The following is a 47,917-nucleotide window of genomic DNA, read 5'->3' as shown; positions in this document are numbered from 1 at the left end:
GTCCGCGCCCCGAAGATTCAGCATCGCGTAGCGATTCGATGAGGGGTGGTGGTCGGGCGACGGGTGGGCCTCGCGTCCGAGCCGTCGAGACTCGTGCCTGCGGCGCATGCGCTTCGACGACTCGGCTGAGTTCGATGGCCGAGCCTTCGGCTCGGGCGCGAGACGGGCCGCGAACGGTCGCTCGTAAGACTCGCTCCGTGGTGGTCACCTCTAGCGGGCAGTGTGGCGCCGAGGTGCACCCACCATTGGCCGAGATTCGTGCCTGCGGCGCATGCGCTTCGACTCAGCTGAGTTCGATCGCCGCAGCTCCGTGCGGACGCGAGATGGGCCGCGCACAGGCCCGCCGGATGTTTGCTACCCGCGAGTAGGTGTGCTGTTGTACACCGTTACGCTGCACGCATGCCGTATCTGGAACGTGAAGGGGATGTGTTCGTCGTCTACCTCGGGGGCGAGGGGCAGACCGACAGCGAGAACCGTTTCCATCCGGATTGGATCGATGAATTCCACCGGCTGCTCGACCAGGTGGAGGCGTCCGAGGGGCCGGCCGCGCTGGTCACCACGGCGACCGGGAAGTTCTACAGCAATGGCCTCGATACCGACTGGCTGTTCGGCAATGTGGACAAGATGCACGGCTACCTCGACCGGGTGCACAGCATCTACATCCGGCTGCTCACCTTCCAGATGCCGACGGTGGCCGCCGTCAACGGCCACGCCTTCGGCGCTGGCGCCATGCTGGCCACCTCGCACGACTTCCGGGTGATGCGCGCGGACCGCGGCTTCTGGTGCCTGCCCGAGGTGCACCTCGGCATGCCGTTCACCGTCGGTATGAACGCGCTGCTCACCGAACGACTGACCAACCAGGTCTGCGTGCAGGCCATGACCGCGGGGCACCGCTTCGCCGCCGACGAGGCCATTACCGCGGGCATTGTCGATGCGAAGGCCGATGCTGATGAGTTGCTGAAGTCCGCGATCGAGCGCGCTGCCGCACTCGCGGCAAATCGCAAGCCGAATCTGCCGGTAATCAAGCGCGCGCTGCACGCCAAGGCGCTCGCCGGTCTCGCGACGCCCACTACTCCGGAGAATCTGGCGTTCGCCGGGGAATAACGTCAGGCTGATCGCAATCTCGGAAGCGCGCTAGCCCATCGCGCCCGGGGCGCGGGGTGCGCTCGATCGGCGGCGCAGTGCAACACTGTGTGCCATGCCACCACCGCGCAGCGGGCAGCCCGAATCACGCACGGATAACCAGGTCGCGCACGCCGCTGGCGACTGCGCGCCGGTCGGTCCGGGCGGCGCGGATTCGGCGGCCTCGGATGCCGCGATCCTGGCCGCGGCGGCCGAACTGATCGCACTCTCGCATTCCATCCACGCCGAACCCGAGCTGGCCTTCGCGGAGACTCGCAGCGTCGCCAAGACCATCGCGCCGCTGGCCGCGCGCGGCTTCCAGATCGAGACCGGCATCGCCGAACTGCCGACCGCATTCCGCGCCAGCTACGGATCCGGCGAGCTCACCGTGGGCATCTGCGCCGAGTACGACGCGCTGCCCGAGATCGGACATGCCTGCGGGCACAACATCATCGCCGCCGCCGCGGTCGGCGCCGGACTGGGCCTGGCCGAGGTGGCCGATGCGCTCGGCATCACCGTCGTCGTGTTCGGCACGCCCGCCGAGGAGAGCGGCGGCGGCAAGGTGCTGATGTTGGAGCGCGGCGCTTTCGACGATGTCGCGATGGCGCTGATGGTGCATCCCGGCCCCTACGAGATCGTCGACGCGCGTTCGCTGGCGCTGGCGGATCTGTCGGTGGTGTTCCACGGTCTGGAGGCGCATGCGAGTGCCGCGCCGGAATTGGGCCGCAATGCGGGCGACGCGGTGACCGTCGCGCAGGTTGCTCTGGGATTGCTGCGCCAACATCTCCGCCCTGGACAGCAACTGCACGGTATAGTCAGCGACGGTGGCGTAGCCCCCAACATCGTTCCCGGACGTGCGGAACTGCTGTATTACCTACGTGCAGTCGACTCCGCATCCCTCGACGATCTGATGCGACGGGCATCGGCTTGTTTCGAGGCGGGTGCGCTGGCGACCGGCTGCACGCACGAAATCCGGACGGTTGCGCCGACATATACCGAGCTAACCCCCGATTCGGCATTACTGTGTGCCTATCGCGAGCAGATCATCGGCTTGGGCCGGGTGCCGATCGCACCGGAACTCGAGGCGCAGCGACCGCTCGGAAGTACGGATATGGGCAACGTCACCAACGTCATTCCGGGCATCCATCCGGTCATCGGCATCGATGCCGGTGGGGCGGTGACTCATCAGCCCGGCTTCGCCGCGGCGAGTATCAACGCCTCGGCGGATCGCGCGGTTGCCGACGGTGCGATCGCCCTCGCACGTACCGCTATCGCGGTGGCCTGCGATGCAGTACATAGAGACAGGTTGTTGCAACGGCTCGTTCAACGACAGGAGGACATTCGGTGAGCACTACCGGCCGCCCCACGGCGCGCGCGGCGGGTCCCGAGGCGGCAGCACGCGTGATCACGGTTGATCCGCGCAGCGCCGCTGCGGACATCGCACAGACCGGGCAGGAAGCGGTCGAGGCATGGCTTGCCGAGCACACCGTCGACCTTGTCCAGTGGCGCAGACATATCCACGCCAATCCGGAGCTGTCCCGCACCGAGTTCGCGACCACCGAATTCGTCTCGTCGTGGCTGACCAAGGCCGGGTTGACGCCCCAGAAGATGCCCAACGGCACCGGAGTGCTCTGTGACATCGGTCCGGCCGACGCGCCGCGGATCGGATTGCGCGCCGATATGGACGCGCTCCCCCTGCAGGAGTTCACCGGACTCAGCTTCGCCTCGACCGTCCCCGGCGTCTCACATGCCTGCGGACACGACGCACACACCGCGATCCTGCTCGGCACCGCGCTCGCGCTGGCCGATCAGAAACTGCCGGTCGGCGTGCGGTTCGTCTTCCAGCCCGCCGAAGAGGTGATGCCGGGCGGTGCTATCGATATGGTCGCCGCCGGTGCGATGGAGGGCGTCGACCGTATCTTCGCGCTGCACTGCGATCCGCGCCTCGAGGTCGGTCGGCTGGGCATCCGGGTCGGTGCGATCACCTCGGCTGCCGACACCATCGAATTGGTGCTCGATTCGCCGGGTGGGCACACCTCGCGCCCGCATCTGACCAGCGACCTGGTCTATGCCATCGGCACCGTGATCACGGGGCTGCCCGGACTGCTCAGCCGCCGCATCGACCCGCGCACCAGCACCGTCATGGTGTGGGGTGCGGTCAGTGCTGGCAAGGCACCCAATGCGATTCCGCAGACCGGCATGCTCACCGGCACCATCCGCACCGGCGATCATGCGACCTGGTCGTTGCTGGAACCGATGGTGCGCGAGATCGTGGACGGCCTGCTCGCCCCGACCGGGGTGCGCTACCAGCTGAACTACAAGCGCGGCGTGCCGCCGGTGGTCAATGACGAGCAGTCGACCCGGATGTTCGAGGACGCGATCCGCGCACTCGGCCCGGACGCTCTCGCCGACACCCCGCAGTCCGGCGGCGGTGAGGATTTCTCCTGGTACCTGGAGGAGGTGCCCGGTGCGATGGCCCGCCTCGGGGTCTGGTCCGGACACGGCGAACAGCTGGATCTGCACCAGCCGACATTCGATATCGATGAGCGCGCGCTCGCGGTGGGTGTCCGGGTGCTCAGCAAGATCGTGCTGAACGCGGGCTGACAGCAAACACCTGGAGGCGGCCGATCCGAACGGATCGGCCGCTTTCGTTTCCGCTCAGCTACCGAAGAAGCCCGGGCCGACGTTCTTGCTGTTGCGGGTGCGCAGCGCGTGCACGTATTCCGCTGGTGCGCCAGCCTTTTCGGCCGCGTCCGCGATCACACCGATATACCGCGCGGAGGGCAGCCCGCCCTCGTACGCGTCGAGTACGTACAGCCAGGCGAGGATCGGGTCGGAACCACTACCCGGGCTCGGCGTGACGCGCAGCCGGACCTTGCGGTGGATGCCGAAGTCGGAGCCCTCCCAGCGGTCGAGGCGCTGTTCGTCCTCGGGGGATACGTCGTACAGCACGACGAACACCTGGGAGTCCGGCTCCTCGACGACGGTCGCCAGCGGCCCCTCCCAGCCGATGTCGTCTCCGCTGAAGGTGAGGCGCCAGCCTTCTAACCATCCTGTCCCGGACATCGGGGAGTGCGGACAGCGCTCGAGCATCTGGGACGAGTCCATGTTCGACCCGTAGGCGGCGTAGATCGGCACGACGCAAGGGTATCCAATAACCTGCGCACATCGTCTCTATCCCGGCGAGATGACCGTGTGTTCGCCAGCTAACGTTGTTTACCGGCACCGGAGATCCCGGTCGAACAGCTCGAGCGGAGGTATCCATGACCCGCATAGCGATCATCGGTGGCGGACCGGCCGGTTATGAAGCGGCCTTGGTTGCGGCGCAACACGGAGCAACGGTCACCCTGATCGACTGCGACGGCATCGGCGGGGCATGCGTCCTGTGGGACTGCGTGCCGTCCAAGACCTTCATCGCCTCGACCGGCGTGCGCACCGATCTGCGTCGCGCCCGTGACCTGGGCATAACCCTCGATCCGAGTCAGGCGCAGATCGAACTGGGCGAGGTGAACGCGCGGGTGAAGGCGCTCGCGCTGGCCCAGTCCTCCGATATCCGATCCAAGGTGCAGGCCGCCGGAGTGACGGTGCTGGCCGGACGCGGTCAGCTCAGCGATCCGGCCACCGGGTTGGCCGCGCACCGCGTTCGCGCGCTGCTGGCCGATGGCACCGAGGAGACCATCGAGGCCGAAGTTGTGTTGATCGCCACTGGTGCGAGCCCGCGCGTGTTGCCCGGCGCCGAGCCCGACGGCGAGCGCATCCTGAACTGGCGCCAGCTCTACGACCTGGAAGAACTGCCGGAGACCCTGGTGGTGGTCGGTTCCGGTGTGACCGGTGCCGAATTCGTCTCCGCCTATACCGAGATGGGCGTCCAGGTGAAGTTGGTCTCCAGCCGCGACCGCGTGCTGCCCGGTGAGGACGCCGATGCCGCGCTGGTACTCGAGGACGCACTCGCCGAACGCGGTGTCGAACTGGTCAAGCATGCCCGCGCCGATGCGGTGGAGCGCACCGCCGAGGGCATTGTGGTCAAACTTTCCGACGGCCGGACCGTCACCGGTACGCATGCGCTGATGACCGTCGGCTCGATCCCGAATACCGACGACCTCGGACTGGAGCGGGTCGGCATCGAACTCGACCGGGGCGGGTACCTGCGGGTGGACCGGGTGTCGCGGACCTCGGTGCCCGGTATCTACGCGGCGGGCGACTGCACCGGCCTGCTGCCGCTGGCCTCGGTGGCCGCGATGCAGGGCCGTATCGCGATGTACCACGCGCTGGGCGAGGGCGTCAGCCCGATCCGGCTGAAGACGGTGGCCTCGGCGGTCTTCACCCGTCCCGAGATCGCGACCGTCGGCGTGAGCCAGACCGCCATCGATAATGGCGAGGTGCCCGCGCGCACGGTGATGCTGCCGCTGAACACCAATCCGCGGGCCAAGATGTCGGGTCTGCGTAGGGGTTTCGTCAAGATCTTCTGCCGACCCGCGACCGGTGTGGTCATCGGCGGCGTGGTCGTCGCCCCGATCGCCTCGGAGCTCATCCTGCCGATCGCCCTGGCGGTACAGAACAATCTGACCGTCACCGATCTCGCCCAGACCTTCTCGGTGTACCCATCGCTCACCGGCTCGGTGACCGAGGCCGCGCGCCTGCTCATGCGTCACGACGACCTGGACTAACACAGCTGTATTCGATTTGTCGCGCCTGCGGCGCGGCGTGTTCGCAGCCCCCAATATTCAGCATCGCGTAGCGATTCGACGAGGGGTGGTGGTCGGGCGACGGGTGGAGACGGGCCGCGAACGTCGCTCGTAAAACTCGCTCCGCGGTGAGCGGACTATTGGTCGATCTCGCGTGCCCCGAGTCTTACTGTCTTGTCTGGACTTTCACCGCGTTGCCAGTCCGCCGCGCATGTGGTTCACTTCCCGCAGAGATGCGATCGGCGGGCGATCGCGAGGTTCTGTGTGGGGGGATCGATCCTTTCCAACGGGAACGGCGAACGGCCGCTTGGTCGTTCGCCGGTCCTCGTTTGTGGGCTAAGCGTCTCACCAGGGATAACTGCGTGTGACCCACCGGTCGCACACGGGAAGGGATTGCGAAAAGTGAAACATCGTAAGCCGAGTCGGGCGCAGCGAGCGATGGCGAGCACATCGCTGCCACTGGCCACTGCGGCGGCCGTGGCCACTCTCTTCGCGGCACCGGCGGGGGCGGTTCCGGATCAGCCGAGTACACCGACCACCCCGGCACCTGCTCCGGCCGATCCGGGCACCACGGCGCCAACGGATCAGGGCCAGCCGGAAACCACAAAGCCGGATCCGGGCAAGCCGGAGACCACCAAGCCGGATCCGGGCAAGCCGTCGCAGAGTCAGCCGACACCGAGTCAGCCGGGTGTCACGACGCCGGATCCGAACCAGGTTATGCCGAATCCGCCGAAGGATCCGAAGCTGTCGGTGCCGACCCAGCCGGGTGTCACTACCCCGCGCGTCGCGCCGCTGCCGGTTCCGGGGCAGACCGGACCCGCGGTTCCCGCGGTCGTACCGGACACGGCTCCCGGCACCGAGCCGAAGCCCGCGCAGCCCGGTACCACCGCGCCGGGTGCGTCCACTCCGAGCGATCCGAATGCCAGGACCGCGCAGCAGCCGGAGACCGACACCCTGGTGCAGCAGCCACGCTGGGCGGCTCCGCGCTTGCAGCAGGCCCCGGCCGCACCGGTTGTCGAGATGGACGGTCCGCACCAGGAGGTCGGCGCCAATATCGACGGTGGCAGCCTGGCGCCCGGTTATGTGGCCAACACCCATCACTTCAACAATGCCGCTGGCTACGTCGGCACCATCGGGTACCGCACCCCGACCGGGCAGGGTGAGGCCGGTGTCTCGGTCGAATACGTCGGCGCCAACACCGTCAAGGTCACCACCTACACCGGTGGTGAGGGCCTGGCCGACAACAAGACCGAGGTGATCCTCGACACCACGCAGGCAAATATGGCCAAGGCCGCTGTCGAGCACTGGATTCGGGAACAGCCGGGTGGCGCTGCTGCGCTCGAGGCCGCCGCGCAAGTTAAACTTCCGTTGCCGCCAGGCGAACTGGCTCCGCAGACGGTCAACGTTGCCGGGGTCACCACTCAGTGGGGTGGGTCACTCCAGTACTGACACGAGCTGATTCGACGGGTGGGGCGGTCGTTCGCGACCGCCCCACACGTGTGTCCTGGGGAAAGGATTTGGTGTGGGCTCCGAGGGTGATGGCAGGAACAACCAATCCGACCAGTCCGGGTCGGAGTTCGGTCCTCCGTTGGACGATTTCGGCCCGCCGGTCTCCGAATTCGGCCCACCGGTGGGTGAATTCGGTCCGCCGACGGGTGGGCAGGTCCGACCACAGTGGTCGGTGCCCGAGCCCGCCACCGATCATCCCGAGCTGATCTGGCGTCCCGCCGACGAACCGCAGACGGTGCCGCCGCCACCCCCGCAGTACCGCGCACCTGATACGACGGTATTCGGTGACGCGCCACCGCCACCCGCGCGACGGCCGGAGCCGCCGGCCGAACCCGATCCCACCGAGGCCACCGTCCGGCATGCGACGCCGCAGCAGCGCGAGATCTGGTGGAGCAACCCGACCGAGTCCGGCGGTGTGCCGAAACCACCGTCCGAACCGTCCGGCCTGTCCTGGGCCGATGATCCGATCGCCAAACGCCTTGCGCCGAAGCTGCTCTCCGATGAGATCAGCGCGACCCCGTCGCGTTCCGGTTCGCGGGGGCGGTGGATCGTGCTCGGTGTGCTCGCCGCCACCATGGTGGTCCTCGCGCTGGTGGTGACCTTTGTCGCGGTCAGCCGCGACGACAACAGCAGCCCGAAGGCGGCATCACCGCCACCGCCGAGCACCTCCGCCGCGCTGAGCTGTCCGGCGAGTAGGGACGGCAAGGTGACCCGTGGCAATGGCCAGGGCGACACCTCGAGCGGCGCTGGCGCGATCCTCGGCTTCCAGTACGAGTTCTACGTCGGCCGCAGTGGCGAGCGGGCCAGGAAGTACGTCGCGCCGGATGCGGAGAACGTGTCGACGGCCGAGATCATCCAGCAGGCCATCAACGAGCAGATTCCGGTCGGCACCACGCATTGCCTGCGGATTGCCGAGGTCGCCAGCGACACCTTCGAGGTGGACCTGACCGAGCATCGTCCAGATGGCACGACCAATGTGTACCGGCAGACCGTCACCACGGTGGTCCGGGACGGCAAGACCGTCATCTTCGCGATCAAGGAACGCATCTGAGCTCGACCGCCTCCCCGGATCTTTGCCGGTCGCCGGGTGCCGCGACGGGTCTCGTCACGGGCTGATGGTCGGGCGGGTATCGAGTTCTGGGCGTACCCGGCGAGTTACCCACGTGGGTGCGAGAGCAGTGGCTCGGTTTTTTAGATCATGGGATGAATATTTCGTATCTTGGCGGCGATGTGGGACAGTGGGGTTTCGCGTACCGTGGCGTTCCCGGAGGTTTCCCATGTCGCCGACCAATCCACCGCTCGCGGCCAAGCTGGCCGGACTGAAGAGCTCGGCGATCCGTGATCTGCTGACGCTGACCACCCGCGCCGAGGTGATCGGCCTGGCGGGCGGGCTGCCGGATGCGCAGCTGATGCCGCGTGAGCGGCTCGCCGCGGCGGCCGAGGGCGCGCTGCGCACTTCCGCAGTGCTGCAGTACACCGAGTCGCCCGGGTGGGCGCCGCTGCGCGATGTGCTGCGGCAGCGCGAGTCGGCCAAGCTGGACCGTGCGGTCGAGCTCAGTGAGGTGTTCGTGACCCATGGCTCGCAGCAGGCGCTTTCGCTGCTCGCCGAGGTGCTGCTCGATCCGGGTGCACTGGTCGTCGTCGAGGATCCGGCGTATGTCGGCGCGCTACAGGTTTTCCGGGCGGCGGGAGCGCGAATTGTGGCGGTGCCCTTGGATTCCGATGGCATGCGGGTGGACGTGCTGAAGGAGTTGCTGGCCCGTGGTGAACGTCCGACGGTCGTGCACACCGTGAGCAACTTCCACAATCCGGGTGGTGTCACGATGAGTTCACCGCGCCGTCGCGAGTTGGCCGAACTGGCCGACGCGTACGGCTTCTGGGTGATCGAGGACGACCCGTACGGTGAGCTCTGGTTCGACCGGCCCTCGCCCGATCCGGTGGCGACCTATTCCCGCAATGTGATCCGGCTCTCCAGCGCCTCGAAGATCCTCTCGCCCGCGCTGCGCGTTGGCTGGATGGTGGCCCAGGACCGGGTCTGTCGCGCGGTCGAATTGCTGAAGCAGGGTGCGGACCTGTGCGGTTCGGCGCTGACCCACCAGATCGTCGCCGAACTGCTCACCGACGAACCGTGGCTCACCGGCCATATCGATACCGTCCGCACCGCCTACGGCGACCGTGCCAAGGCGCTCGTGCACGCCGTGCGCACTCGCTTCGGCGATCGCGTCACCTGCACCGACGCCACCGGCGGCATGTTCGTATGGGCCGATTTCACCGATGGCACCGATACCGATCGCCTGCTGCCCCGCGCCATCGACCACGGCGTCGCCTTTGTGCCCGGCTCCGCCTTCGCCGTCGATACCGACTACAGCCACTCGATGCGCATGTGCTTCACCACTTTCGAAGCGGCGACGCTGGAGGAAGCGGTCGACCGGCTGGCTCGCGCGGCCGCGTAGGTACGGCCGGCGGGTCATTCCACCCAGTTGTACGTGCGCTCCACGGCCTTGTTCCAAGCGGCGAGCTGGGTTTCGCGGTCGGCCGCCGACATCGACGGTTGCCAGGTCTTATCCGCGGCCCAGTTGGCCCGGATGTCATCGGTGCTCTCCCATAGCCCGACGGCCAGCCCGGCCGCGTAGGCCGCACCGAGTGCGGTGGTCTCGTTGACGACCGGGCGCACCACCGGGACGTCGAGAATGTCGGATTGGAACTGCATGAGCAGATCGTTGCCGACCATGCCGCCGTCGACCTTGAGGGTGGTCAGTTCGAGCCGCAGCTGCTGGGATTCGGCGTCGGCGCGCATGGCGTCCATCACCTCACGCGTCTGAAATGCGGTGGACTCCAATACCGCCCGCGCCAGATGCCCCTTGTTGACGAAGCGGGTCAGGCCCGCGATGACGCCGCGGGCGTCCGGGCGCCAGCGTGGCGCGAAGAGGCCGGAGAACGCGGGGACGATATAGGCGCCGCCATTGTCCTCGACGCTGCGGGCCAGCGGCTCGATGTCATCGGCGGTGGAGATGATGCCGAGATTGTCCCGGAACCATTGCACCAGGGAGCCGGTCACCGCGATGGATCCCTCCAGCGCGTATACCGCCGCCTCGCTGCCGAGCCGGTAGCAGACCGTGGTGAGCAGCCCGTGCTTGCTGAATACCGGTGTGGTTCCGGTGTTGAGGAGCATGAAATTGCCGGTGCCATAGGTGTTCTTGGCCTCGCCGGGGGATAGGCAGGCCTGGCCGAAGGTCGCCGCCTGCTGATCGCCGAGGATGCCCGCGACGGGTATCCCGGCCAGCGGGCCGGAGCCGATCTCCGCGTAGATCTCCGATGAGCTGCGGATCTCGGGCAGCATCGACTCCGGCACGCCGAATTCCGCGCAGAGCTGCGGATCCCATTGCAGCGTACGAAGATCCATCAGCATGGTGCGCGACGCGTTGGTCACATCGGTGATGTGTCGACCGGTGAGATTCCACAGCACCCAGCTGTCCATGGTGCCGAAACACAGCTCGCCCGCCTCGGCACGGGCCCGCGCGCCCTCGACATTGTCGAGGATCCAGCGCAGTTTCGGCCCGGCGAAGTAGGTGGACAGTGGTAGACCGGTGCGCTCCTGGTAGCGCGTCGCGCCGAATTCGCCGCCGAGTTCGGTCACCAGACGATCGGTGCGGGTGTCCTGCCAGACGATCGCGTGGTGAATCGGCTTGCCGCTGGCCCGATCCCACACCACCGTCGTCTCGCGCTGATTGGTGAGCCCAACCGCGTTGATCTCATCGGCGGCGATACCCGTGCTCCGCAGCACCTCGCCGACTACGAATTCGGTATTGCGCCAGATGGTTTCCGGATCGTGTTCGACCCAGCCCGGCCGCGGGAAGATCTGCTCGTGCTCGCGTTGCGCGACGCCCACGACGCGGCCCTGCCGGTCGAAGATGATGCACCGACTCGAGGTCGTGCCCTGATCGATGGCGGCCACATAGCGACGCATTCGTGCAGGCTACTAAAAGCGGCGCGGCCCGCGTAGGAAACCGCGCATCACATCGCGGCCAGCGGGTTGCCGGACTAGTGTTGATATCGGTTACCGGCGGGTAGCGTAGGTTGGCGACACGGCTTCGGCCCCGACCGGAGATCCCGGCCGACTCCCTTAGCCTGTACAACAGAACACCGCCTTTACCGTGCAGCTCGAGCGCATGCCCGAAGACCACAAACGCCGTCTACACCCCGACGCCGCGTCGGCGGGAGGAGTCGAGCATGAACAGGAAACCGGAATCGCAGTTCCTCGGCCCCGAGCAGCGCGCGACGGCATGGGAGCGCTTCGGCAAGGATCACTTCGATGTGGTCGTCGTCGGTGGCGGTGTGGTCGGCTCCGGCATCGCGCTCGACGCCGCGACCCGTGGTCTGAAGGTCGCGCTGGTCGAGGCGCGTGATCTCGCCTCCGGCACCTCCAGCCGGTCCTCGAAGATGTTCCACGGCGGTCTGCGGTACCTGGAGCAGCTGGAGTTCGGACTGGTGCGTGAGGCCCTGCGAGAGCGCGAACTCGCACTGTCCACCCTCGCGCCGCATCTGGTGAAACCGCTGCGCTTCCTCTACCCGCTGACCCATCGCGGCTGGGAGCGCCCGTACGTGGCGGCCGGACTGGTGCTCTACGACACCATGGGCGGCGCGAAATCCGTTCCCGGCCAACATCATCTATCCCGGCACGCCGCATTGCGGCTGGCCCCCGGCCTGCGCAGCGATTCGCTGATCGGCGGCGTCAGCTATTACGACACCGTCGTCGACGACGCCCGCCACACCATGATGGTCGCCCGCACCGCCGCGCACTACAGCGCGGTGATCCGCACCTCCACCCAGGTCGTCGGTTTCCTGCGCGAGGCCGACCGGTTCGTCGGGGTGAAGGTGCGCGACAGCGAGGACGGGCGCACCGGCGAGATCCGCGCGCATGTGGTGATCAATGCGACCGGAATCTGGACCGATGAGGTGCAGGCGCTCTCGCACAATCGCGGTCGCTTCCACGTGCGCGCCTCCAAGGGGGTGCACATCGTGGTGCCGCGCGACCGCATAGTCAGCGATGCCGCGATCATTCTGCGCACCGCCACTTCGGTGCTGTTCGTGATTCCGTGGGGTGCGCACTGGATCATCGGCACCACCGATACCGACTGGAATCTGGATCTGGCCCATCCGGCGGCGACCAGGGCCGATATCGACTATCTGCTGAACCGGGTCAACCAGGTGCTGGTCACGCCGCTCACCCCCGGTGATATCGACGGCGTCTACGCGGGTCTGCGGCCTTTGCTCGCAGGCGAAAGCGATTCGACATCCAAGCTGTCGCGTGAGCACGCCGTCGCGCGGGTGGCACCGGGGCTGGTCGGCATCGCGGGCGGCAAGTACACCACCTACCGGGTAATGGCCTATGACGCGGTGGACGAAGCGGCCCAGGATATTCCGGCGCGCGTCTCGCCATCCATAACCGCGAAGGTCCCGCTGCTCGGCGCCGACGGCTATTTCGCGCTCATCAATCAGACGGTGCAGCTTGCCGACGCATACGGCGTGCATCCGTACCGGATCAAGCATCTGCTCGATCGCTACGGCTCGCTCATCGACGAGGTGATGGCCATGGCCGATGGCAAACCCGAACTGCTGCAACCGATTATGGACGCACCGTCGTATCTGCAGGTGGAGGCCGTGTACGCGGTGGCGGCGGAGGGCGCGCTGCACCTCGAGGATATTCTGGCCCGCCGGACCAGGATTTCCATCGAATATTCGCACCGCGGCGCCAACTGCGCCGAGCAGGTGGCCCGGCTGGTTGCGCCGGTGCTCGGCTGGGATAATGACGAAATCGATTGGGAGGTCAGGACTTACCAGGCCCGGGTCGCGGCCGAGATCCGTTCCCAGACCCAGCCGGACGACGAATCCGCCGACGCCCTGCGCATCGTGGCCCCCGAACCGCGCCCGGAGATTCTGGAACCGGTCCCGTTGGACACCTGAGGATTACCCGATCGGCGGTGGTGGAAGCACGATCGATGCGATGGTGCCGCCACCGGCGGCCGGTTCCATTGTCGCGGTGCCGCCGTGCAATTCGGCGATCCACGCCACCAGAGCCAATCCGATGCCGCTGCCGCGACCGGCGGTCACCCCGCGCTGGAACGGATTGCTCGACAGCTGTGGCGTCAGGCCCGCGCCGTGGTCGCGCACGCTGACGCGGCCGTCGGCCACATGCACCTCAACGGGCGCACCATGATTGACCGCGCCGTGGGTGATCGCGTTCTCGATGAGATTGCGCACCGCCAGGCTCAACAGATTCGGATCGCCGACCACCACAGTGGGATCGGCCCGCAGCACGATACCGGCCTTCGGGAACTCCTCGACCACCGATTCGGTGAGCTGATCCAGCAGCAGCTGCACCTGCTCCATGGTGGTGACGCCCGCCTGCATCCGGGCGCGCGCCAACAGTCCGGCGACGATCCGCTCCATCCGTGCGCCCAGCGCCCTGGCATCGACCAGCGCCCGCTCGACCTCATGCGGATTGCGACGGCGCGGCGCGGTGACCAATCCGAGAGTCGTGAGCGGTGTCCGCAATTCGTGCGCGGCGTCGCCGAGGAAGCGCTCCTGCTCTTCGAGCATGACGATGGCCTGGCGCATGCTCCGACTCGCGAGCAGATGTCCGGCCACCGCGGACAGTGCGACCAGCGTGAGCCCGCCGACAACGAGCCCCCAGATCAGCAGGGCCCGATCACGGTCGAACATACCGGGATTCGTGCCCGCGATGACGACCGCCTTGGTCTTGGAGTCCTCCCACGTGATCGGTGTCGCCGCGATCCGGACCGGGCGACCGGCACCGTCGTATCCATCGCGGAAGATGGTTTCATCGGCCAGGTCGGCATCATCGGCGAGTCCCGCGGCACCGTCGTCCTTGGGCAGCCAGGAGCGCAGATGTGCGAAGTCCTCCTGCCACTTGCCATCGCCCGGCGAACTGAGCACCAGCACCGCCATCTCACCATTGGCGAGTGCGTCGTTCTCGAGCTGGCTCACATCGATGGTTTCCTCGCCCTCGGGCAGGTTGACGGCGCGGACGAGCCCGCTCACCACCCGGTCGAGGGAATCATCGAGGGCGCTCGCGCGTGAGCGGGCGTCGATAGTCGCCGCGACAATGCCGAGAATGATCAGACAGGTCGCGGTGATCGCGGTGATCAGCGCGGTGAGCTGCCAGCGGGTGCGGCGCAGCCGGGCCACGGCGGGGCGGGCGTCCGCCGTGGAGATCAAGGTGCGAATGGGTCACTTCCGATCATGAAGCCGGTGCCGCGCACGGTTTCGATGACCGGCGGCGCGCCGAGCTTGCGGCGCAGTTGCGCGACCACGGCGTCGACGACATTCGATGCGGGTTCGGCCATTTCGTCCCAGCAGCATTCGATCAGCTCCGAGCGCGAGACGACGTTGCCGGCCCGGGTGGCGAGCAGTTCGAGGACGGCGAATTCCTTCGGCGTCAGCGAGCGCAGGATGCCCGCGCGCTGCACCCGACGGCGCGGCAGGTCGATATCTATATCGCCGAGCAGGATCCGGGCCGGTGCCGGATGCTCGCGCCGCCGCGACAGCGCCCGGACCCGCGCCGCTAGTTCGGGCAGTGCGAAGGGTTTGACGAGATAGTCGTCGGCGCCGCTGTCGAATCCGGCGATGCGATCGGCCAGTGCGTCGCGGGCGGTGAGCATCAGCACCGGAACCCGCTGGCCCCTGGCGCGATGCGCCGAAACCAATTGCAGGCCATCGCCGTCGGGCAGGCCACGATCGACGACGAGGACGTCATAGACATTGACGGAGATCTTGAAATCCGCATCCGCGAGGTTGGGTGCGAGGTCGACCGCGAAACCGGCCGATCGCAGTCCCGCGGCGACTTCGTTGCCAAGACCCGCATCATCCTCGATCACCAGCACCCGCACGAGGTCCGAGAATAAGGTACTGCGCACTCCGTGCGCAGGCCGGAGTCCAAGTGGCCGACCCCCTGCCGGCCACTCGATCCGCAAGTGGTGCTCAGTAGGTGTAGAGATCCCAGCCGTCGGCGACCTCGCGGCACTCCCACTGGGTGCCACCGGTCTTCGGCGAATTCCCGTCGGCGGCGCAGGCATCGTAGGTCGCGTAGTTGCCGATGAAGGGGGTGTGCATCGGGGTCGGCGCGGCCGAGGCAACACCGGCGCCCGCGGCGACGGCACCGAGGGCGAACATTCCGGCGGCGATTGCGGAGCGGATCTTCATGGTCGTTTCCTCTCGTTCTCGCGGGTCGTTCCCGCGCTGGAACAAGAAAACCAATGCGTCCATGAGAATTTCGTGATGTAGGTGAAACCGCAGTTCAGTGCGTATCTTTCGGTGCCTCGACGTGAATCGCCCACCAGACGAGGGACCGAATATAGTGCAGCACAAGCTCATCCGGATATTGCTGCGCATCGGCCAGGTGCAGTCGGGCCAGCTCCTCCAATGCCGCGAGCAGGATGCGCTCGGTCGCGCCGTTCGGATCGACCGTGACCCCGGCATAGCGCGACAGCTGGCGCGCGCCGATGGCCCGCGCATAGGCCCGGCCGAGTTCGAGCCGGTCGCGCAGATCGGGTGGTCCGCCGTCGGGTGGGCTGAGAATGATCCGCCAACTGGTCGGCGCGGTGTGCAGATAGGCGAGGATGCCGCGGCCGAGCTCATCGACGTCGTCGGCGGTACCGGTCCGATCGACACTGCCGATGCCGGCGAGTGCAATCGCCGATTCCCGATCCACCAGGGCGGTCATCAGCCCGGACAGATCGGTGAACTGCTGATACACAAGGGCTCTCGCGACCTGTGCCTCGCGCGCGACCCGTTCGATGCTCACCGCGCCGAAGCCTTCGGCGGCGACGATATCGCGCGCCACGTCCAGTAGCTGTGCGCGCCGGTCGGCCGCGGACATGCGGCGCTTGGGCGTGGTGCATGGCTTCGCGCTGGGGTGCTCGGACGTCGAGCGCTCCGTGGTCACGGCACTGACGGTAGCGCAAGCAGCAGATCCACCGCCTTGGCGGCGCTCTGCACCGCGCTCTCCATGGTGGCCGACCAGTCGGTCGCGGTCCAGTCACCGGCCAGTACCAGCGTCGGTATCGAGGTGCGCTGGTCCGGGCGCAGGCCGTGGGTGCCGACTACCTGCGAGAAGGTTGCTTTCGGCAGCCGAACCACGTGTCCCTGAACGACCTTCGCGTTTTCCGCGGCGGGGTAGTAGTGGCGCAGCAGCCGCATCTGCTCGTCGAGGATCTCCTCGGTGGTCTTGTGGATCTGTTCGTAGGCACCGCTGGTGGTCAGGCAGTACAGCCAGGCCCGCTCGGTGCTGCGGCCGGTCATCAACTGCCGGTCGAAGACCTCGTCGATAATGCCGGTGCCGCCGATCAGCGCCTCGAATTCGGCCTTGGTGCCGAGCGGACGGTCCAGGTAGAGGTTGGTGCTGACAATCGGCGTGTAGCCCAATTTGTCCGCGGCGGCGTAGATTTCGGCATGTTCGGGCAGTTCGTCGAGAAGTCCGCCGATATTCGAATTCGGCACCGCGCAGACGACGGCATCGGCCGGGACGACCGATCCGTCGGCGAGTACCACCCCGGTCACTGCGCCATTGTCGATATTGATGCGGCGAGCCACCGCGCGGTGGCGGACCTCGACACCGAATTTCTCGAAAACCCTTTGGGCGCCGCTGATGAAGAGCGTATCGAGGTCGGTGGTCGGGTAGCCGATGGTGACCGCCCTGCGGTGTTCGATCCCGAGCCGGATGCCGGTTGCCAGCAAATCGGCGAGGATCTTGGCCGATTCCTGCTGCACCGGCTCGGCCGCGAGACCGAGAGCGAGCCAGTCCCACAACGCTTCTCGCGCCGCGGCGGGCATACCCACCCGGTTGAACCACTGTTCGGTGGTGAGGTCGGCCAGGTCGGCGGGCTGGTGCAGGCTCTGCCAGCCCAGTCGCACGGTGGCGCGGGCCGCGCGCAGCCGATCGAGCAGGCTCGCGTCGGGATGTGCGCCGAACAGGGTGCGCCATGCGCCCCAGCCCTTGGTCGACATGAACACGCTGCGCCCGCCGGGCCAGCGCAGCGTCCCACCGTGCGGGAAGGCGACGTGCTCGCGGGTGCCGACACTGGTCAGATAGCGGAACAGATGCTCATAACCGCTGGCGATCACGTGTTGGCCGTTATCGGGGAGGTCGTCGACCGCGTCGACCTTCATCGCATGCGTCCGGCCGCCCAGCCTGCCACGACGTTCCAACAGGATGACCTGCTTGCCCGCCTCGGCCAGCCAGACCGCGGATGCGAGTCCGGCCAGGCCGCCACCGATGACCACGTACTGCCGCGGATCCTGCACGATGCCCTCCCAATTAACTTACACTTTGCAAGTTAACCGGGAGTGCTTGGGCCGTCAAGGGTTTCGGGGTCTTCTAAACGACAACCTGCTCCAGGGCGTGGAATTCGATCGAGCTGTGCGCGGAGAACACCGTGACCTCATCGCCGTGGTCGCGCACGAGGTGGTGCACTCGCATCAGGAAAGCTCCTGTTCGAAGGTGGTGCGCAGATGAGCGGCGACCGCCCGCAGCGGGGCGGAATCGCGCTGGGTCTTGGCGAGCAGCAGGGCGCCCTCGATCATGGCGAGGGCGACGGTGGACAATTCCGTGGCGCGCGGCCGGTCGATCCCCTTGTCCCGCAGGAACTTTTCGATCGACACCCGCCAGGATTCGAAACCGGTGACGCAGGCCTGCCTGATCGGTTCGCTCGCGCGTCCGGCGTCGAGTGCGATGGTCGCGATCGGGCAGCCGCGTTCGAAGTCGGAATCGACCAGCGGTGCGGTCAGGGCGTCGAAGACGGCATTGATATCACCGCCATTGGCGAGGATCGCGTCGAGTTGGTCGTGCAGTTGTTTGCCCGACTGGGCGAGGGCCTCCGCGGCGAGCTGTTCCTTGCCGCCCGGAAAGTGGAAATACAGCGAGCCCTTGGGTGCGCCGCCCGCGCTGACGAGTTGATTCAAGCCGGTGGCGTGATAGCCCTGGGTATGGAAGAGGTCGGCCGCGGCATCGATGAAGCGTTGGCGCGAGTCGGTGCGAGGTGCCACCTGCCTTACGGTACGTTAACTATGACGACCGGTCTAGTGAGCTCTGGAAACTGACGCACCGTCGATGTGGTGGGTGGTGTTGGTTGCGGGGTGCTCGCGTCGCCGACGGGTGAAAATGCGTGCAGGAGTAGATAACTGAAAACCGCGGTCGCGGCGATGGTGAGCAGCGCGGTGAACAGCCGACTGGCAATCGCGATCGCGCGACGCGCGTCCGTGCCCATTGCTATCACTCTTGCCAGCTCCTCGTTGCTTGTCCGTGTTCCAAGGTGCTAGTCGTTGAAAATTGGACAAGTGTTAGCAACTGAATGGCAAATGAATCTGCTGACTCTTGTGTGCGACGGCGCTCAGGTGGGTTCGGGCTGGCACCGCGGGCAGAAGTAGATGCCGCGCTCGCGCTGGATGATGCGGTCGGACTGGGTGATCCGTGCGGTTCGACCGGGCTTGGGCTCGGCTTCGGGTTCGCCGAGCAGATGGACGACCATGCGGGTGCCGCAACGCTGGCACGGGCGGCGGGCCCGGCCGTATGCCAGTGGCCGCCATGGCGGTTCGGTGGCGGCCTTGGTGAGTACGCGATGCGCCTCGTGCACCAGTGCGAGCAGGTCAGGGACCGCGCCGACCGGGGTGGTCGGGTGCACGCGGCGCAGGAAACAGATCTCGCTGCGGTAGATATTGCCGATGCCGGCCAGATTGCGCTGGTCGAGCAGGGCAAGGCCGATCGGCTGGGCCGGATACCGGGACAGCCGCCGCACCGCCTCGGTCACATCCCAGTTGTCGCCGAGCAGGTCCGGACCGAGATGGTCGGTGGCGGTGTGTTCGTCCGCGCGCCGCAGTACCTCGACGGTACCGAGCGAAAAGCCCACCGCCTCGGTGTCGTCGGTGCCGAGCACCAGCCGGGCGGTGACCGGCGGTCGCGTCCACCGCTCACCGGCGCAGTAGGTCCGCCACTCGCCCTCCATCTTCAGGTGGGTGTGCACGCTGACCTCGTCGGTTCTGACGAAAAGATGTTTGCCATAGCTGGCGACACCATCGACCCGCTGTCCGACCAGATCCACCGTGGCATAGCGCGGCACCCGGAAGTCGCTGCGGATCAGCGTCTTTCCCGCCAATGCGAGCCGCAGTCGGGCCGCGGTCAGGAAAACGGTGTCGCCTTCAGGCATGGTTCGACCATAGGCCGGTCGGGATCGAACGGATCATCGTCGGCTCCGTACAGGTCCGCTCGCGGCCGCGTCGGGTCCTGCATCGCCGCGGAGTCCGGGGCCGTGCGGTGGTCCCCCGTCGGGTCACGGCTTGCTCCGTAGTCGCAGGCCGCGCGGAGTCGTCGAGAATCCGGCCTCGGTCAGGAAACCGGCGAAGGTATTGCCGTGCACCGTTTCTCCGTCGACTCGGTCGATCACCAAGGAGTCGACGCGGCGGTCGCGCACCAGATCGGCCAGCGCGGTCGCCGCGGCTTGGCGAGTGTTCGGGTCCTCGGTGAAGGTGAGCAGGGTTTTGCCGCCGCGCTCCAGGTACAGCGCCAGTTCGCCGTCGATGAGTACGACTATCGCGCCCGCCTTGCGTCCGGGGCGGTGGCCAGCGCCCTCGGACGGACCCTTCGGCCAGGGGAGTGCAGCGCCGTAGGGGTTCGCGGGGTCGCTGGCGGCCAAGGCGAATGCGGTGCTTCGGCGTGGTCTGCTGGTGACCTGGCGGGCGCGATCGGTATCGAAGGAGCGCAGCCGGTCCACCACATCGGTGGTGGAGAACTGGGCGCCGCCGAGCGAATCGACGAAATAGCCACGGCGGCACCGGCCGCGATCCTCGAATTCGGTGAGCACGCGGTACATCAGCGCGAAGCCGCCGGGCACGCCCTCGTTCTGCACCGAGCCGCGGGTCAGCACGCCGTATCGCTCCAGCAGGGTGTCGGCGGTCGCGTGAGCGCGCAGGGTGTTGTCGGCCACCCGTTCCGGTAGTAGCGACCAGCGGCCCGCCACCGCGGGTGGTCCCGACCTGGTCGGCAGGTTCGGCCGCGGCAGATACGCCCGTCCGCGCGGTGCCCGCCGCGGCGTGCGATGGGCGGTTGTGGTCCGTGCCGTACCCGAGAGCAGCGCACGCACGGGTGCGAATGTGTCACCGGAGACGACGCCCGCCCAGACGAGCTCCCACAGCGCGGCCGCGACCTGTGGGTCGTCGAGTAGTCCGGTGGCGTCGGCGAGCTGCCGGAAGAAGTACGCGCCGCCGCCGTGCAGGACCGGTGGAAGTCGCGGTGGCGCACCGCCTCGGCCCGCCGGGCGGTCCGGCTCCGCGGAAACTCCCGGTGCCGCCTCATCATCCAGCGATACGACCTGGTCGGTGCCCGATCCTGGTGCATCGAGCGGTCTCTGCCCATCGGAATCGATGGGAGTCCATGGCGTGATCGATGCCCCCAATGCGCTGAGCAGGCGCAGGTGTACCTCGGACAGCTCGATCTCGTCGGCGGGGGTCAGGGTGAACGGTGCCTGATCGGCCATATGCAGTGCGATCCAGCCGTCCTTCGCGGTAATGGCACCGTGTCCGGACCAGATGACCTCGCCGGTGGCCATCAGTTCGTCCAGCATGGCGGGGGAGTAGTCGCGGACCCGGGCGGGCAGTACGAGCGACTCCCACGCGGAGGCGGGAATCGGCACTCCCGCAAGCTGTTCCACCACGGCCGCGACCCCGTCGACGCCGCGCAGTTCACCGGTGCCGATGTGCTGCCAGGCGGGCAGGAAGCGGCCGAAGGCGGCGGTGGCGACCGGCTCCACCTCGTGCCGGGCGGCCGCGAGCGAGCGGCGGCGCAACCGGCGCAGCACCTGTGCGTCACACCACTCCGAACCGCTGGCAGCAGGGGTGAATTCGCCTTCTACCACACGTTTTTCAATGACCAGCCGATGCAGCGCGGTCGCGGCGACCGCGGTGCCGAGGCCGAAGCGGGCGGCCACCGCCTCGGTGGTGAACGGTCCATGGGTGCGGGCGTAGCGCCCGATCAGATCGCCGAGCGGGTCGGCGACCGGTTCGATGAAGGCGGCCGGGGTGCCGATCGGCAGCGGTACGCCGAGCGCATCGCGCAGGCGTGCGGCGTCCTCCACCGCCACCCACCAGGTTCGACCGGCGAAGGTAACCTCCAGCGCGCGCTTGGCCTGCAGCAGGCTGGCGAACCATTCGGGCGCGTCACCATGCGGTGCGACAGTGGGCCCGGCCTCGCTCGGCTCGTCATCGTCGAGCGCAACGGCAGCCGCCGCACCGACACACCGCAGCGTGGCCTCCTCGGCGGTGAGCGGTCCGAGCAGCCGCAGCAGATCGGCCAGTCCCTCCGCATCCCGCGCCTGCCGTTCGGGGGTGAGCCGCTGCAACTCCTGCTCGGTCTGCTCGATAACGCTGGCGTCCAACAGTTCTCGCAGCTCCACCCGGCCGAGCAGTTCGGCGAGCAGACTCGAATCCAGTGACAGCGCGGCGGCCCGGCGCTCGGCCAGCGGACTGTCACCGTCGTACATGAACTGCCCGATGTAGTCGAACAGCAGGGAATTGGCAAAGGGCGAGGGTGTCGCGGTTTCCACCTCGATTAGTCGCACCTGACGCCGCGCCACCCGCCCGAGCAGATCCCGCAGTGACGGCAGATCGTAGACGTCACGGAGACATTCGCGCACCGTCTCCAACAGGATCGGAAAGTCCGGGAACTTCCGAGCCACATCGAGCAACTGCGCCGACCGCTGCCGCTGCTGCCACAATGGCGCGCGCTTACCGGGATCGCGCCGGGGCAGCAGCAGCGCCCGCGCCGCGCACTCCCGGAACCGCGACGCGAACAGTGCCGACCCGCCGACCTGCTCGGTGACGATCTCGTCGATCTCATCGGGATCGAAGACGAACAGTTCCGCACCTGGCGGATCGTCGGTGGTATCGGGCAGCCGTACCACAATGCCGTCATCGGAGGCGTTGGGCGACACATCGACCCCGAACCGCTCCCGCAACCGCGCCCCGATCGCCAATGCCAATGGCGCGTGCACCGGCAGCCCGTAGGGCGAATGCAATACCAGCCGCCAGTCGCCGAGTTCGTCACGGAACCGCTCGACGATCAGCGTCTTGTCGGTGGGCAATTGGCCGGTGGCCGTGCGCTGCTCGTCGAGCAGGGCCACCAGGTTGACGGTCGCATTGTCGTCGAGGCCCGCACCGCGGATGAGCTCGTCGGTCACCGGGTCGGCTGACGTCGTCCGGGCGCTCTTCTTTCCGTTGCCCCTGGTTCCGGGATCCGAATCCGGATCGGACTCGATTCGCCGCGGCGCGGGTGCACCGGCCTTGCGGATGAATTCGCCGAGTGCGGCGCCGAGTTCGGCGGGGCGTCCGAGTCCGTCGCCGTGCCAGAACGGCAACCGTCCCGGCTGCCCGAACGCGGGCGTGACCAGCACCCGGTCGAAGGTGATCTCCTCGATGCGCCAGCTGGTCGCGCCGAGCGCGAAAACATCGCCCACCCGCGATTCGTACACCATCTCCTCATCGAGTTCACCCACCCGCGAGGCCTTTTCGCCGACCATGTAGACCGCGAACAGCCCACGGTCCGGAATCGCGCCGCCGGAAGTCACCGCCAGTCGTTGCGCTCCGGGCCGACCGGTGAGCGTGCCCGCGTCGCGGTCCCACACCAGCCGCGGCCGCAGCTCGGCGAACTCATCCGACGGATAGCGACCGGCGAGCAGATCGAGTACCGACTCGTACGCCGACCGGGGCAGTGCGGCGTAACTGCCGGTGCCGCGCACGGTTTCGAACCACGCGTCGACATCGATCGGTTCGAGCGCACAGGCCGCGACGGTCTGCTGGGCCAGAATGTCCAAGGGATGCGCCGGAATCTGCAGCGCCTCGATCTGCCCCGCCGTCATCCGCTGCGAGGCGACCGCGCAATGGATGACATCGGTGCGATGCTTCGGGAACAGCACTCCGCGCGAGATCTCGCCGACCTGGTGTCCGGCCCGCCCGACCCGCTGCAATCCGCTGGCCACCGACGGCGGCGCCTCCACCTGCACCACCAAATCGACCGCGCCCATATCGATGCCGAGTTCGAGACTGCTGGTGGCCACCACGCAGCGCAGCCGTCCGATCTTGAGATCGTCCTCGATGATCGCCCGCTGCTCCTTGCTCACCGAACCGTGGTGCGCGCGGGCCAGCAGCGGTTCCGCGCCATGGATCACTTCGGTGGACGCACCCAGCTGGGCAGGCGGTTTGTGGTCCAAGTCGACCGCATCGCCGAGCCGAGCCGCGTAGGCCTCGTTGAGCCGCGCAGTCAGCCGCTCGGCGAGCCTGCGTGAGTTCGCGAAGACGATCGAAGACCGGTGTTGCAGTACCAGATCCACGATCGCCTCGTCCACATGCGGCCAGATCGAGCCGGGCTGATCGGAGTCGCCCGGCTCGGTCATATCCGCGATCGGCACACGCACGGACAGATCGAAGGTCTTGGGCGCGGGCGGCGAGACAATGGTGATGGGCGCATTTCCCACCAGGAATCGTCCGACCTCCTCGGGCGGCCGCACCGTCGCGGAGAGGCCGATCCGCTGGGCGGGCCGCTCGGTCAGCAGATCCAACCGGGCCAGCGACAGCGCCAGATGCGCACCGCGTTTACCACCCGCAATGGCATGCACCTCGTCCACGATGACCGTGCCGACCTCGCGCAGCGTCTCCTTGGCCGCCGAGGTGAGCATGAGGAACAGCGATTCGGGCGTGGTGATCAGAATGTCGGGCGGTGTGCGCTGCATCGATCGCCGATCCGCCGCACTGGTATCGCCGGAGCGGACACCGACGCTGATCGCGGGCGGATCCAGCCCCAGCCGTTTGGCGGTCTGGGTGACCCCGACCAGGGGTGCCCGCAGATTTCGCTCGACATCCACCGCCAGTGCCTTGAGCGGTGACACATAGAGCACCGAGGTGCCGCGCGTCGTCTTCCCCTCCGGCTTCGCCCTGGTTGCCAGCTGATCGATGGCCCACAGAAATGCCGACAGCGTCTTACCCGAACCGGTCGGTGCGACGACCAACGTGTGTTCACCTGCGGCAATGGCTTTCCACGCGCCGAGCTGGGCGGCCGTCGGCGCGGGAAAGGCGCCGTCGAACCACTCCTGGGTCGCGGTGGAGAACTGAGCCATAGCATCAGTGTGCACCTGGGCACCGACAGCCCGGCGGGCGCTGGTGAAACGCTCGAGTTCGGCAAATGGCCCGCGGCGGCAGGAGAGTCCGAGCGAAGGGTTGGCAATCGAAGTACGACCACCACTGCCGCGCCGTACGCTTCCAACCGTGCAGAAGGTGCTCAGACTCGACCTGGTCAGCCATGGTATGACCGAGGCGATGCGAAAGGCACGTTTTCCAGTCGACGAGTCGCTGACCGAGGCCGGTCGCCGAGCAATCGCGGCAAGTGGGCGCCTGACCGCGGCTCGAGTACTCACCGGACCCGAGCGCAGAGCCGTGGAAACCGCTGCGCTGATGGGACTTCCGGGCGAGGAGGACACTCGACTACGCGATCTGGACGCGGGCGCGTGGCGCGGAGGTGAGTTGATGTCGGTGCCGCAGGACGAGCTGTACGCCTGGCTGACCGACCCGCAATTCCGTGGCCACGGCGGCGAATCCGTGATCGATGTGGTCGAGCGGACCCGGTACTGGATGGCCGAAATCGCTTCCGAGGGCATGTCGACCATCGCGGTCACCCACCCGGCGGTAATCCGTGCGGCGCTGTTGGTGACCCTGGACGCGCCGCCGAAATCGTTCTGGCGGATCGACATTCCGCCGGGCAGCGTCACCCGGCTGCACTACCGCGGCGAATGGACGTTGCACTTCACGGCGTGAGATTCGTACTCATCCCGCGCAGCGGTCCCGCACCGACCGTCACGAGCAGCCGTACCGCGTCGGTGATCAGCCGAGCGGGTATCGAAGGATCAACGGCCCGTTGCATGCCCAGGCCGATCCCCATGCTCAGGACCGCGGTCGCGGCATCTTCGGCGGGCATCGGCAGTGGGATTGCGATCGTGTCCGAGAGTGTCTGCAGCTGTGCCGCGACGGCCCCGCGCATCATGGCGAGGCTGGAGACCAGTGCGGCCTGCAGTTCCGGATCGTCGCGGGCAACGGTGGCGAATTCGAATTCGAGCAGGGTCCAGCCGACGTCGCCGATGGTCCGCTCGGCCCATTCGTGGAACCGCGCCAGCTGATCGTCCAAGGTCTCGCCCGCCGCGAGCAGATCGGTCACCTCGCCGAATTTCGTCGCGTGGATCAGGGCCAGTACCTCCAGGCACAGCTCCTTCTTGGTGCGGAAATTCGAGTAGACCGCACCCTTCGAATAGCCCGCCTCCTCGGCGACGCGCTCGAGGCTGGTCTTGGCATAGCCCTCGGCCAGGAAGAGGTCGCGTGCGGTCGCGATCAGGTCGGCCCTGGTGCGGGCCTGACTTTCGGACCGGGTCAGACGTGCCATATCGGTGATTCTACGTACCGATAGATTTCAGATACTGAAGGTATTTGAATTCTGCTAGTGTTTGGAACCATGGGTAACAAGAACGGGTCGCAGCGGCGCGGCCTGGCTATCGGCTGCGGTGGCACGCTGGGGTTCGCCTGGATCGTCGCCGCGCTGGCCGCCACCCGCGACGTGCTGGACTGGGATCCGCGCGAGGCGGATGTGCTGATCGGCACGTCCGCGGGTGCGGAGACGGTCACCATGCTCGGCAGCGGCATCGCGGTGGATGAACTCGTCGCGATGCAGCGCGGGACGTCGGCGAATCCGGTTCTGCTCGCGCATATGCGGGCCGAGCCCGGACGGTTCCCACCGCTGCCCCGGCCGCGGCCGGGTGAGTTGGGCCTGAGCTTGCGTGCGCCGAAGACCGGACAGCGATTGCTGACCGCGGGCAGCGGGCTGCTGCCGGTGGGCGGTGGCGATGCGAGTTGGCTGCAGCACCTGGCGGATCGGCTGAATCCGGGCCGGTCCTGGGTATCCCATCCCGCCACGTGGCTGGTGAGCATGGATTACGCGACGGGAGCACGGGTTCCGTTCGGCGCACCCGATGCGCCACCGGCCGACCTGGGTGCGGCGCTGCGCGCGTCCTGGGCGGTGCCCGGCTGGTTCCCGCCCGTATCGATCGCGGGGCGACGCTTCGTCGACGGCGGCGCCGGATCGACCGCATCGGTGGATCTGCTCGCGGCACAACAACTCGATGAGGTGCTGGTGCTCGCGCCGATGGCCTCCGTCGACAAGGTTCCCGCGACCGGTCCCGGCCATTTCCTGGAACGGCAGCTGCGCAATCGGATGAGCGCCCAGCTCGCGGCCGAGGTTGCTGTGCTGCGCGCGGCCGGCACCCGCGTGCTGGTAATCGGCGCCACCGCGGCCGATCTCGCGGTGATGGGCCCCAACTTCATGGACGCCCGTCGCCGCCTCGCGACATTCGAACACAGTCTGCACAGCACCCGAACGGCGCTGGAACAAGGAGAATTCGCATGAAAATCCTCGGTCACGGTTATCCGGATATCGATCTGAAGGGCGCGCGAGTACTGATCACCGGCGCGGGCCGCGGCATCGGCCGGTCGACCGCGGAGCTGTTCGCGGACGCGGGCGCTCAGGTCGCGATCGCCGATGTGGACACCGCCGCGGCGGAATCCACCGCGGCTGCGATCGGCGCACGCGCATACGAGCTCGACGTGCGTGCCCGCGATCGATGGGACAAGGTTGTCGCCGACTTCGGTGTGGTGGACGTGCTCGTCAATAATGCGGGTGTCATGCCAGCGGGCGCGTTCCTCGACGAACCCGATGCGGTCGGCCACGCCACCTTCGATATCAATGTCTGGGGCCTCATCCACGGCATGCGCGCCGTGGTGCCCGGCATGATCGAGCGCCGCCGCGGCCACGTCGTCAATGTCGCCTCGCTTGCGGGCAAGGTGCCGGTGCCCGGCCTCGCCGTCTACAACGCCAGCAAGTTCGCCGCCGTTGGCCTGTCCGCCGCAACCCGTTTGGAGTTCGCGCCGCAGGGCGTCAGCGTCAGCTGCGTCATGCCATCGGCGGTACGCACCCGCCTCTCCTCGGGCCTGACCCTCGGCAAGGGCATGCCCACCGTCGACCCGGAAGACGTCGCCGCGGCCGTCCTGCAAACCTGCCACACCCGCAAGGCCGAGGTAGCCGTCCCGAACTACCTTGCCCCCATCGACATAGCCCTGGCCGCCGCTCCTGAACGCGCGGTCCGCCTGGTACGCAGGCTCTTCGACGGCGACCGCGCCCTGCACCCCGCCGATGGCGAAACCCGCGCGAAGTACGAACAGCAGGTTCGTTCGATCATCGAATAACCAGCCGTACCACGAAAACGGTCCCGGAGAACATCTCCGGGACCGCTTTGATTTCAGCAGCTGGTCGGGACCGGATCACCGCGGAAGCGGGCTTCCACGTAGTTCCACGCGTCGGCGAAACCGGCGACCGCGGTGGTCATATGCTCCGCGATTTCATAGGGGTGGAAGTCGATCGGCGCGCCCGCCTTGCAGTAGCGGTCGGCGACCTCGGCCACCGGATTGAAGAAGGTCAGCGTGTCGAAGCGGCCCTGCCAGATAAAGGTGGGAACCGTTGGAACTCCGGGGAAGTACCGCAAGCTGTTCTCCCGCAACACCGCCCGCGCCTCCGGACTGTCCATCAGACTCTTCGACGCCGCCATCTGCTCGGCACTGCGGAAGGCCCCGTGGAACAGCAGGAAGCGACGGCAGGCGTCGTGCGTGAATTCGCGGAACCACAAACCGTTCTGGTTGAGCTGATCCGAAATCGGCAGCCGGTTCGGGTATTCGCGCTCCAAGCCCATGGCGGCGGCGAAGGCCAACCCGAAGCCGGGGTGCGGTTCGAAGCCGAGGGCGAGGGCCATCTCCTCCATATCGGCGGGGATGCCGCCCGCGACCGCGGCGGTTAGCTTCAGGTCGGGGGCGTAGGTGGGTTGCAGCGCGGCCGCCCAGGCGGTGGCCATGCCGCCGCCGGAATAGCCCGCGATCGCGACCGGTGAGTTGGCCAGACCGAGGTCGGCCACCTTCTGCACGGCCTTGACGCTGTCCAGCGTCATCATGCCGCTCAACCGCGCCGCACCGTAGGCAGAGGTGGGGCCGAGGTAGTCGGGCAGTGAGATCGCCCAGCCGCGGCCGATGGGCAGCATGGCGCCGGGCGCGTCCTGCAGTTCGCCATTGAACAGTGACCGCGATGGATTGCACTGGGTGCCAAGGGAATTGATCAGCGCCTGATAGGAGACCAGCGGTGGGTTCTTGACACCGGCCGGGAGCAGTACGGTGGTCACGCCCATGACCGGGTTGCCCTGCGAGTTGGTGGAGCGGAACGCCACCTGCCAGCCCTCGGTGCCGACATAGGGTCCGGTATCGATCTTGCGGGTGCGCACCACGTCGCCGGGCTGTAGCGCACCGAGATCGGCCGGTGCACCGTAGAAGGGATCGGGGTCGGGGGTCGGGTAGAGCGGATCGGCCTGCGCTGGCAGGCCCAGCAGCCCGAGCGAGGCGATACTCAGCATCAGGATCGCGATCCTGAAGGGAACTCTGGACAAGACTTTCCTTCGATGGTCAGCCGCCACCGACCATACGACCGAAGGCCCCGAGACACCTCGGCCGACGTCGGACCGGCACTACAAGGGGGATTCGCAGCGAACTACCTCGTTCACTGCACGGATCGGAAGAAGGAACCGGCGGCCGAACCGAACGCGAGCCGATCGCGGCAGACTTCTCGCACCTCCTTCGGCTCCGCGGCCACCCGGTTGCCGCGAGAAGCGACACCATCCGCTGCGAAATTAGCGCAATGCCGGGCGATTTCGCGATGCGATTTCGGCGGAATGAGATACCTCACAATGTGGAAGGCGACCCTATTGCTCCGCGCTCACGATCTTGTGCCGTCGGAACTGCCGCTGGACGGCCGGGCGCGCGGGGCATGACGCCGCTCATTTCCGCTCGCGTGTCCGGGGTCACATTTCACCTCGCATCCTGCATAGCCCGTGCCCACTGCGAAGAGGCGAAATTGAGCAGTCTGCTCAATTGGTTGCACATCAGTTGTGCGTTCAGCTCATCAAGGACAGTATGGCGGCAAGAAATGCTCAACGAGGCGAAGCGTCAGATCGGCGCCTAGCGGACGGGTGGACGATATGACCGAGCTCGCCGACCGCGAACTGATCCCAGCCCCCTATGACCTTGCCGACCGCTACCGCGTCGGCGCGGGCACCGTTGTCCTCACCGGCGTCCAGGCGATCGCTCGACAGCTCGTCGAGCAGCATGTTCGTGATCTGCGCGCCGGACGACGGATCGGCACCTTCGTCTCCGGATATCAGGGCAGCCCGCTGGGCGGCGTCGACAAGATGCTGAACGGTATGCCGAATGTGTTGGCCGAGCACGATATTTCCTTTGTGCCCGGCTTGAACGAGGAACTCGCCGCCACCTCGGTGTGGGGCAGTCAAGCCGATCTGCCCGCGGGCAATGCGACCCATGATGGGGTTGTCGGGGTCTGGTACGGCAAGGGCCCCGGGCTCGACCGCGCGACGGATGCGCTGCGGCACGCCAATATGTACGGCGCCAATGCCCATGGCGGCGTACTCCTGCTGGTCGGCGACGATCCGGCCTCGAAATCCTCCACCGTGCCGGCGGTGAGTGAGCGCTCGTTGGCTGCGATGGGCATTCCGGTGCTGTTCCCACGCAATGCGCGCGAGATCATCACCATGGGTCTGCACGGTGTCGCGCTGTCGCGGGCGTCGGGATGTCTGGTGGCACTGAAGATCGTCGCCGATGTCGCCGATGGCGCGTGGACGGTCGATGGCATGGTGGGCGATATCGATATCACCGTGCCCGAGATCGAATGGGAGGGTACGCCGTTCACCTACCTACAGCGGCCGATGGCCGCGCCGACCGACAGCGTGATCGCCGAGGCGGATCTGTACGGACCGCGCTGGGAGCTGGTCAAGGCCTACAGCACATGCAATGAACTCGATGTCATCGAGGTGAACCCGGCACGTGCCACCGTCGGAATCGCCGCCACCGGAACCACATTCGACGCCGTGCGCCAGGCGCTGATCGATCTCGGCGTCGACGATGACGCACTGCTGCGCGCGGGCGTGCGGCTGCTGCGCATCGGCATGCCGTATCCCATCGCACCCGAGCGGGTCCGGCAGTTCGCCGACGGGCTGGAGCGGATCGTGGTCGTCGAGGATAAGACCGCGTTCATCGAAACCCAGATCCGCGAGATCCTCTATGGCACGACAGCTGCGCCGCAGATCGTCGGTAAGCGCGATGCCGCGAACCGGCCGCTGTTCGCCCAGGACGGCGAGCTCACTTCGGGTCGGATCGCCGCACCGCTGCGCCGCGCGCTCCAGGGCCATCTGGAGATGAAGCGTCCCTTGCCGCAGCCGCTGTCGCTCGCCGTGCTGCCCGCGAAGCGCGCCGCCTACTTCTGCAGCGGCTGCCCGCACAACCGGTCCACCGCCGTACCGGAGGGATCGCTGGCCGGTGGCGGCATCGGCTGCCACACCATGGTGACGATGTCGGGGCGCGATGACAGCAAGGTCACCGGGCTGACCCAGATGGGCGGTGAGGGCACGCAGTGGATCGGGCAGGCACCGTTCACCACGGTGCCGCATCTGTTCCAGAACATCGGTGACGGAACGTATTTCCACTCCGGCCAACTCGCCGTGCAGGCCTGTGTCGCCGCGGGGGTGAACATCACCTACAAGCTGCTCTACAACGATGTCGTCGCGATGACCGGCGCACAGGACGCCGAGGGCGCACTCGCGGTGCCGATGCTGACCCATAAGCTCACCACCGAGGGTGTGCGGCAGATCATCGTCTGCGCCGACGAACCCAAGAAGTACCGCAAGCGCGACCTCGCCGCCGGAACCCTGCTCTGGCACCGCGATCGGCTCGACGAGGCGCAGCGCACGCTGCGTGAGATTCCGGGCGTGACCGTGCTCATCTACGACCAGCACTGCGCCGCCGACGCGCGCCGCCGACGCAAGCGGGGCACCCTGCCGGTCCGGCGGACCCGAGTGGTCATCAACGAAGCGGTCTGCGAGGGCTGCGGCGACTGCGGCGTCAAGAGCAACTGCCTCTCGGTGCAGCCGGTCGATACCGAATTCGGCAGCAAGACCCGGATCGATCAGACCTCGTGCAATACCGACTACAGCTGCATGGACGGCGACTGCCCGTCCTTCGTCACCGTCGAACTGCCGGATCCGGCCAAAGCGAAGAAGCGTAAGGGAATTCGACACGCCGAGCCGCCGGTGCTGCCCGACCTGCCGAATTCCGCCCCGGCGACGACCCAGAACGTCTTCCTCGCTGGTATCGGCGGAACCGGCATCGTGACGGTGAACCAGGTGCTGGCGACGGCCGCGCTGCGCGCCGGATACGAGGTGGCGAGCCTGGATCAGATCGGCCTGAGCCAGAAGGCCGGACCGGTCGTCTCGCACCTGCGTTTCGCGAGTGGCGAGCTGGAACCGGCGAACCGGCTGGCACCCGGTTCGGCCGACTGCATCGTTGCCTTCGACCTGCTCGCCGCCACCGATAACAAGAATCTGGCCTACGGCTCGAAGCAGACCACGCTGTCCGTCGCGTCGACCAGCAAGACCCCGACCGGCGATATGGTCTACGACCGGACCATCGCGTATCCCGAAGAGCGCGAACTGCTTGCCCGGCTCGAGCAGGTATCGCATGCGGTGCAATCCTTCGATGCGCTGGCCGCGGCCGAGGTGCTGTTCGGCAGTACCGCCGCCGCCAACTTCCTGCTGGTCGGCGCCGCCTACCAGATCGGTGGTCTGCGCCTGCCCGCATCGGCGATCGAGGAGGCCATCGAGATCAACGGTGTCGCCGTGCAGGCCAATATCGCGGCATTTCGCTGGGGCCGGGTGGCCATCGCCCGCCCGGCCGAATTCGCCGCCGCTACCGGCCGCAAGGTGCGTGAACATACCGAGATCGCCATTCCGGCAGATCTTTTCGACGGTGTGACCGCGGCGGGTGAGACCAGGCGGCTGCTCGAGCTGCGGGCCGCTGAGCTGATCGGCTTCCAGGGCGTGCGCACGGCCCGCGATTACGTCTGCACCGTGCAACGCGTTTGGGAGGCCGAGCAGCGCGTCACCGACCGCACCGAGTTCAGCGAGCAGGTGGCCCGCGGCCTGTACAAATTCACCGCCTACAAGGACGAATACGAAGTCGCCCGCCGACTGACCGATCCGGCCTTCCTCGACGAGGTCGCCGGTCAACTCCCCGACGGCGCCAACCTCACCTACCGGCTGCATCCGCCCGTCCTGCGTGCCATGGGCCGCAAGAAGAAGATCGGCCTCGGCCCGCGCAGCCACTTCGCGTTGCGGGTGCTGGCGCAGGGGAAGCGCCTGCGCGGCACCAAGTTCGATCCCTTCGGCTATGCCCACGTTCGCCGGGTGGAGCGGGCCTTGCTGGCGCACTACACCGAGATGGTGACCATGCTGGCCACCGACCTCGACCGAGCAGGCTATGACCGCGCCATCCGAGCCGCCGCGCTCCCCGATATGGTCCGCGGCTACGAGGACATCAAACTCGCCAATGTCGAACTCTATCGAAACAGCCTGCAGGAGCTCGGCATCGAGCCACTACGGCTCTAGTCGCAGACGTGCCGACCCTCGGCAATCGGCCGCACGAGGTACAGCGGCGGCTTGAAGTTGTCCGATCGACAGTGAGCCAGCTGGGCGCGCAATGCTTCTGTTGCCGAAGGTTCGGTCGCGTGAGTCATTTCGATAACGCGGCGCACTGTTAGAGCGTCAACGCCGCGGGCGTCGGCGCCGGCGACATAATCGTCGATGATGTCGAGCGTATCGGGCGTGGGCCGCTGGGGTCGGCGGCGGTGCGCGAGTCGCTCGCGCTCGATGTCGATGTCACTGTATCCGCGGCGCTCACGCAGCAACTGCTCGATCTCTTCGAGAGATGAGGTCTGCGTGAGCAACGCTGCCAGCGACAATTCCGAAAGAGCGGTGGCTGCAATCCGGTAGACGCGCGTGGCCGCGTCGGTGACCTCGATGACGACACCACGCTGGGTCTCGACCGAGCCGCGCCAGCCGGAAGCAGCCACGGCCAGCAGAGCATTGGCCTCCGATGGGTGCCATGACCAGATGCTCGCCAGTCCTTCCGCATCCCTGGCTATCAGGTCGCCGATAATCTCCGCATCCAGAGCGTTCAACCGACCGTTGAGTTCGGCACGGGACAATTCGCCGTCAAGACCGGCACCGGCGACGAGCACCTGAGTCGGCAGCCCGGACGTAATTGCAGCGGCCAAAGCAGCAGAGTCGGCCAGCGGGCTACGTAACCCTGGCTCATTGCCAGTGGCCAGGATGTCGCCGCCCGTATCGATCACCACGACCTCATTAGCGTCGAACGCGGAAGCCGCGTAACGGATCTGACGCGCGAGACCGTTTACCCCAGCCTCGATGTCCAGCAGGAGCAGCGGTTGTGCGACATGCTCCGCTAGGCGCGGGAGTGTCGATTTCCCGTCGCCGTGCAGGGCCGCCGTGGGTGGCACTTCGAAGACTCCGCCGTGGTCGATCAACCCATGGAAGTCGGTCGGTGTCCTCGGGCCGGGTGTCGGGTCGACAATCAGCCGGTCCCATGAGTAGCTCATGATGGCTACCACGTCCAGAGCTGGCATTTTGTCGGCGAGCATGGCCGCCGTGACCGCGTCGCCGCCCCCGCCCGCAGCGATCGCTACTGTCGTCATCGTCGTTCACCAACCAATCCGCGTCGAAGGCTACAGCCAGGCGGACACGCCGCCGTGGTGGGAGCAGGTGCCGGAGCGGTTCTGGCTATAGCTGTAGGTGCCGTCCTTGCAGCGGGCGGTGGCGCCGGGTGGGGCGGCGGAGGCCGACTGTGGGCGGTGGACGCACTGGTTGTCGGAGTTGAGGTAGGAATCGTCGCCGCAGATCGGCTGGGCCGGTGCGGCTGCCGCGGGCGGTTGGTAGGCCGTGGTCGGCGGCGGCGAGGCGATCGGCTCGGGCGCGACGGGGGCTGCGGCGGCGGGTGGCGACGCCGTGGTCGTTGTGATCAGCGGTGTGGGGGCCGGCGTCGTCGTCGGTGCCGAGGTGGTCTTGGCTACCGTCGACGTCGTTGCGGCGACGAGGCCGGGGCCACTCGGTGGCGATGCGCAGCCGCCGAGTAGGAGTGCGAACGCGCCGACGAAGACGATGCCGAGCACTGCGGTGAAGCGGTTTCTCATGGGTCCCCTACGGAAGTCGCGGCGAGGCCGGTCAGTGTGGGTGTGCTGCCTGGACTACCCGCTCCATCGGTCCAGCAGACGGCCCGTTACCGACACTCGTGGCGACTCGCCGTACAGCCATCTATCGATGAAAAATGGTCCGGGCCAGTCGGTTTGCAAACCGGCCGGCCCGGACCGTTAGTGGCAGGGACAGGATTCGAACCTGCGGCCTCTGGATTATGAGCCCAGCGAGCTACCTAGCTGCTCCACCCTGCGTCGTCGCTTTCGAGGGTACGCAGGGGCGGCGAGGCGGCGCGAGTGATTTATCGCGGGGCCGAACCGGTCGCGGCTCAGCCGAATTGGATGCCCTGGGCGAGGGGCAGCTGGTCGGAGTAGTTGACGGTATTAGTGGCTCGACGCATGTACGCCTTCCATGAATCCGAGCCGGACTCCCGTCCACCGCCGGTTTGCTTCTCACCGCCGAACGCGCCGCCGATCTCCGCGCCGGAGGTGCCGATATTGACATTGGCGATGCCACAGTCCGAGCCGTCGGCGGCGAGGAAGCGTTCGGCCTCGCGCTGGTCGCCGGTGAAGACGGCGGAGGAAAGCCCCTGTGGCACACCGTTGTGCATGGCGACGGCGGCGTCGAAATCGTGGTAGGTCAGCACGTACAGGATCGGTGCGAAGGTCTCCTCGCGAACCACGGCGGTCTGGGCGGGCATGCGCACGATCGCGGGACGCACGTAGAAGGCGTCGTCGCCGAAGCCGGCTACGCGCTCACCGCCGCATACCAGTTCGCCGCCGTCGGCCAGTGCGCGGTCGATCGCCGCGCGCATTCCCTCGTAGGCCCGGCCATTGACAAGCGGGCCGACCAGCACGCCGTCATCGAGCGGATTGCCCACGCGCAGTTGTCGATACGCGCCAGCGACCCGATCGAGCAGCGGTCCGACGATATCGGCGTGCGCGATCAGCCGCCGCAATGTCGTACAGCGCTGCCCGGCCGTGCCCGCCGCGGCGAAGACGATACCGCGCGCCGCCAGCTCCAGATCCGCTGTCGGCGTGACGATCGCACCGTTGTTGCCACCCAGCTCCAGCAGGCACCGCCCGAATCGAGCGGCCACCCGTGGTGCGACGATGCGACCCATTCGCACCGAACCGGTCGCGCTGACCAGCGCGACGCGCTCGTCGTCGACCAGCCTGGACCCGACTTCCGCACCGCCCTGGATCAGTTGGTGCACTTCGGGATCCGCGCCGACATCGGCGGCCGCGCGGCGCAATAGGGTGTGGCAGGCAAGTGCGGTCAGTGGTGTCGTCTCCGACGGCTTCCACACCACCGTGTCACCGCAGACCAGCGCGATCACGGTATTCCACGCCCACACCGCGACGGGGAAGTTGAAGGCCGAGATCACCCCGACCACGCCGAGCGGATGCCAGGTCTCCATCAGTCGATGCCCCGGCCGCTCCGATGGCATGGTCCTGCCGTACAGCTGCCGTGACAACCCGATCGCGAACTCGCAGATGTCGATCATCTCCTGCACCTCGCCGACCGCCTCGGCGCCGATCTTCCCCGCCTCCAGGGTGACCAGTTCGCCGAGTTCGGCCTTGTGCGCGGTGAGTAGTTCGGCCAGCCGCCGCACCACGGCGGCGCGCACCGGCGCTGGCACGGCGCGCCAATCGCGGAATGCCTGTGCCGCTCTGTCGATCGCGGCATCCACCTCGTCGAGGGCATCGGCGCGCAGGGTCATCAGCGTGCCACCGGTGATCGGGGTACGCGCCGGTAACTCCCCCGCTACCGGCTGCTGCGCGCCGAGCGTCTGCAGCAGCTGTGCCGCGCGGGCGGCGAGATCCTTGGTCAGATGGTGGTCGAGCGTGTGTGTCATCGGTTGCTCCGCTGTGGCTTTGGGTCGCTGGACGGTCTCGGATGGGTACGGCGAGTTAACGACTGAAAGTTTTTGCACCGAGCAGCGTCCGCTGGGTTAGCCTTCGCTGATGGCGGATACACCGGCAAGACCCGTACTCGATGACATCGATCGACTGCTGATTCGTGAACTGATGGCCGATGGTCGCGCCACCCTGTCGAATCTGGCCGAGAAGGCGAGCCTATCGGTGTCGGCTGTGCAATCGCGGGTCCGCAGATTAGAGGCGCGCGGGGTGATTCGCGGGTATACCGCGCATGTCGACCCCGAGGCGCTCGGACAACTGTTGTCGGCATTCGTCGCCATCACTCCTCTCGACCCCTCGCAACCCGATGACGCGCCTGCCGTGCTGCAACATATCCCGGGTATCGAGGCATGCCACTCCGTGGCCGGTGACGAGAGTTACGTGCTGCTGGTGCGGGTGGCCTCTCCTCGGCACCTCGAGCAGTTGCTACAGGAGATCAGGGCGACCGCCAACGTGAGAACTCGAAGCACCATCATCTTGCAGACATTCTACGACAGATAGCCGCCGAACCGTAATTAGTACGTTTGTTATGTAGATCTTTCGTAAAGATTTCCGTACTCTACGGATGTGACCATCGAACTGGAGCGCACCCGCGCGGGGAGTGGCACTGCACCTGTCGCCCCCGCCACCCGGGTACACGAGATCCTGTCGGCGCACATCCTTGCCGACGGATTCGACTTGGTGCTGGATCTACGGAAATCCCGTGGCTGCCGTATCGTCGACGAACGAGACGGCAGCTCCTACCTCGACATGTTCGGCTTCTTCGCCTCGAATGCCCTTGGCATGAACCATCCCGCCTTGGCCGATGACGAGGAGTTCCGTGCCGATCTGGGCGCGGTCGCGCTCAACAAGCCGAGCAACTCCGATATCTATACCGTCGAAATGGCCCGTTTCGTGGAGACCTTCGTGCGGGTACTCGGCGACCCCCGGCTACCGCACCTGTTCTTCATCGAAGGCGGCGGACTCGCGGTGGAGAACGCGCTCAAGGTCGCGTTCGACTGGAAGAGCAGGCATAACGAATCCCACGGCCGGGCACCGGAACTCGGTACCAAGGTGCTGCATCTGACCGGAGCGTTCCACGGCCGCACCGGCTACACCATGTCGCTGACCAACACCGATCCGGTGAAAGTGGCGCGCTTCCCCAAGTTCGATTGGCCGCGCATTGATGCGCCCTACCTCGCCGACGGCGTCGATATCGTCGCCGCCGAGACGAACGCGCTCGACCAGATGCGTCGCGCCTTCGCCGAAAATCCGAACGACATAGCATGTTTCATTGCCGAGCCGATCCAGGGCGAGGGCGGCGACCGCCATCTGCGTCCGGAATTCCTGCAGGCCGTGCAGCGACTCTGCCATGAGCACGATGCGCTGTTCATCCTGGACGAGGTGCAGACCGGTGTCGGCATGACCGGAACCACTTGGGCCTACCAGCAACTCGGGCTCGAACCGGATGTGGTCGTATTCGGTAAGAAGACCCAGGTCTGTGGCGTGATGGCAGGCGGTCGGGTGGACGAGGTGCCCGATAACGTCTTCGTCGTCAGCTCCCGGCTGAACTCCACCTGGGGCGGCAACCTCACCGATATGGTGCGCGCCCGGCGCATTCTCGAGGTGCTCGAGCGCGACGAGCTGATCGAGCGATCGCGGGCGCTCGGCGCGCATCTGCTGCGGCGTCTGGAGCAGCTTTCCGCGGACCATCCTCGGATCACCGAGCCGCGCGGGCGCGGGCTGATGTGCGCGATCACGCTCGCTACGACCGAACTGCGGGACGAGCTGCTGACCGCGCTGTGGGAACGCGAGCGTGTGCTGATCCTCGGCACGGGCGAGCGTGGCATTCGCTTCCGGCCGCCGCTCACCGTCACCGAGGCCGAATTGGATGCCGCGGTCGACGCGCTCGAGCGGGTGCTCAGCGACGCGGGCTAGTGGCGTCGGGTACTCGGCCACGATCGGAAGTTCGACTGCCCGAGTAGGCATTTCCGGATGATTCGGGCAATCCGTCCCACGTCGGCGGGGATGCTGCGGAATCCGGGCGGCAACGCCTAGGCTTCGCACCCATGTCATCTCGTCTTCACCACCTCCTGGCACGGTGCAGCGCGTGAACCGACAGCGCAATCACCGAAGCTGCGCACCGAACGGCGAGACCAGCAGGTCCGCCATCCATTCACTGGTCGCCTCGCTGACCGTCCTCGTGACGGTCGCGGGGTGTGCCTCCAGCGAGGCCGGATCGGCAGGTGTGGCGAATCCGCCACCCTCCAGGCCGGTCGCGGCCGCCAGCGCGGCGCCGCCGAATCCGGAGAAACTGCTACCCGGCATGCCGCCACCGCTGTCGCCGACCGACGTCTATGCCGCGGACCGGGAGCTGAGTCCGGCGGTGGCCGACCATCGGTCCCTGGTCTATGTGCCCAATAGCGAATCGCATTCGGTCACGGTGATCGATCCGGGCACCTTCCAGGTGATCGACAGCTATCCGGCGGGCGGCCGGGAGCCACAGCATGTGGTGCCGTCCTATGACATGCAGACGCTGTATGTGACCAATGATCTGCCGATCGGCGGTGGCAGCCTGCTGCCGATCGATCCGCGCACCGGTGAACCCGGTGAACCATTCCCGGTCCGCGATCCCTACAACATGTACTTCACGCCGGACGGCCAATACGCACTCGTCGTCGCCGAGGCGGATAAGTCGCTGGACTTCTACGATCCGCACACCTGGCAGCAGGTGCACGCGCTCGCGGTGCCCGACTGCGCGGGCATCGACCATATGGACTTCACCGCCGACGGCAGATTCGCCTTGGCCAGTTGCGAATTCATCGGCCGGATGCTGGTGTTCGATGTCGCCGAGCGTGCGGTTGTCAAGATGATCGATCTGCCGGGCGGTCGCGGCGGTAAACCGCAGGACGTCAAGCTCTCGCCGGACGGACGCACGTTCTTCGTTGCCGATATGGTCGCCGACGGCATCTACACAATCGACGCATCATCGTGGGAGATTACCGGTTTCGTGCCGACCGGCAAGGGGGCGCACGGTTTGTACGTCACCCGCGATTCCAAACAGCTGCTCATCACCAACCGACACGAGGGCAGCATCTCGGTGTGGGATTTCGCCGAGAACAAGCTGGTGCACAAGTGGTTCATCCCGGGCGGCGGCAGTCCGGATATGGGCAATATCTCCGCGGACGGGCGGGTTTTCTGGGTATCCGGTCGCCATCACGGTGAGGTCTACGCAATCGATATCGTGAACTGGAATCTGTTGGCACGCATACCTGTTGGGCGTGGGGCGCACGGTCTCACCATCTGGCCGCAGCCGGGTCGCTATTCCATCGGGCACACCGGGGTCATGCGCTGAGTGGGTAGCACGCGACGTAGCGGCGCGGGTATTCATGGGGCACGAAAGGCTGCTTCCGACAACCGGAACAGCCTTTCTGTCGTGCTCGGGCCCGCCGATCCGCTTCTGCAGCAGCGGCACCGGCGTCTGCGTGCTGCTGCCGTTGGCCAATTGGCTACCGGCTCAGGGCAGTCGGAGACCGAGGCCGCCTTCGACGAAGCGGCGGACCGCCGTCGTGCCCGTTTCGAGGGCGGATTCATATCCGGGGCGGGCCCAGCCGGTGAGTTCGGCGGTGTCGTCGGCGCCGGGGGTCACCACGATCTCCGCGACCAATTCGGCCGTGGTGGGTTCGCAGACGGCCCAGGAGAAGTTGGTTTCCTCGGCCCACTGTGCGGTGCGCCGGGCGACATAGTCCGGATCGGTGATGCCGCCGTCGGCCAGGGCCGGGCGGTCATCGATGCGGTCGTCGGCGCGCAGTGCGCGCAGGTACCAGGTGCCCGCATTGATTTCGACGGGTTCCACTAGTCCTCGATCTCCCTGCGGCCGCGGCGGCGCGGGCGGCGGCGCTGCTGGTGCTCGTGCCGGTTGCCGAACAGCAGTGCGCCCGCCAATGGGATGGCCAGGAACCAGAGCCAACTGCCGGTGGCGAAGAAGAGGATGACCGCGAGGATCGGGATCACCGCCATCACTCGCTCGGGCCATTCGTCGAGGAAACCGTCGCGTTTGGCGGGGACCGCGGCGACGGGGGTGGGTCCGGGCAGGTCGACGAAGACTTTATCCAGGTCACCTCGGGTCAGCGCGGCCGCGACCGCGGCGCTGCGCTCGTCGAACTCGGCCACGCTGAGCCGCCCGGCGGCGAAATGATCGGAGAGTCGCTGCATCGCTTGCTCACGCTCCGCGGTGCCGATGCGGATCTCGGGCACGTCACTCATAGCAGCAAGGCTAGCGGCTATCGCTGTACCCGATCTCGCCGTCTCGCGGTAGCGCCGTCGTGGCATGCCGCAGCGGCGCGGTCGGCGATTTCGCGATCTGACGCGCTGGGTTGCGGCATGATCGGTCGGCCGCCGCATCAGTTTCGCGGATTATGTGGAGCCGGTGAGGATTTCGGGTAACTCGAAGATGAGTGCAAGGCTATCGGGAGGTTTCGAATGGGCGAGACGCGGTTCGGTCACTACCGCCTCGACCGGTTGCTCGGCAGCGGCGGTACCGGGCAGGTCTGGCTCGCTCGCGATACCGTCGCCGACCGTGATGTGGCGCTGAAGGTGCTGGCCGCGACGCACGCCGCGGATCCGACCTATCGGCTGCGGTTCACCAGGGAGGCCCGCCTGGCGGCCCATGCTCCCGGGCCACATATAGTGCCGATCCACAACTTCGGCGAACTCGACGGCCGCCTATATATCGACATGGAGTTCATCGAGGGCACCGACGTCGCCGCCCTGCTGCGTCGCGACGGGCCGATGTCCCCGGCCATGGCGGTGGCGATCATCGGACAGACCGCGATGGCGCTCGATACCGCCCACCGGGCGGGTTTGGTGCACCGCGACGTCAAACCGTCCAACATCATGGTCAGTCCCTGCGGTTTCGTCCGACTGATCGATTTCGGCATCGCGCAGCGGATCGATCAGCCAGCCATCACATCCCACGGCAATGTGGTCGGCACCCTGGCCTATATGGCGCCGGAGCGCTTCAGCGGCATCACCGACGCCCGCGCCGACCAATACTCACTGGCCTGCGTCCTGCACGAATGCCTCACCGGCGAACGACCTTTCGGCAATATCGATTCGCCGCAGCAATTCCACGCCCACCTGCTCGCCGATCCACCCCGCGCCGCCGCCCTGAATCCCGCTGTGCCTCCTGCTCTCGATGCCGCCATCGCCCGAGCCCTGGCCAAGGACCCCGGCCAACGCTGGTCCAGCGCAGGCGAATTCGCATCCGCCGCCTATGCCGCGGTAACGGGTCACGAGGCATCGACTGTGGAAATCGCAGCGAGGACTGTGTCCATTACGTGCCCGCTGCCCGATGGGTGGCAGGGGGATGTTGTCGGGGCGCGGGATGCCTGCGGGGCGGAGTCGTCGGGTGGAGGTGAGTTCGGGTCGCGGTGCGTGAGCGGGGTGGAGTCGCTGGGGGCAGCCGAGCCCGACACCCGGTGTGCGGGTGGGGGGGAGTCGCTGGGTGGGGTCGCGATGGAGTCGCCGGGCACGGATCCGATGGATGCGCAGGGCGCGGCCGCGGTCGGGACCCGGGGTGTGTCTGTGTCCGAGCCGCAGTCGGCAGGTGGGGACGAGTCGTTGGGTGCGGCTGCAGTGGAGCCGCGGTACTCGGGTGCGGCACAGGGCACGAGCACCGTCGGGGTGCACGGCGCCGGTGGCGTCGGGTGGACAGGTGGGGACGCGGCTGGGTCGCGGACTGCGGGTGTGGTCGAGTCGGGCGGGCTGGGTGCGGCCCGGTCGCTGGGTGTCCCTGTGTCCGAGTCGCGGTGGGCGGTTGGGTCGCCCAGCGCGGCTGCGGTCGGGTCGCCGGATGCATCGGTGGTGGGGGCGCAAGGCAGGGCTCAGGTTGGGTCGCCGGGTGCGGCTGCGGTCGGGCCGCGGGGGCAGCGCCCGGCCGGGTTGCTGGGTGTGCCTGTGTCCGCGTCACGGTGCGCGGTGGGGTCACCCGGCGCGGCCGCAGTTGTGGCGTGGGGCGCGGGTGCGGCGGAGTCACCGAGAGTGGCGGCGGTGGGGTCGCGGGATGTGGGTGTGGTCGAGTCGCGGGTGCTGGACGCGGTTGAGGCACGGGTGCTGGGGGTGGTTGAGGCGCCGGATGGAGGTGCGGTCGAGTCTTGGAGTGCGGGTCCGGCCGGGTCGAGAGGTGTAGACGCAGTCGGCTCGCGGGGTGTGGGGCCGGTGGGCTTGCTGGGTGTGGGTGCGGTTGGGGCGCTCGGTGCGGGTGGGGGCGAATCGCCGAAGGCTGCTGTGGGGGAGCGGGGTTCGGGTGCGGTTGCGGCGCGGGGTGTGGTCGAGTGGGGTGGGGTGGAAGCAGGGGATGTAGGTACGCGGAAATGGGGTGGCGGGGGTGCGGGTGCACGGGGGTGGGACACCGAGCCGTTGGGTGATCGCGAGGGCGAGTGGATAGTCGGGCCGGGGCACGCGGCTGCCGCCATCGCGGTGCTCGTCGCCCTGATCGGGTTCGCGCTCTGGCTGGGGCGGCCCGGAGGAGCCGAAACGACATCGGCGGCACCGTCATCCGCCCGGCCGACGCCGTCGCATCCCGGCCCGGCACTGGGATCGGCCCCGGCCGAGTCGGCCCATGCGGCGGCGCCCAACGCGTCGATCCCGGTCGCCGAACAGCCGTGCAATCCCGATGTGGACGGCAATGCCGTCGCCGGTGACGGCACCCCGCTCACGTGTCGTTCCGCAGGTGGCCACGTAGCGACCTGGATCCCAATGCAGCCTGCTGGGGACAGCCCGAAACCCGACGCCGGGCAATCGGCCTCCGGCCCAGCTGCACCCGGCAACTCGGGTAACAGCGATTCGGCCGACGATAAGCCGAACAATGGCAAGCCCGGTCACGGCAACCGTTTCAAGCCGGGTAAGTAGGCGTCGCCAGGCGAACACTTGGCTTGGGGCAGTGGATCTTTCGCTCAGTGGCGATGAGCCGGAGTAATGGCGCTGGCACTGGACGGGGCACCCATCGCGGTGGACCTGCCCGGCCGGGGGCATCCCGGTTGGTGGCCGGACCATCTGTACATACCGGAACGAGCGGCCGGGTGCGCCCTGGTCCTGCCGCGTTTGGTGGGCTCGAACGCGGGTGGCTGTCGCCGCCACCATCCCTCGTAGCGGAGTACATTGTTATTTGTCTCTGACAAGTGTCACTCGGCGTCGCACAGTGACGTGCGGGCTGAGGAAGCACTTCTCACAACGGCGTGAGAGGTGAGGAAGATGGGCGACCGAAAGGTGGGTCCGTTCAAGAATTGGCGGATGGCATCGGCATTCGCGGTCTTGCTGGTCGCGGCGAGCGTCCTGTTCGCTCCGCACGTGGCGGCACAATCGTGTGCGGCGGTGGACCTGGTGGTGGCCAGGGGAACTCAGGAACCCGGGTATCTCGGAACCTTCGTCGGTGATCGGCTGTACGCCGCGATGCGGGCGGCGCTGCCGATGAGCGTGCGGGCGTATCCCGTGAACTACCCTGCGAATCCGACGGATCTGTCGTCCGTGAGTACCGGTAGCGCCGATCTGGTCGCGCACGTCGCCGATCAGGCCGCGACATGTCCGAACGAGGAGTTCATCCTGGCTGGCTACTCGCTGGGCGCGGGCGTGGTACACGCCGCACTCGGCACCGGTATCGTCGCCGGACTGCCGGGCGTGGTGCAGCTGCCCGGTGATCTCGTCGGCCGCGTGGCCGTAGTACTGCTCTTCGGTGACCCGCTGCGCCTGATCGGGTCGAGCGTTCCCGACCAGTACCTGAACCGCACCGCCGATTTCTGTGTGGCCGGTGACCCGGTCTGCGGAGGCGGAGTCGACCCCACTGCGCACGCCCGCTACGAGGATTTCATCGGCGCCGCAGTGGGATTCAGCGCCGCACACCTCTAGCCCCCTTCCTGCTCCGCATGAGGAGTATGCCGCCATCGCTGCCCGACTTCGCTAGTTTGGTGCTCGATGCTCATTTGATGATCAGGAGATTCGATGGAACTCAAAGCGGTGCTGGGACCGGTTGCGCGTGGGTTCAACGCGGGGATCATGGCGTTGACCAAGGCACCGTGGATCGGACCTCGGCTGGGCCGGTCGATCACTGAGGTCACCTATGTCGGCCGACGTTCCGGGCGCACCATCAGCACACCGGTGAGCTTTCGACGCGCTGGCGACGAGATCACCATCGCTGTGGCCCTGCCGGACCAGAAGACGTGGTGGCGTAACTTTCTCGGCGCGGGCGGCCCCATCTCACTTCGGCTGGACGGCGCCGAACGATCCGGGCACGCCGTCGCACGACGCGACGATAAGGGCCGTGTCAGCGTCAGTGTGCGCCTGAACGAGGTTGATTAGCCAATAGCTCGGGGACCGGATTGCGCTAGGGACAGTCTGATTTGTTGCGTCGAGGTCTGGGGTGTCTCCTGAGTAGGAGTACGTAGGGGAAGTCACACTGTTCGAGGGGGAGGGCCGGGGCTAGGGTCGGGATAGGTTCGGGCGATGCGGTTTCGATCGGGTTGCCGCCCCACTCCGCAACGGCGCGGCCACCGGGAGGTCAGTGATGGGGGAACAGTTCGGGAAGTACCGGCTCGACCGATTGCTCGGGCGGGGCGGTATGGGGGCGGTATGGCTGGCGTGTGATACCGACACCGGGCGCACGGTTGCGCTGAAGGTGTTGGCCGAGCAGGTGGCCGCCGATGCGGAGTATCGGCAGCGGTTCGAGCGGGAGGCGCGGCTCGGGTCGAGTCTGCGGCATCCGAATATCGTGAAAATTTACGGGTTCGGGGAGCTCGACGGTCGGTTGTTCATCGATATGGAGTACATCGATGGCATCGACCTGGCCGAAATGTTGACCAGGGTCGGCACATTGACACCCACCGCGGCCGCAGACTTCGTGACGCAGGTGGCCTCGGGTCTGGATGCCGCGCATCGGGCCGGGCTGATCCACCGTGACGTCAAACCGTCGAACATCCTGATCGGCACCGGCGGGCACGCGTATCTCATCGACTTCGGCATTGCCCAGAGCCTGGGCCAGACGTCCGTCACCGCCACCGGGATGGCCATCGGCAGCTGGGCCTATATGGCACCGGAGCGCTTCAATGGCACCGTCGACGCCCGCTCCGACGTCTACTCACTTGCCTGCGTCCTCTACGAATGCCTGACCGGCCGCCGCCCCTACGGCGACACCGACCCGGCCCGCCAAATGCACGGCCACCTGATGACCGCCCCACCCCACGCGTCGACGGTCAACCCAGCGGTACCCGCGGAATTGGACACGGTCATCGCCCGCGGCATGGCCAAGGATCAGGCCGCGCGCTATCCGACGGCACGCGAGTTCGCCGCCGCGGCATATGCGGCAACCGCACTGTCCCGCCTGCCGAACGATTCCGCCCCACAATCGTCAAGGGCCGAACCGGCAACACCCTCGGCCGCGCGGGCCGAGGTACCGCAGCAACTGGCGGATCACCAGCCGAGTCCGACGCGGGTGGAGACGCGCGCGCCGATGTCATCGGCACCATCTCCGGTGCCGCTGGTCAAGTCATCGCCGAAGCCGCTTGCTGCGACCAAGGTGTTGCCGGAACCCGGTCCGACGCCGACGCTGGTGGCGACGCGGTTGGACCCGGCTCCACCTTTTGCCACAGTGGGAAGTGCTGCGCCGCAACAGAATTCGCCGTGGTCGCCGCATCGTGCCGCGGTACCGCCGAGATCGCTCGTCCGCCCGCCGTCGGCGGCCGAACGGGTGCTGCCGCAACCGAAGCGGGCTGCGCGCATCCCGGTGGCTCCCCGCTGGACGGTCTCGCAGCGCCGTCCCTGGATCGCCCCGCCCGCGCGCCGGGTTGCACGGCGTCGGCCACGGCGTAAGTCCTTCCTATCCAGGGTGATCGGCGCGCTCGTCGTCATGTTCCTGACCCCCTTCATGCTGGCGGCTGGGTGTGCGGCGCTGGTCGCATTCGGCAATACCGGCAGTGGCGGCGGTCCGCGCACGGCCGATCCGTCCGCCGCGGTGCGCGATGGTGGCACCGCGCAATCGGCCGAACCGCCCGCTCCCGGGTTCTCCGGCCTGAATACCCCGGTGCGGGATGGCAAATTCGAATTCGTGGTCACCGCGGTCGATTCCGGGATTTCGCGGATCGGGCTGCAGAATGCGGGCGGTACCTACTCCGTCGTCACGGTCGCCGTGCGCAATATCTCCGACGAGCCGAAGTGGTTCCTGCCCGTCGGACAACGTCTCGTCGATACCGAGGGCCGCCAGGTCGACCACAATGCCATCGCGAGCATGTGGCAGAACACCCAACGCCGCTACAACTACTCCTTCGAACTCCAGCCCGGCCAGTCCGCCACCACCCAACTGGTCTTCGATATCCCACCGGACGCCACCCCGGGCCAGCTCGAACTACACGACTTCATGCTCTCCAACGGCGTCATCGTTCACCTGAATTGACCTGTGCCACAAGCTGGTCAGCGTTCAGCGCGCGCTGTCGGCCGAATCGACCAGAGCCGCCATCGACGCATGCACGGCCTGACGTCCAATGGTCAGTGCCTCGGCCAGCAAGGCGGTATCGCGTGCCGCGCTGTCGATATTCGGGGAGCCGAGGGGTGGGTGGATCTGGAGCGCCGCGTCCCCGAGACCCGCGACGAAGCGGTCCTCGATGGACTGCTGGTGCGGCCGCTGGAGCCACGCACGGTAGGCCCCGGGGGCGCGCACGCGCAGATAGCCGCCCCCGACGACCCGATGCAAACGGGAGGCGGGCGGGCGCTGTTCATCGGTGCGTCGGGTGCGCAGCACCAGCGCATGCGTCGCACCGTCGCGAACCGCAGTGCGAATAGGCACGGTTTCGGCGAGCCCGCCGTCGAGGTACTCGGCATCGCCCAGTGGCACCGGCGGTCCCGCGAGTATCGGCAGCCCCGCTGAGGCCCGCAGCGCGGTCATCAGGGTGCGTTTATCGATGATGTGGCGGTGCAGGTCGACCGCGCGCCCAGAGCGGGTATCGGTGCCGATCGGGTGAAAGGTGGTGGCGTTGGCCAGAATCGCCGGAAAGTCCATCGGCTCGATGCCGTCGTACACCTGGTGCACCAGGTAGTCCAGGTCGAAGGCGGGACGTCCGCGCAGCAGCCGAGCCGGATCGACCGCGCGCCGCATGATCACCGGATCGGTCCAGGCACGCATGCCGGACAGCGCTCGCCCGGACAGGAACCACGCGCCATTGATCGCGCCCGCCGAAGTGCCGTACACGGCGTCGAAGATCGAGGCCAGCCCGAGTTCCTCTAGCGCCAGCACCATTCCGCTGGAGTACACGCCCCGGCTGCCACCGCCCTCGATGACCAGGGCGAGGCGATATCCGTCGGCGCGGCTTGCTGATACGGGAGTGTCGGCGCGGGCGAGCTTCAGCGTTTTGCGCCCGAAAAGACCGTCCAGCATGCTTCCGAGCGCACCACCTGCGTTCTCGGCCAACGC

38 protein-coding genes and 1 tRNA gene are annotated in these 47,917 nt (G+C 67.2%); 19 read left to right on the top strand and 20 right to left on the bottom strand.

Features of this window, described 5'->3' with window-relative positions:
* Window positions 1-399: 399 nt before the first annotated feature.
* The 3 genes from ABZW16_RS23655 to ABZW16_RS23645 all read left to right on the top strand — a co-directional run bounded on the left by ABZW16_RS23655 (window position 400) and on the right by ABZW16_RS23645 (window position 3,726).
* A complete protein-coding gene (locus ABZW16_RS23655; RefSeq protein WP_354958139.1) occupies window positions 400-1,104 on the top strand; it encodes an enoyl-CoA hydratase-related protein in 705 nt (234 codons plus the stop codon).
* 94 nt (window positions 1,105-1,198) lie between these two features.
* Entirely contained in the window at window positions 1,199-2,470 is a 1,272-nt protein-coding gene (locus tag ABZW16_RS23650) for a M20 family metallopeptidase (RefSeq protein WP_354958138.1), read from the top strand.
* Between the two features lie 89 nt (window positions 2,471-2,559).
* The gene (locus tag ABZW16_RS23645) at window positions 2,560-3,726 is read left to right on the top strand and encodes a M20 family metallopeptidase (RefSeq protein ID WP_354958145.1); all 1,167 of its coding nucleotides are present in this window, start codon (window positions 2,560-2,562) and stop codon (window positions 3,724-3,726) included.
* A gap of 54 nt (window positions 3,727-3,780) precedes the next feature.
* Here ABZW16_RS23645 and ABZW16_RS23640 read toward each other — a convergent pair whose 3' ends face one another.
* Complete coding sequence (locus ABZW16_RS23640; RefSeq protein ID WP_354958137.1) at window positions 3,781-4,260, bottom strand: gamma-glutamylcyclotransferase; 480 nt, start codon at window positions 4,258-4,260, stop codon at window positions 3,781-3,783.
* A gap of 125 nt (window positions 4,261-4,385) precedes the next feature.
* Here ABZW16_RS23640 and ABZW16_RS23635 point away from each other — a divergent pair, with 125 nt between their 5' ends.
* The 4 genes from ABZW16_RS23635 to ABZW16_RS23620 all read left to right on the top strand — a co-directional run bounded on the left by ABZW16_RS23635 (window position 4,386) and on the right by ABZW16_RS23620 (window position 9,769).
* Window positions 4,386-5,789, top strand: a complete 1,404-nt coding sequence (locus tag ABZW16_RS23635) for an NAD(P)H-quinone dehydrogenase (protein WP_354958136.1) — start codon at window positions 4,386-4,388, stop codon at window positions 5,787-5,789.
* A 456-nt stretch (window positions 5,790-6,245) separates the two neighbouring features.
* The gene (locus ABZW16_RS23630; RefSeq protein WP_354958135.1) at window positions 6,246-7,256 is read left to right on the top strand and encodes a hypothetical protein; all 1,011 of its coding nucleotides are present in this window, start codon (window positions 6,246-6,248) and stop codon (window positions 7,254-7,256) included.
* Window positions 7,257-7,395: 139 nt separating this feature from the next.
* Window positions 7,396-8,367, top strand: coding sequence for a hypothetical protein (locus tag ABZW16_RS23625; RefSeq protein WP_354958134.1), 972 nt, complete (start codon window positions 7,396-7,398; stop codon window positions 8,365-8,367).
* 226 nt (window positions 8,368-8,593) lie between these two features.
* Entirely contained in the window at window positions 8,594-9,769 is a 1,176-nt protein-coding gene (locus ABZW16_RS23620; protein WP_354958133.1) for a PLP-dependent aminotransferase family protein, read from the top strand.
* A gap of 14 nt (window positions 9,770-9,783) precedes the next feature.
* Here ABZW16_RS23620 and glpK read toward each other — a convergent pair whose 3' ends face one another.
* Entirely contained in the window at window positions 9,784-11,283 is a 1,500-nt protein-coding gene (glpK, locus tag ABZW16_RS23615; protein ID WP_354958132.1) for a glycerol kinase GlpK, read from the bottom strand.
* A gap of 263 nt (window positions 11,284-11,546) precedes the next feature.
* On the opposite strand from glpK, the gene ABZW16_RS23610 reads away from it, so the two are divergent.
* On the top strand, window positions 11,547-13,280 hold the full coding sequence (locus tag ABZW16_RS23610; RefSeq protein WP_354958131.1) for a glycerol-3-phosphate dehydrogenase/oxidase: 1,734 nt from the start codon (window positions 11,547-11,549) through the stop codon (window positions 13,278-13,280).
* Window positions 13,281-13,283: 3 nt separating this feature from the next.
* Here the strand turns inward: ABZW16_RS23610 and ABZW16_RS23605 are convergent, their stop codons facing one another.
* The 8 genes from ABZW16_RS23605 to ABZW16_RS23570 all read right to left on the bottom strand — a co-directional run bounded on the left by ABZW16_RS23605 (window position 13,284) and on the right by ABZW16_RS23570 (window position 24,493).
* Window positions 13,284-14,555, bottom strand: a complete 1,272-nt coding sequence (locus ABZW16_RS23605; RefSeq protein WP_354958129.1) for a HAMP domain-containing sensor histidine kinase — start codon at window positions 14,553-14,555, stop codon at window positions 13,284-13,286.
* Window positions 14,552-15,226, bottom strand: coding sequence for a response regulator transcription factor (locus tag ABZW16_RS23600; RefSeq protein ID WP_354958128.1), 675 nt, complete (start codon window positions 15,224-15,226; stop codon window positions 14,552-14,554). The genes ABZW16_RS23605 and ABZW16_RS23600 overlap by 4 nt, the downstream gene beginning before the upstream one ends.
* A gap of 91 nt (window positions 15,227-15,317) precedes the next feature.
* Complete coding sequence (locus ABZW16_RS23595) at window positions 15,318-15,539, bottom strand: hypothetical protein (protein WP_354958127.1); 222 nt, start codon at window positions 15,537-15,539, stop codon at window positions 15,318-15,320.
* A 94-nt stretch (window positions 15,540-15,633) separates the two neighbouring features.
* The gene (locus ABZW16_RS23590; RefSeq protein ID WP_354958144.1) at window positions 15,634-16,215 is read right to left on the bottom strand and encodes a TetR family transcriptional regulator; all 582 of its coding nucleotides are present in this window, start codon (window positions 16,213-16,215) and stop codon (window positions 15,634-15,636) included.
* 62 nt (window positions 16,216-16,277) lie between these two features.
* Window positions 16,278-17,642, bottom strand: coding sequence for a hydroxysqualene dehydroxylase HpnE (hpnE, locus tag ABZW16_RS23585; protein ID WP_354958143.1), 1,365 nt, complete (start codon window positions 17,640-17,642; stop codon window positions 16,278-16,280).
* A gap of 171 nt (window positions 17,643-17,813) precedes the next feature.
* Window positions 17,814-18,380 (bottom strand): TetR/AcrR family transcriptional regulator, encoded by a 567-nt coding sequence (locus tag ABZW16_RS23580; protein WP_354958126.1) that lies wholly within the window; start codon window positions 18,378-18,380, stop codon window positions 17,814-17,816.
* Between the two features lie 344 nt (window positions 18,381-18,724).
* Window positions 18,725-19,537, bottom strand: a complete 813-nt coding sequence (locus tag ABZW16_RS23575; protein WP_354958125.1) for a DNA-formamidopyrimidine glycosylase family protein — start codon at window positions 19,535-19,537, stop codon at window positions 18,725-18,727.
* A 123-nt stretch (window positions 19,538-19,660) separates the two neighbouring features.
* On the bottom strand, window positions 19,661-24,493 hold the full coding sequence (locus ABZW16_RS23570) for an ATP-dependent helicase (RefSeq protein ID WP_354958124.1): 4,833 nt from the start codon (window positions 24,491-24,493) through the stop codon (window positions 19,661-19,663).
* 148 nt (window positions 24,494-24,641) lie between these two features.
* On the opposite strand from ABZW16_RS23570, the gene ABZW16_RS23565 reads away from it, so the two are divergent.
* Window positions 24,642-25,187, top strand: a complete 546-nt coding sequence (locus ABZW16_RS23565; RefSeq protein WP_354958123.1) for a histidine phosphatase family protein — start codon at window positions 24,642-24,644, stop codon at window positions 25,185-25,187.
* Here the strand turns inward: ABZW16_RS23565 and ABZW16_RS23560 are convergent.
* Window positions 25,177-25,806, bottom strand: coding sequence for a TetR/AcrR family transcriptional regulator (locus ABZW16_RS23560; protein ID WP_354958122.1), 630 nt, complete (start codon window positions 25,804-25,806; stop codon window positions 25,177-25,179). The genes ABZW16_RS23565 and ABZW16_RS23560 overlap by 11 nt on opposite strands.
* 69 nt (window positions 25,807-25,875) lie before the next feature.
* On the opposite strand from ABZW16_RS23560, the gene ABZW16_RS23555 reads away from it, so the two are divergent.
* Together ABZW16_RS23555 and ABZW16_RS23550 are read left to right on the top strand one after the other, a co-directional pair.
* The gene (locus ABZW16_RS23555; RefSeq protein ID WP_354958120.1) at window positions 25,876-26,823 is read left to right on the top strand and encodes a patatin-like phospholipase family protein; all 948 of its coding nucleotides are present in this window, start codon (window positions 25,876-25,878) and stop codon (window positions 26,821-26,823) included.
* The gene (locus ABZW16_RS23550; protein ID WP_354958119.1) at window positions 26,820-27,659 is read left to right on the top strand and encodes an SDR family oxidoreductase; all 840 of its coding nucleotides are present in this window, start codon (window positions 26,820-26,822) and stop codon (window positions 27,657-27,659) included. Before ABZW16_RS23555 ends, ABZW16_RS23550 begins: the two co-directional genes overlap by 4 nt.
* Window positions 27,660-27,712: 53 nt before the next feature.
* On the opposite strand, the gene ABZW16_RS23545 is transcribed toward ABZW16_RS23550, so the two are convergent.
* The gene (locus tag ABZW16_RS23545; RefSeq protein ID WP_354958142.1) at window positions 27,713-28,867 is read right to left on the bottom strand and encodes a lipase family protein; all 1,155 of its coding nucleotides are present in this window, start codon (window positions 28,865-28,867) and stop codon (window positions 27,713-27,715) included.
* A gap of 621 nt (window positions 28,868-29,488) precedes the next feature.
* Here ABZW16_RS23545 and ABZW16_RS23540 point away from each other — a divergent pair.
* The gene (locus tag ABZW16_RS23540) at window positions 29,489-32,962 is read left to right on the top strand and encodes an indolepyruvate ferredoxin oxidoreductase family protein (protein WP_354958118.1); all 3,474 of its coding nucleotides are present in this window, start codon (window positions 29,489-29,491) and stop codon (window positions 32,960-32,962) included.
* Here the strand turns inward: ABZW16_RS23540 and ABZW16_RS23535 are convergent.
* The 4 genes from ABZW16_RS23535 to ABZW16_RS23520 all read right to left on the bottom strand — a co-directional run bounded on the left by ABZW16_RS23535 (window position 32,959) and on the right by ABZW16_RS23520 (window position 36,422).
* Window positions 32,959-34,068: a DUF1152 domain-containing protein gene (locus tag ABZW16_RS23535; RefSeq protein WP_354958117.1), complete on the bottom strand. Its 1,110-nt coding sequence runs from the start codon at window positions 34,066-34,068 to the stop codon at window positions 32,959-32,961. The two genes, ABZW16_RS23540 and ABZW16_RS23535, sit on opposite strands and share 4 nt — an antisense overlap.
* Window positions 34,069-34,098: 30 nt before the next feature.
* Window positions 34,099-34,563, bottom strand: coding sequence for a DUF3761 domain-containing protein (locus tag ABZW16_RS23530; RefSeq protein WP_354958116.1), 465 nt, complete (start codon window positions 34,561-34,563; stop codon window positions 34,099-34,101).
* A 181-nt stretch (window positions 34,564-34,744) separates the two neighbouring features.
* Window positions 34,745-34,818 (bottom strand) — tRNA-Met (locus ABZW16_RS23525).
* A gap of 74 nt (window positions 34,819-34,892) precedes the next feature.
* Window positions 34,893-36,422, bottom strand: coding sequence for an aldehyde dehydrogenase family protein (locus tag ABZW16_RS23520; RefSeq protein ID WP_354958115.1), 1,530 nt, complete (start codon window positions 36,420-36,422; stop codon window positions 34,893-34,895).
* A 109-nt stretch (window positions 36,423-36,531) separates the two neighbouring features.
* On the opposite strand from ABZW16_RS23520, the gene ABZW16_RS23515 reads away from it, so the two are divergent.
* A complete protein-coding gene (locus ABZW16_RS23515) occupies window positions 36,532-36,984 on the top strand; it encodes an Lrp/AsnC family transcriptional regulator (protein ID WP_040686931.1) in 453 nt (150 codons plus the stop codon).
* A gap of 66 nt (window positions 36,985-37,050) precedes the next feature.
* A complete protein-coding gene (lat, locus tag ABZW16_RS23510) occupies window positions 37,051-38,400 on the top strand; it encodes an L-lysine 6-transaminase (RefSeq protein ID WP_354958113.1) in 1,350 nt (449 codons plus the stop codon).
* A gap of 189 nt (window positions 38,401-38,589) precedes the next feature.
* On the opposite strand, the gene ABZW16_RS23505 is transcribed toward lat, so the two are convergent.
* Complete coding sequence (locus tag ABZW16_RS23505; RefSeq protein ID WP_354958111.1) at window positions 38,590-38,790, bottom strand: hypothetical protein; 201 nt, start codon at window positions 38,788-38,790, stop codon at window positions 38,590-38,592.
* On the opposite strand from ABZW16_RS23505, the gene ABZW16_RS23500 reads away from it, so the two are divergent.
* The gene (locus ABZW16_RS23500; RefSeq protein ID WP_354958110.1) at window positions 38,789-39,817 is read left to right on the top strand and encodes a hypothetical protein; all 1,029 of its coding nucleotides are present in this window, start codon (window positions 38,789-38,791) and stop codon (window positions 39,815-39,817) included. The two genes, ABZW16_RS23505 and ABZW16_RS23500, sit on opposite strands and share 2 nt — an antisense overlap.
* Before the next feature lie 162 nt (window positions 39,818-39,979).
* Here the strand turns inward: ABZW16_RS23500 and ABZW16_RS23495 are convergent, their stop codons facing one another.
* The gene (locus ABZW16_RS23495; protein WP_354958109.1) at window positions 39,980-40,318 is read right to left on the bottom strand and encodes a hypothetical protein; all 339 of its coding nucleotides are present in this window, start codon (window positions 40,316-40,318) and stop codon (window positions 39,980-39,982) included.
* Window positions 40,318-40,728, bottom strand: a complete 411-nt coding sequence (locus tag ABZW16_RS23490; RefSeq protein ID WP_354958108.1) for a DUF1707 domain-containing protein — start codon at window positions 40,726-40,728, stop codon at window positions 40,318-40,320. The genes ABZW16_RS23495 and ABZW16_RS23490 overlap by 1 nt, the downstream gene beginning before the upstream one ends.
* Before the next feature lie 216 nt (window positions 40,729-40,944).
* Here ABZW16_RS23490 and ABZW16_RS23485 point away from each other — a divergent pair, with 216 nt between their 5' ends.
* From ABZW16_RS23485 to ABZW16_RS23470, 4 genes are all read left to right on the top strand, one after another.
* Window positions 40,945-43,374 carry a serine/threonine-protein kinase gene (locus ABZW16_RS23485; protein ID WP_354958106.1) on the top strand — a complete coding sequence of 810 codons (2,430 nt, stop codon included), beginning with the start codon at window positions 40,945-40,947 and terminating at the stop codon, window positions 43,372-43,374.
* Window positions 43,375-43,716: 342 nt separating this feature from the next.
* Window positions 43,717-44,367: a cutinase family protein gene (locus ABZW16_RS23480; protein WP_354958105.1), complete on the top strand. Its 651-nt coding sequence runs from the start codon at window positions 43,717-43,719 to the stop codon at window positions 44,365-44,367.
* 147 nt (window positions 44,368-44,514) lie between these two features.
* Complete coding sequence (locus tag ABZW16_RS23475) at window positions 44,515-44,817, top strand: hypothetical protein (RefSeq protein WP_354958141.1); 303 nt, start codon at window positions 44,515-44,517, stop codon at window positions 44,815-44,817.
* A 205-nt stretch (window positions 44,818-45,022) separates the two neighbouring features.
* On the top strand, window positions 45,023-46,903 hold the full coding sequence (locus ABZW16_RS23470) for a protein kinase (RefSeq protein ID WP_354958104.1): 1,881 nt from the start codon (window positions 45,023-45,025) through the stop codon (window positions 46,901-46,903).
* Window positions 46,904-46,927: 24 nt separating this feature from the next.
* Here the strand turns inward: ABZW16_RS23470 and ABZW16_RS23465 are convergent, their stop codons facing one another.
* A complete protein-coding gene (locus ABZW16_RS23465) occupies window positions 46,928-47,881 on the bottom strand; it encodes a patatin family protein (protein WP_354958140.1) in 954 nt (317 codons plus the stop codon).
* Window positions 47,882-47,917 lie beyond the last annotated feature (36 nt).

Source organism: Nocardia sp. NPDC004604 (assembly GCF_040609795.1).
Taxonomy (GTDB): Bacteria; Actinomycetota; Actinomycetes; order Mycobacteriales; family Mycobacteriaceae; genus Nocardia.
Note: the sequence above shows the minus strand (reverse complement) of the source record. Positions and strands in the feature narration are given on the sequence as shown.

Excerpts from the sequence above, each read along its gene's own strand:
- ABZW16_RS23655 (WP_354958139.1), top strand. The coding sequence starts at position 400 with ATGCCGTATCTGGAACGTGAAGGGGATGTGTTCGTCGTCTACCTCGGG.
- ABZW16_RS23650 (WP_354958138.1), top strand. The coding sequence starts at position 1,199 with ATGCCACCACCGCGCAGCGGGCAGCCCGAATCACGCACGGATAACCAG.
- ABZW16_RS23635 (WP_354958136.1), top strand. The coding sequence starts at position 4,386 with ATGACCCGCATAGCGATCATCGGTGGCGGACCGGCCGGTTATGAAGCG.
- ABZW16_RS23630 (WP_354958135.1), top strand. The coding sequence starts at position 6,246 with ATGGCGAGCACATCGCTGCCACTGGCCACTGCGGCGGCCGTGGCCACT.
- ABZW16_RS23620 (WP_354958133.1), top strand. The coding sequence starts at position 8,594 with ATGTCGCCGACCAATCCACCGCTCGCGGCCAAGCTGGCCGGACTGAAG.
- glpK (WP_354958132.1), bottom strand. The coding sequence starts at position 11,283 with ATGCGTCGCTATGTGGCCGCCATCGATCAGGGCACGACCTCGAGTCGG.
- ABZW16_RS23610 (WP_354958131.1), top strand. The coding sequence starts at position 11,547 with ATGAACAGGAAACCGGAATCGCAGTTCCTCGGCCCCGAGCAGCGCGCG.
- ABZW16_RS23595 (WP_354958127.1), bottom strand. The coding sequence starts at position 15,539 with ATGAAGATCCGCTCCGCAATCGCCGCCGGAATGTTCGCCCTCGGTGCC.
- ABZW16_RS23590 (WP_354958144.1), bottom strand. The coding sequence starts at position 16,215 with ATGTCCGCGGCCGACCGGCGCGCACAGCTACTGGACGTGGCGCGCGAT.
- ABZW16_RS23575 (WP_354958125.1), bottom strand. The coding sequence starts at position 19,537 with ATGCCTGAAGGCGACACCGTTTTCCTGACCGCGGCCCGACTGCGGCTC.
- ABZW16_RS23570 (WP_354958124.1), bottom strand. The coding sequence starts at position 24,493 with ATGGCTCAGTTCTCCACCGCGACCCAGGAGTGGTTCGACGGCGCCTTT.
- ABZW16_RS23560 (WP_354958122.1), bottom strand. The coding sequence starts at position 25,806 with ATGGCACGTCTGACCCGGTCCGAAAGTCAGGCCCGCACCAGGGCCGAC.
- ABZW16_RS23555 (WP_354958120.1), top strand. The coding sequence starts at position 25,876 with ATGGGTAACAAGAACGGGTCGCAGCGGCGCGGCCTGGCTATCGGCTGC.
- ABZW16_RS23550 (WP_354958119.1), top strand. The coding sequence starts at position 26,820 with ATGAAAATCCTCGGTCACGGTTATCCGGATATCGATCTGAAGGGCGCG.
- ABZW16_RS23545 (WP_354958142.1), bottom strand. The coding sequence starts at position 28,867 with ATGCTGAGTATCGCCTCGCTCGGGCTGCTGGGCCTGCCAGCGCAGGCC.
- ABZW16_RS23540 (WP_354958118.1), top strand. The coding sequence starts at position 29,489 with ATGACCGAGCTCGCCGACCGCGAACTGATCCCAGCCCCCTATGACCTT.
- ABZW16_RS23535 (WP_354958117.1), bottom strand. The coding sequence starts at position 34,068 with ATGACGACAGTAGCGATCGCTGCGGGCGGGGGCGGCGACGCGGTCACG.
- ABZW16_RS23530 (WP_354958116.1), bottom strand. The coding sequence starts at position 34,563 with ATGAGAAACCGCTTCACCGCAGTGCTCGGCATCGTCTTCGTCGGCGCG.
- ABZW16_RS23520 (WP_354958115.1), bottom strand. The coding sequence starts at position 36,422 with ATGACACACACGCTCGACCACCATCTGACCAAGGATCTCGCCGCCCGC.
- ABZW16_RS23515 (WP_040686931.1), top strand. The coding sequence starts at position 36,532 with ATGGCGGATACACCGGCAAGACCCGTACTCGATGACATCGATCGACTG.
- ABZW16_RS23500 (WP_354958110.1), top strand. The coding sequence starts at position 38,789 with ATGCCGCCACCGCTGTCGCCGACCGACGTCTATGCCGCGGACCGGGAG.
- ABZW16_RS23505 (WP_354958111.1), bottom strand. The coding sequence starts at position 38,790 with ATGCCGGGTAGCAGTTTCTCCGGATTCGGCGGCGCCGCGCTGGCGGCC.
- ABZW16_RS23490 (WP_354958108.1), bottom strand. The coding sequence starts at position 40,728 with ATGAGTGACGTGCCCGAGATCCGCATCGGCACCGCGGAGCGTGAGCAA.
- ABZW16_RS23485 (WP_354958106.1), top strand. The coding sequence starts at position 40,945 with ATGGGCGAGACGCGGTTCGGTCACTACCGCCTCGACCGGTTGCTCGGC.
- ABZW16_RS23480 (WP_354958105.1), top strand. The coding sequence starts at position 43,717 with ATGGGCGACCGAAAGGTGGGTCCGTTCAAGAATTGGCGGATGGCATCG.
- ABZW16_RS23475 (WP_354958141.1), top strand. The coding sequence starts at position 44,515 with ATGGCGTTGACCAAGGCACCGTGGATCGGACCTCGGCTGGGCCGGTCG.
- ABZW16_RS23470 (WP_354958104.1), top strand. The coding sequence starts at position 45,023 with ATGGGGGAACAGTTCGGGAAGTACCGGCTCGACCGATTGCTCGGGCGG.
- ABZW16_RS23465 (WP_354958140.1), bottom strand. The coding sequence starts at position 47,881 with ATGCTGGACGGTCTTTTCGGGCGCAAAACGCTGAAGCTCGCCCGCGCC.